The organism is Metapseudomonas resinovorans, assembly GCF_002003485.1.
GTDB lineage: Bacteria > Pseudomonadota > Gammaproteobacteria > Pseudomonadales > Pseudomonadaceae > Metapseudomonas > Metapseudomonas resinovorans_D.
Window position 1 is genome coordinate 54,894 of sequence record NZ_BDMA01000075.1, and the last position, 55,761, is coordinate 110,654.

At 63.7% G+C, this 55,761-nt stretch carries 46 protein-coding genes (1 of these 46 cut by a window edge); 26 read left to right on the top strand and 20 right to left on the bottom strand.

Features of this window, described 5'->3' with window-relative positions; genetic code table 11:
• Both MnOB_RS21145 and MnOB_RS21150 read right to left on the bottom strand, forming a co-directional pair.
• Positions 1–1,263: the 5' portion of an acetoacetate--CoA ligase gene (locus MnOB_RS21145; protein ID WP_077526186.1), read on the bottom strand. The gene continues 693 nt to the left of window position 1, outside the view; only the first 1,263 of its 1,956 coding nucleotides appear in the window; its start codon is at positions 1,261–1,263; the stop codon falls past the left edge of the window.
• A 60-nt stretch (positions 1,264–1,323) separates the two neighbouring features.
• Positions 1,324–2,232, bottom strand: a complete 909-nt coding sequence (locus tag MnOB_RS21150) for a LysR family transcriptional regulator (protein WP_077526187.1) — start codon at positions 2,230–2,232, stop codon at positions 1,324–1,326.
• Positions 2,233–2,358: 126 nt separating this feature from the next.
• Between MnOB_RS21150 and MnOB_RS21155 the strand changes: the two genes are divergently transcribed.
• The 4 genes from MnOB_RS21155 to MnOB_RS21170 all read left to right on the top strand — a co-directional run bounded on the left by MnOB_RS21155 (position 2,359) and on the right by MnOB_RS21170 (position 6,853).
• Complete coding sequence (locus MnOB_RS21155) at positions 2,359–3,057, top strand: CoA transferase subunit A (RefSeq protein ID WP_077526232.1); 699 nt, start codon at positions 2,359–2,361, stop codon at positions 3,055–3,057.
• A 30-nt stretch (positions 3,058–3,087) separates the two neighbouring features.
• Complete coding sequence (locus tag MnOB_RS21160) at positions 3,088–3,744, top strand: CoA transferase subunit B (protein ID WP_077526188.1); 657 nt, start codon at positions 3,088–3,090, stop codon at positions 3,742–3,744.
• A 144-nt stretch (positions 3,745–3,888) separates the two neighbouring features.
• Positions 3,889–5,067, top strand: a complete 1,179-nt coding sequence (locus MnOB_RS21165) for an acetyl-CoA C-acetyltransferase (RefSeq protein WP_077526189.1) — start codon at positions 3,889–3,891, stop codon at positions 5,065–5,067.
• Between the two features lie 367 nt (positions 5,068–5,434).
• A complete protein-coding gene (locus MnOB_RS21170; protein ID WP_077526190.1) occupies positions 5,435–6,853 on the top strand; it encodes a short-chain fatty acid transporter in 1,419 nt (472 codons plus the stop codon).
• Positions 6,854–6,944: 91 nt separating this feature from the next.
• Here MnOB_RS21170 and MnOB_RS21175 read toward each other — a convergent pair whose 3' ends face one another.
• The 10 genes from MnOB_RS21175 to MnOB_RS21220 form a co-directional block, all read right to left on the bottom strand.
• Entirely contained in the window at positions 6,945–8,645 is a 1,701-nt protein-coding gene (locus tag MnOB_RS21175; protein WP_158713842.1) for an ATP-binding cassette domain-containing protein, read from the bottom strand.
• 13 nt (positions 8,646–8,658) lie between these two features.
• A complete protein-coding gene (locus MnOB_RS29655) occupies positions 8,659–9,051 on the bottom strand; it encodes a lasso peptide biosynthesis B2 protein (protein WP_077526192.1) in 393 nt (130 codons plus the stop codon).
• 47 nt (positions 9,052–9,098) lie between these two features.
• Entirely contained in the window at positions 9,099–9,335 is a 237-nt protein-coding gene (locus tag MnOB_RS21185; RefSeq protein ID WP_077526193.1) for a hypothetical protein, read from the bottom strand.
• Complete coding sequence (locus MnOB_RS21190) at positions 9,316–10,641, bottom strand: asparagine synthase-related protein (RefSeq protein WP_077526194.1); 1,326 nt, start codon at positions 10,639–10,641, stop codon at positions 9,316–9,318. Before MnOB_RS21190 ends, MnOB_RS21185 begins: the two co-directional genes overlap by 20 nt.
• Positions 10,642–11,472: 831 nt before the next feature.
• Positions 11,473–12,378, bottom strand: a complete 906-nt coding sequence (locus tag MnOB_RS21195) for a hydroxymethylglutaryl-CoA lyase (protein WP_077526195.1) — start codon at positions 12,376–12,378, stop codon at positions 11,473–11,475.
• Positions 12,379–12,465: 87 nt separating this feature from the next.
• Positions 12,466–14,409, bottom strand: a complete 1,944-nt coding sequence (locus MnOB_RS21200) for an acetyl/propionyl/methylcrotonyl-CoA carboxylase subunit alpha (RefSeq protein ID WP_077526196.1) — start codon at positions 14,407–14,409, stop codon at positions 12,466–12,468.
• A 2-nt stretch (positions 14,410–14,411) separates the two neighbouring features.
• The gene (locus MnOB_RS21205; protein WP_077526197.1) at positions 14,412–15,206 is read right to left on the bottom strand and encodes a gamma-carboxygeranoyl-CoA hydratase; all 795 of its coding nucleotides are present in this window, start codon (positions 15,204–15,206) and stop codon (positions 14,412–14,414) included.
• A 111-nt stretch (positions 15,207–15,317) separates the two neighbouring features.
• The gene (locus MnOB_RS21210) at positions 15,318–16,925 is read right to left on the bottom strand and encodes a carboxyl transferase domain-containing protein (RefSeq protein ID WP_077526198.1); all 1,608 of its coding nucleotides are present in this window, start codon (positions 16,923–16,925) and stop codon (positions 15,318–15,320) included.
• A 120-nt stretch (positions 16,926–17,045) separates the two neighbouring features.
• Entirely contained in the window at positions 17,046–18,209 is a 1,164-nt protein-coding gene (locus tag MnOB_RS21215) for an isovaleryl-CoA dehydrogenase (protein WP_077526199.1), read from the bottom strand.
• Between the two features lie 42 nt (positions 18,210–18,251).
• Positions 18,252–18,650: a MerR family transcriptional regulator gene (locus MnOB_RS21220; RefSeq protein ID WP_077526200.1), complete on the bottom strand. Its 399-nt coding sequence runs from the start codon at positions 18,648–18,650 to the stop codon at positions 18,252–18,254.
• Positions 18,651–18,868: 218 nt separating this feature from the next.
• Between MnOB_RS21220 and MnOB_RS21225 the strand changes: the two genes are divergently transcribed.
• From MnOB_RS21225 to MnOB_RS21255, 7 genes are all read left to right on the top strand, one after another.
• Positions 18,869–20,776 carry a sigma-54-dependent Fis family transcriptional regulator gene (locus MnOB_RS21225; RefSeq protein ID WP_077526201.1) on the top strand — a complete coding sequence of 636 codons (1,908 nt, stop codon included), beginning with the start codon at positions 18,869–18,871 and terminating at the stop codon, positions 20,774–20,776.
• 133 nt (positions 20,777–20,909) lie between these two features.
• Complete coding sequence (locus tag MnOB_RS21230) at positions 20,910–22,643, top strand: ABC transporter ATP-binding protein (protein ID WP_077526202.1); 1,734 nt, start codon at positions 20,910–20,912, stop codon at positions 22,641–22,643.
• Entirely contained in the window at positions 22,633–23,307 is a 675-nt protein-coding gene (gene qhpE, locus MnOB_RS21235; RefSeq protein ID WP_077526203.1) for a subtilisin-like serine protease QhpE, read from the top strand. Before MnOB_RS21230 ends, qhpE begins: the two co-directional genes overlap by 11 nt.
• Entirely contained in the window at positions 23,300–24,589 is a 1,290-nt protein-coding gene (gene qhpG / locus MnOB_RS21240; protein ID WP_077526204.1) for a flavin-dependent monooxygenase QhpG, read from the top strand. Before qhpE ends, qhpG begins: the two co-directional genes overlap by 8 nt.
• A 204-nt stretch (positions 24,590–24,793) precedes the next feature.
• The gene (locus tag MnOB_RS21245; RefSeq protein ID WP_077526205.1) at positions 24,794–26,359 is read left to right on the top strand and encodes a BCCT family transporter; all 1,566 of its coding nucleotides are present in this window, start codon (positions 24,794–24,796) and stop codon (positions 26,357–26,359) included.
• A 241-nt stretch (positions 26,360–26,600) separates the two neighbouring features.
• Positions 26,601–26,873, top strand: a complete 273-nt coding sequence (locus tag MnOB_RS21250) for a hypothetical protein (RefSeq protein ID WP_077526206.1) — start codon at positions 26,601–26,603, stop codon at positions 26,871–26,873.
• Between the two features lie 41 nt (positions 26,874–26,914).
• A complete protein-coding gene (locus MnOB_RS21255; protein ID WP_077526207.1) occupies positions 26,915–27,307 on the top strand; it encodes a GFA family protein in 393 nt (130 codons plus the stop codon).
• Positions 27,308–27,325: 18 nt separating this feature from the next.
• Here the strand turns inward: MnOB_RS21255 and MnOB_RS21260 are convergent, their stop codons facing one another.
• The 4 genes from MnOB_RS21260 to MnOB_RS21280 all read right to left on the bottom strand — a co-directional run bounded on the left by MnOB_RS21260 (position 27,326) and on the right by MnOB_RS21280 (position 31,956).
• Positions 27,326–27,817, bottom strand: a complete 492-nt coding sequence (locus MnOB_RS21260; RefSeq protein ID WP_077526208.1) for a GNAT family N-acetyltransferase — start codon at positions 27,815–27,817, stop codon at positions 27,326–27,328.
• 609 nt (positions 27,818–28,426) lie between these two features.
• Positions 28,427–29,971, bottom strand: coding sequence for a class I adenylate-forming enzyme family protein (locus tag MnOB_RS21270; RefSeq protein WP_077526210.1), 1,545 nt, complete (start codon positions 29,969–29,971; stop codon positions 28,427–28,429).
• A gap of 1 nt (position 29,972) precedes the next feature.
• Positions 29,973–31,130, bottom strand: a complete 1,158-nt coding sequence (locus tag MnOB_RS21275; RefSeq protein ID WP_077526211.1) for an acyl-CoA dehydrogenase family protein — start codon at positions 31,128–31,130, stop codon at positions 29,973–29,975.
• A 10-nt stretch (positions 31,131–31,140) separates the two neighbouring features.
• A complete protein-coding gene (locus MnOB_RS21280) occupies positions 31,141–31,956 on the bottom strand; it encodes an IclR family transcriptional regulator (protein WP_077526212.1) in 816 nt (271 codons plus the stop codon).
• A 287-nt stretch (positions 31,957–32,243) separates the two neighbouring features.
• Here MnOB_RS21280 and MnOB_RS21285 point away from each other — a divergent pair, with 287 nt between their 5' ends.
• The 11 genes from MnOB_RS21285 (at position 32,244) to MnOB_RS21335 (ending at position 46,491) form a co-directional block, all read left to right on the top strand.
• Positions 32,244–33,014: an enoyl-CoA hydratase gene (locus MnOB_RS21285; protein ID WP_077526213.1), complete on the top strand. Its 771-nt coding sequence runs from the start codon at positions 32,244–32,246 to the stop codon at positions 33,012–33,014.
• Positions 33,015–33,017: 3 nt separating this feature from the next.
• Complete coding sequence (locus MnOB_RS21290; protein ID WP_077526214.1) at positions 33,018–34,538, top strand: 3-hydroxyacyl-CoA dehydrogenase; 1,521 nt, start codon at positions 33,018–33,020, stop codon at positions 34,536–34,538.
• A 17-nt stretch (positions 34,539–34,555) separates the two neighbouring features.
• Positions 34,556–35,755: a 3-oxoadipyl-CoA thiolase gene (locus MnOB_RS21295; protein WP_077526215.1), complete on the top strand. Its 1,200-nt coding sequence runs from the start codon at positions 34,556–34,558 to the stop codon at positions 35,753–35,755.
• A gap of 10 nt (positions 35,756–35,765) precedes the next feature.
• On the top strand, positions 35,766–37,544 hold the full coding sequence (locus MnOB_RS21300) for an acyl-CoA dehydrogenase C-terminal domain-containing protein (protein ID WP_077526216.1): 1,779 nt from the start codon (positions 35,766–35,768) through the stop codon (positions 37,542–37,544).
• Positions 37,545–37,568: 24 nt separating this feature from the next.
• The gene (locus MnOB_RS21305; RefSeq protein WP_077526217.1) at positions 37,569–38,630 is read left to right on the top strand and encodes an AraC family transcriptional regulator; all 1,062 of its coding nucleotides are present in this window, start codon (positions 37,569–37,571) and stop codon (positions 38,628–38,630) included.
• 412 nt (positions 38,631–39,042) lie between these two features.
• Positions 39,043–40,098 (top strand): beta-keto acid cleavage family enzyme, encoded by a 1,056-nt coding sequence (locus tag MnOB_RS21310; protein WP_077526218.1) that lies wholly within the window; start codon positions 39,043–39,045, stop codon positions 40,096–40,098.
• Between the two features lie 82 nt (positions 40,099–40,180).
• On the top strand, positions 40,181–41,002 hold the full coding sequence (locus MnOB_RS21315; RefSeq protein WP_077526219.1) for an SDR family NAD(P)-dependent oxidoreductase: 822 nt from the start codon (positions 40,181–40,183) through the stop codon (positions 41,000–41,002).
• Positions 41,003–41,032: 30 nt separating this feature from the next.
• A complete protein-coding gene (locus MnOB_RS21320) occupies positions 41,033–41,773 on the top strand; it encodes a carboxymuconolactone decarboxylase family protein (protein ID WP_077526220.1) in 741 nt (246 codons plus the stop codon).
• A gap of 101 nt (positions 41,774–41,874) precedes the next feature.
• Positions 41,875–43,206, top strand: coding sequence for an MFS transporter (locus MnOB_RS21325; protein ID WP_077526221.1), 1,332 nt, complete (start codon positions 41,875–41,877; stop codon positions 43,204–43,206).
• A gap of 94 nt (positions 43,207–43,300) precedes the next feature.
• The gene (locus tag MnOB_RS21330) at positions 43,301–45,139 is read left to right on the top strand and encodes a DUF1302 domain-containing protein (protein WP_077526222.1); all 1,839 of its coding nucleotides are present in this window, start codon (positions 43,301–43,303) and stop codon (positions 45,137–45,139) included.
• Positions 45,139–46,491 (top strand): DUF1329 domain-containing protein, encoded by a 1,353-nt coding sequence (locus MnOB_RS21335; RefSeq protein WP_077526223.1) that lies wholly within the window; start codon positions 45,139–45,141, stop codon positions 46,489–46,491. Before MnOB_RS21330 ends, MnOB_RS21335 begins: the two co-directional genes overlap by 1 nt.
• 552 nt (positions 46,492–47,043) lie before the next feature.
• On the opposite strand, the gene MnOB_RS21340 is transcribed toward MnOB_RS21335, so the two are convergent.
• Positions 47,044–47,916 carry a LysR family transcriptional regulator gene (locus MnOB_RS21340; RefSeq protein WP_077526224.1) on the bottom strand — a complete coding sequence of 291 codons (873 nt, stop codon included), beginning with the start codon at positions 47,914–47,916 and terminating at the stop codon, positions 47,044–47,046.
• Positions 47,917–48,008: 92 nt separating this feature from the next.
• Between MnOB_RS21340 and MnOB_RS21345 the strand changes: the two genes are divergently transcribed.
• Positions 48,009–49,034: a YeiH family protein gene (locus tag MnOB_RS21345; protein ID WP_234358307.1), complete on the top strand. Its 1,026-nt coding sequence runs from the start codon at positions 48,009–48,011 to the stop codon at positions 49,032–49,034.
• A 68-nt stretch (positions 49,035–49,102) separates the two neighbouring features.
• Complete coding sequence (locus tag MnOB_RS21350; protein ID WP_077526226.1) at positions 49,103–49,966, top strand: MBL fold metallo-hydrolase; 864 nt, start codon at positions 49,103–49,105, stop codon at positions 49,964–49,966.
• Positions 49,967–49,997: 31 nt separating this feature from the next.
• Here MnOB_RS21350 and MnOB_RS21355 read toward each other — a convergent pair whose 3' ends face one another.
• Entirely contained in the window at positions 49,998–50,927 is a 930-nt protein-coding gene (locus MnOB_RS21355) for a LysR substrate-binding domain-containing protein (RefSeq protein WP_077526227.1), read from the bottom strand.
• A gap of 210 nt (positions 50,928–51,137) precedes the next feature.
• Between MnOB_RS21355 and MnOB_RS21360 the strand changes: the two genes are divergently transcribed.
• Positions 51,138–51,905 carry an SDR family NAD(P)-dependent oxidoreductase gene (locus MnOB_RS21360; protein WP_077526228.1) on the top strand — a complete coding sequence of 256 codons (768 nt, stop codon included), beginning with the start codon at positions 51,138–51,140 and terminating at the stop codon, positions 51,903–51,905.
• Between the two features lie 9 nt (positions 51,906–51,914).
• Positions 51,915–52,670: an SDR family NAD(P)-dependent oxidoreductase gene (locus MnOB_RS21365; protein ID WP_234358308.1), complete on the top strand. Its 756-nt coding sequence runs from the start codon at positions 51,915–51,917 to the stop codon at positions 52,668–52,670.
• Between the two features lie 79 nt (positions 52,671–52,749).
• Here the strand turns inward: MnOB_RS21365 and pqqF are convergent, their stop codons facing one another.
• Positions 52,750–55,182 (bottom strand): pyrroloquinoline quinone biosynthesis protein PqqF, encoded by a 2,433-nt coding sequence (gene pqqF / locus MnOB_RS21370; RefSeq protein WP_158713843.1) that lies wholly within the window; start codon positions 55,180–55,182, stop codon positions 52,750–52,752.
• A gap of 4 nt (positions 55,183–55,186) precedes the next feature.
• On the bottom strand, positions 55,187–55,761 hold a 575-nt coding region (locus tag MnOB_RS21375), incomplete at its 5' end, for an SPASM domain-containing protein (RefSeq protein ID WP_158713844.1).

Below are 55,761 nucleotides of genomic sequence, written 5' to 3' on the forward strand. Positions count from 1 at the left end.
CGTTCCGCCGGAGATGGAGGACAGGCACAGCTCGCCCTTGATGTCGCGGTAGACGTACTCGAAGCTCTCGTGGGACAGCGGCGAACCGGTGGAGAGCAGGGCCTTGAGGCGTTCCAGGCGATGGCTCTGGCGCGGCTTGACGCCGGCCTTCTCCAGCGCGGCCAGGTACTTGGCGCTCGTGCCGAAGATGCTGATGCCCTCGGCATCGATCAGGTCCATCAGGCGTTCCGGGCTGGGGTGGAAGGGCGAACCATCGTAGAGCACCAGGGTGGCGCCCAGGGCGAGGCCTGAAACCAGCCAGTTCCACATCATCCAGCCGCAGGTGGTGAAGTAGAACAGGGTGTCCGATGCCGTCAGGTCGCAATGCAGGCCATGTTCCTTGACGTGTTGCAGCAAGGTGCCTCCGACGCCGTGGACGATGCATTTGGGCACGCCGGTGGTGCCGCTGGAGTAGAGGATGTACAGCGGCTGATCGAAGGGCACGGGCGTGAACAGGGGCTCGCCGCCGGGCTGGTAGAAGTCGTTCCACAAGGCGACCCGCGCGCGGGTGCTGAAGTCCGCCGGGCGGGTCTCGGCACGGGCATAGGGCACCACCACCAATTGCTCGAGCCAGGGCATGCGTTCGAGGACTTCATTCAGCTTGGTGGACAGGTCCAGATCCTTGCCCGCGTAGCGATAGCCGGCGGCGGCGATCAGCACCTTGGGTTCGATCTGGCCGAATCGGTCGATCACGCCGTGGGTACCGAAGTCCGGCGAGCAGGACGACCAAGTGGCGCCCAGGCTGGTGGCGGCGAGCATACCCACCACGGCCTGCCAGGTGTTCGGCATGAAGACTGCGACCCGGTCACCAACGCCCACACCCATGGCCTTCAGGCTTTGCTGCAGCCCCGCGACATGGGCGGCCAGTTCGGCGTAGGTCAGCTGCACGCGGCTGCCGTCCTCGCCTATGGCCACCAGGGCAGGGTGGCTGTCGCGGCGGCGCAGCAAATGTTCGGCGAAGTTCAGGGTGGCGCCGGGGAACCAGCGGGCGCTGGGCATCACGGGGCTTTCTTCCAGCACGGCCGTGGGTGGCGTGCTGAAGCGGATGTCGAAAAACTCGACTATGGCCTGCCAGAAAGCCTCACGGCGATCCAGGCTCCAGGCGTGCAGGGCAGGGTAGTCGGGCAGGTCCAGGCCCTGTTGCTGGCAGACCTGACGGCGGAAGGCGTCCATGCGGGTGGCGGCGATCCGCACCGGGCTGGGGGTCCACAGTGGCTGGTCCATCTGCGCATCCTCATCTGGCGAGAGGTGGTCATCCGGTTGCTATTCAGCATAGGCCCTGACTCAGGGCCGAGGCAGCTCCAGGCGGCTCCAGTCGTGAGCCTTCAGCAGCACGTCGCTGAGGGCCTGGGCGGCGGTGGAGAGCTTGTGCTCGGCCAGCCGAAAGAGGCCCACGCGGCGTTCCACCTGCGGGCTGTGCAGGGCGATGCAGCGGGCGCCGAGCTCCTCCATCTGCTGGACGCACAGGCTGGGCACGGCGCTGACGCCCAGCCCCTGCGCCACCATCCGGCCCACGGTCACCAGTTGATGGCTCTCGAAGGCCACCGGCAGGCGGCCGTGTTGCGGCGCGAGCACTTCCTCCAGCATCAGGCGGACTGCAGAGGGGCGCTGCAGGGTGATGAAGTTGCCCTGCAGCAGCTCTGCCCAGCCGACCTCGGTGCGTTGCGCCAGCTCGCAGTCACCCGGTACCACGGCAACGAAGCGGTCGGTATAGAAGGGCAGGAAATCCAGGCCGTCGAGGGACTCCGGCTCGAAGGCGATGCCCAGTTCCACCCGCCGGTTGCGCACCATCTCCAGCACCTGCTCGTTGATCACGTCATGCACCGCCACGTTGACCTTGGGGTGCTGGTCGCGGAAGGCCTTGAGCGCTGCCGGCAGCAAGTTGCCGGCGAAGGAGGGCATGGCGGCGATGGAAACCTTGCCAAGTTGCAAGGTGAAGTGCTGGCGCAGCAGCTCTTCGGCGTTGTCCCAGTCCGCCAGCAGGCGCCGCGCGATGGGCAACAGCGTTTCGCCTTCGGGCGTCAGGGCGACGCTGCGCGTGGTGCGCACCAGCAACTGGCCGCCGAGGGAATCTTCCAGGTTCTTGATCGCCAGGCTCAGGGCCGGTTGAGACAGGTGCAGTCGCTCGCAGGCCTGGGCGAAGCTCAGGCTCTGCGCCACGGCGAGGAAGGCACGCAGCTGCTTGATGGTCATTGATTTGGTTTGCTTATTAATCGTTAGGAAAAACAAACTTAACAAATCAGTCTGCGCGGGTGAAGCTCTGACCCACTCAACGGCGGTATCCCCGCCGCGACCAATAAAGACAAGAGGCACATGAGCATGAGTGGACTCGACAAGCGCGTATACAGCTACGAGGAAGCCCTGGACGGGCTGACAGACGACATGACCGTCCTGGCCGGTGGTTTCGGCATCTGTGGCATCCCCGAGAACCTGATCGCCGAGATCCGCCGTCGTGGCGTCAAAGGTCTCACCGTGGTTTCCAACAACTGCGGCATCGATGGTTTCGGCCTGGGCGTGCTGCTCGAAGACCGCCAGATCCGCAAGATGATCGCCTCCTACGTGGGTGAAAACGCCCTGTTCGAGCAGCAGCTGCTCAGCGGCGAACTGGAAGTCGAACTGACTCCGCAGGGCACCCTCGCCGAGAAAATGCGCGCAGGCGGCGCCGGCATTCCGGCTTTCTTCACCGCCACCGGCTACGGCACCCCGATTGCCGAAGGCAAGGAAGTGCGTGAGTTCAACGGCCGCAAGTACATCCTCGAGCCGTCGATTACCGGCGACTTCGCCATCGTCAAAGGTTGGAAGGCCGACCACTTCGGCAACGTGATCTACCGCCACACCGCGCAGAACTTCAACCCGCTGGCGGCCACCGCCGGCCGTATCACCGTGGTCGAGGTGGAAGAAATCGTCGAGCCGGGCGAACTGGACCCTGCCCACATCCACACGCCGGGCATCTACGTTGACCGCGTGATTGTTGGCAGTTTCGAGAAGCGCATCGAAAAGCGCACCGTCCGCTCCTGATCACGACAAGAAGAATTCGAGGAAACCGACATGGCACTGACCCGCGAACAGATGGCCCAGCGCGTGGCCCGCGAACTGAAAGACGGCTACTACGTGAACCTGGGTATCGGCATTCCGACCCTGGTCGCCAACTACGTACCCGAAGGCATGCAAGTGATGCTGCAGTCCGAGAACGGCCTGCTGGGCATGGGCGCCTTCCCCACCGAAGATGAAGTCGATGCCGACATGATCAACGCCGGAAAGCAGACCGTCACCGCAGTGAAGGGTGCTTCCATTTTCTCCTCCGCCGAGTCCTTCGCGATGATCCGCGGCGGTCACGTGGACCTCACCGTGCTCGGTGCGTTCGAAGTGGACGTGCAGGGCAACATCGCCTCCTGGATGGTCCCGGGTAAGCTGGTCAAGGGCATGGGCGGCGCCATGGACCTGGTGGCCGGTGCCGACAACATCATCGTCACCATGACCCACGCCTCCAAGGACGGCGAGTCCAAGCTGCTGGAAAGCTGCTCGCTGCCGCTGACCGGTGCCGGTTGCATCCGCAAGGTGCTGACTGACCTGGCTTACCTGGAGATCGAGAACGGCGCCTTCATCCTGCGCGAAACCGCGCCGGGCGTGAGCATCGCCGAGATCGCCGAGAAGACCGCCGGCCGCCTGATCGTCCCGGACGACGTGGTCGAAATGACCTTCTGATTGCTCTGCCGCTCTGGAGGAGGCCACCACGCATGGCTCTCCTCCGGCGCGGTTTTTTCAATGCTTTTGTAGGAGCGAGCTGGCTCGCGAAGATCGCTTCGATTCGCGAGCACGCTCGCTCCTATGGATCAAATGGAGATCCTCATGCAAGACGTCGTAATCGTCGCCGCCACCCGCACTGCCATCGGTAGCTTCCAGGGCGCGCTGGCCAACATTCCCGCCCATGAACTGGGTGCCGCCGTGATCCGCCAGCTGCTGGCTCAGACCGGCCTCAAGGGCGAACAGGTCGATGAAGTGATCCTCGGCCAGGTGCTCACCGCCGGCGCCGGCCAGAACCCGGCGCGCCAGGCTGCCATTCTCGCCGGCCTGCCCGTCGAAGTACCGGCCATGAGCCTGAACAAGCTCTGCGGCTCCGGCCTCAAGGCCCTGCACCTGGGCATCCAGGCGATTCGCTGCGGCGACGCCGAGGTGGTCATCGCCGGCGGCCAGGAGAGCATGAGCCTTGCTCCTTACATCCTCCCGGCAGCCCGTACCGGCATGCGCATGGGCCACGCCAAGGCGCTGGACAGCATGATCCACGACGGCCTGACCGACGCTTTCAACGGCTATCACATGGGCGTGACTGCCGAGAACCTGGTGGAGAAGTACGAACTGACCCGCGAGCAGCAGGACGCCTTCGCTGCCGCTTCCCAGCAGAAAGCTGCCGCCGCCATCGAAGCGGGCCGCTTCAAGGATGAAATCACCCCCATCCTGATTCCGCAGAAGAAAGGCGACCCCGTCGCCTTCGATACCGACGAAGGCCCGCGTGCCGGTACCACCGCAGAAAGCCTGGCCAAGCTGAAGCCGGCCTTCAAGAAGGACGGTAGCGTCACTGCTGGCAATGCCTCCACCCTCAACGACGGCGCTGCCGCCGTGGTGCTGATGAGCGCCAACAAGGCTGAGTCCCTGGGACTGCCGGTGCTGGCGCGGATCAAGGCCTATGCCAACTCCGGCGTCGACCCGGCCATCATGGGCATCGGCCCGGTGACCGCTACCCGTCGCTGCCTGGACAAGGCTGGCTGGAACCTGGCCGACCTGGACCTGATCGAAGCCAACGAAGCCTTCGCCGCGCAGTCCCTGTCGGTCGGCAAGGAACTGGGTTGGGACATGGCCAAGGTCAACGTCAACGGCGGCGCCATCGCCCTGGGCCACCCCATCGGCGCTTCCGGCTGCCGCGTACTGGTCAGCCTGCTGCACGAAATGATCAAGCGCGATGCGAAGAAGGGTCTGGCGACCCTGTGCATCGGCGGCGGCATGGGCGTGTCCCTGGCCATCGAGCGCTAAGCCGCAACGCCACCCGACCCGCAACTGCGGGTCATGTAGGGTGGAAATCGCTTTTCATTTCCACCATAGGTGCCCACTCGGAGCCCGATGGTGGATCGATGAAACGTGATCCACCCGACGACAGCTTTAACCATAACTAGAAAGTTCCATCGGACCGGGCCCACCTGGTCCTCGCAACGCCATCACGCACGAGCCCAAGGCTGAAAGGCCACGGGCACCCGACCTCACCATGCCCCTCCCGGGCGTGGCGTCGTTGTTTCAGGCAGAAAAGAGGGCGCAGACCCTCGGATTCTTTTCAAGACCACTGTCCCGGCACCCGGCTCCGACTGGGTGAATGCCGATAAAAACAACACTCCCGAGGTACCCGATGGCCACCACACTTCAAGAAAGTCGTTCAGCCCGCTTTGCCATGCGTTGCTCCGCCTGGGCGGAACGTTGGTTTCCCGATTCCTGGGTCTTCGCCGCAGTTGCCGTACTGCTGGTCACCGTCGCTGCCCTGGGCATGGGCGCTCCGGCCAGCCAGGCCGCCAAGGCCTTCGGCGACGGATTCTGGAGCCTGATTCCCTTCACCATGCAGATGGCCTTCGTGGTCATCGGCGGCTATGTGGTCGCCAGCTCCGGCCCGGCCTCGCGCCTGATCGACCTGCTGGCCCGCGTGCCGAAGAACGGCCGCTCCGCCGTGTGCTGGGTGGCGCTGATCTCTATGGTCGCGTCCTTGCTCAACTGGGGCCTCTCCCTGGTGTTCGGCGGCCTGCTGGTGCGCGCCCTGGCCCGCCGTGAAGAGCTGAAGATGGACTACCGCGCCGCCGGTGCCGCCGCCTACCTGGGCCTCGGTGCAGTTTGGGCGCTGGGCCTGTCGTCCTCGGCTGCGCAGCTGCAGGCCAATCCGGCCAGCCTGCCGCCGTCGATCCTCGCCATCACCGGCGTGATTCCCTTCACCGAGACCATCTTCCTCTGGCAGTCGGGTGTGATGCTGCTGGCGCTGATGGTGGTGTCGCTGGTGATCGCCTACATGACCGCGCCGAGCGCCGCCAGCGCCCGTGACGCCAAGGCGTGCGGCATTGACCCGAGCTTCACTGCGCCACCCCAGGTCAAGCCGACCCGTCCGGGCGAGTGGTTGGAACACAGCCCGCTGCTGATCATCCTGCTGGTGGCGCTGGCCGGCGGCTGGTTGGCCCAGGAGTTCGCCAGCAAGCCGGCGATCACCGCCATCTCCGGCCTGAACACCTACAACCTGCTGTTCATCATGGCCGGCGCGCTGCTGCACTGGCGCCCGCGCAGCTTCCTCGACGCCGTGGCCCGCGCTGTGCCGACCACCACCGGCGTGCTGATCCAGTTCCCGCTGTACGGCTCCATCGCCGCCATCATGACCACCGTCAACGGCAGCGACGGCCAGACCCTGGCGCACCACATCTCCACTTTCTTCGTGCAGATCGCCAACCACGATACCTACGCGCTGCTGATGGGCGTGTATTCGGCTGTGCTGGGCTTCTTCATCCCGTCCGGCGGTGGCAAGTGGATCATCGAAGCGCCCTACGTGATGCAGGTGGCCAATGAGCTGAAGTACCACCTGGGCTGGTCGGTGCAGATCTACAACGCCGCCGAGGCGCTGCCGAATCTGATCAACCCCTTCTACATGCTGCCGCTGCTGGGCGTGCTGGGCCTGAAGGCGCGCGACCTGATCGGCTTCTCCTTCGTCCAGCTGCTGGTGCATATCCCGCTGGTGATGGTGCTGCTGTGGGCGCTGGGGACGACCCTGACGTATGTGCCGCCGGTGATGCCCTGAGCATGAGAGCAGGGCGGACTACTGTCTTCAACCCCCTTCCGTTCGCGGGAAGGGGATTGCAGGTGCACCAACTTCGCTGGTGCGGCAGGCCTTAGCCTTGGGCACTTATGTTTGTGTACGGCACTTCATTATCTTTGACTGCTAGGGACTGAAAACTGATCAGCTCATCCGCCATGGCCTTCGTGGTTTCGCGATGAGTAATGACAATCAATGTGTCAACCCTGTCTTTCAGCAGATTTATAACTCTAAATTCTGTTTCCATATCCAGCGCAGAAGTAGGTTCGTCCAGAACCATCACTGGCTTCTTCCGTAGCAATGCCCTAGCAATAGCTAGTCGTTGTTTTTCCCCTCCTGACAGCGGACGGTTTTCGCCCCCTACAATACTGTCCAGCGAGTCGAAATCCTGCTCGCTATTCAAGTCAAGTCCCAGTATGTCTAGAAGGCACAGAAGTTCATTATCACTACTTGGTTCTTCGGTTCCATAGAGCAAATTTTCACGAAGGGTTCCGATGAATACGAAAGGTTGTTGTGAGACTACGCTGACTTGATCGGCTATGACTGTTGATGAGAGATTGGAAACTTCCATGCCTCTGAAATAAATAGACCCTTGACTGCTGGTGTTAATTCCAAGCATTGCATTAATCAATGTCGTCTTTCCACATCCGGACGGGCCGCAAATGGCGTATGTTTTTCCGCTTTCAATTTTGAAAGTTAATACTTTTCCTTGGTTGGTCAAGTGATTGGATACTTCAAAAATTGGATGGTGCTCAGCGATTTCTTGATTGCGATTTGGCTCTGATTCTACGAGTTCGAAATATTTAAGACCTTCATCCAGGGCTAAATAATCGCGCTTCAGGCCGATTAGTGAGCTTGCTACCACGGCAAAAGGTGCTGTTAGCTGTACCACATAGGAAACAATCATGACGAAATCTCCAACGCTGAAACTTCCATGCATCGTGAGGTAGGAAGAAGACAGGGAGAAGGTGAGCAGTGCCAAACCGATCGCAACTACTTGCATGCTTAGCAGGATAGCCATCTTGGTATTGGCACTAAACACCGCTTGGGCATAAGAGTCGAGGAAGGGGTTTAGCTTTTTTGATTCTTTTTTCTGGGCAGAGTTGAGTATTACCTCATGGCTGGCATCCAGTTTTTCTACTAAGAAACCGGTGAGATTATTAGTTGCTTCGAAGCATCGGAGGTGGACGTCCTGCGTACGCAGAGAGATCCAGAATGCCAAGGAAAATAGGGCAATCATGGCAATCAGGAAGAGTGCTGAGAAAACGATGCTTGTCGCTTTCCAAAGGATCAGAAATACGAATAAAAACTCAATCAACATGGGTGTCAATACCCAGAACAGGGTCTGGTTGATCTGTCCAAAACTGCTCATGGACCGATCGAAATCTGCGAGTACCTCTCCCTTTGGCAGCGACTGTTGCCGGTACGGAGGTATCTTTAGAAAACATTCGAACAAGGCTTTGTAGAAGGCGGTGTCACACCTGACCATCACATACGACGTTGCGATGCTCTTCATCCAATCCATAGCATTGCTAAGTGTCCACGCCAATGCATAGGCGGCAACGCAAATGAGTACGTTGAACGAGGCCGTACCTGGTTGGCTGAGAAGGTCCGCAGCTTCTCTCAGAAAAAGAGGCACGATCGAAGAAAAACCAGAGAGAATCAAGATGAAAATAAATACGCAAAAAAAATTGGAGATGAAGGAGTGGTATCTGGGTTTTATGATGTTCAACGCTTTAGCGTACGGTGTAATGAGCCTATTTGCTGTGAGTCTCATATGGTTATCCATCCTAAATGGAAAATATTGTGTGAAGTAGTTCGGGTAAGTCGGGTCTGTCTCCGATAACGGTGTTGTTGTTTTCGATCCATGCATGAGCAAGGAAGTCATATTTTTTTACCCCTATCTTCATGCGGACACTGTTTCCCTTGAAGCATGAAAGTAGGTGTGCGCCTAGTGCGTGTTGAAGGCAGGAGGTGGGTAGTGGGATGTATATCGAAGAGGTCTTGATTCCTGATGAGATTTCGAGGGCGTCTTTATCGCTAAGTGAGTTTTTTGAGGTGTTTCTCGCTTTGATTAAACGTAGTAAATTGAATGTTCTGTGTAGGCCCATTGTGTTAAGGAGAATGCAGGCGGATATCAGTGCCAAGGCTGATTGGAAGAGTATTTTCTTCCTGACAGGCACAAGACCAATTTTGAATGAAGACTGCCACTCATGGAAATCAACCCCCTTTATGTCGGGGCGGCAAATTTTATATCTGAGCCTTGATTTCCTGCCGTCAAGACCCCGACGGCTACAAGATCCTTTATAGGATTCATATCAAGCTCTGGCTTCGACTCAACGTGGAGTGCATCTAGGACGGTGTCTGTCTCCTCTTTGTTGAGTATCCAGTATTTGTCACCAATTTCGTCAAATATCACCATTTCGCCATCGATAATTATATGGTGGCTATGTGTGGATAATTTCATTCTCATGCCTCCTGCTAATTCTGCGGTGGGTGTGTGAGATTAATAGTTCTAGCATGATTATTTTCATGAGTTCGTAGTTGATGCCGTTTATTCCTCTGGCGGATGTTTCATAGGTTTCTTTGAATGCCTCTATATCTATTAGGTTGTTGCTTGCGCAGTATCCGTTTGTTACGAGGTTGGTCAGATGTTTGCGTTGAATTGCCAGTGATTTCTGGAATGAACCGGTCACGGCACCTTTGCATGCCTGGTTAAATAGCTCAGCTCCGAATTTTTTGCTGAGAGAATTCCTAAGAGGAATTCTGCTGTTTGTAGAGTTGAAGAGTTCTGTGAGGTTATATGATAGAGCGCAACCAATCATTAAGGGGTGTAGTAGAGGGTAAAATAGCTTTGATTCTTGATGTGTTTTAGGGGCGCCAATTTCATCCAGTGCCTCTCGTATGATGTTTTTTCTCATGCTCCCAGGAGAGGTCATAAAGTATCGCGGCCAAGAGCCTGTTCTGTATCGCTTGTGGAGGATGTTCAAGTTCTCAGGGTCTCGTCCCTTTATGATCTTTGATGTGGTTTTTAAAAATTCTGTGGCGTTTAGTTGGCAGTACTCTTTAAGCTTTCTGAAGAAGCCTTTGCCTACGCAGCTGCGGAGCATGAATGGGTCAATGTACTCTAGGAAAATGTGGTCGCCTCCATGCCCGTCCAGGATTACAGGTGTGATGCCATTAAAGTGCCGGATCGAGTAGTTATTCAAAGTTTCAAGAAATTTTGAGAAGGCAAGTGCAGGTGTCGGATATCCTGGAAGGTTTTGGGTTGCGGTGATTTGAAATAGGCTTTCTTCGTCTATCTCGATAAGATGATGTTCAATGTTTAACGCTTTTGCTATTTTCGTGGAGTTTGTGAGGTCGGCACTGGCGCCGTCAAATTTTGAGAACCATGTAAGCGCTAAGATATTTTTGGTTTCAGTTACTGATGCGCAAGTTGTAAGTATGGAGGTGGAGTCTAATCCTCCTGAAAATCGGATAAGGACTTTCTGGTTTTTTACTATTGCTGAGATAATGTTGGTAAGCCTATCTGCCGGATCACCGTTTGTCCTGGGGATAGGGATCTCGTGAAAGTGTATGCGGGGTTCTTTGCTTATTTTTGCTAGAACGCCAATTCCTATACTGAAGACTCCCTCCCAGATTGTGTCGCCAAGTGCTTTTCTGTTGTTTAGATAACGAAGTATCGCTTGGCGGGATACTCTGGTGTTTGAGTCGATTACCTCAAGCAGGTGCGGAGATATTTTTATGCTGTCCTTTGAGATTCGTGCGTAAATTTAGGATGTGCCTGTAAGTTTATTTTCGATGCTGATGTGGTCATTGTGAATGGCTATGGTGGATTCTGTACTTTTGTTTTTCTCTGCGGTTTTGTTGAATTCTATTAGGCTCCATTTTTCTTGGGCTGCGGGTGTAGTATAAGTCGTCCTGAGGTTATATATTTCTAGGCGCATAGATGTGTTCGTCCTGCGTACCTGAAGAGTATGGTTGAGACAGAAAGACTCTCCGGAGAGAGTCTTTCTGTATGCTTTCTACCAGTTACCTCGATAGATGAAGTAGCGGCCCTCCATGATGGCGCCACCCCTCGGCCCTTCGTTGAGGAACTTGCTTTTATTGAAATTACTTGGGGTCTGCTTTTCTCTTGCTTTTTCTTCTTCATTGTCACGCCTCTAGATATTGTTTGGCACCGAATTGGTGCCGGTTCAGATTAGATTTAGTGAATTGGGCTTTTCAATGTTTGCGTTTCTCATTCGCGTGTATGAAATGCGAGTTGAACGCGCGAGAATCTGCACCTAGGGACAGCGAAATGTCATCGTTGCAATTGGATGGAAACTTCTAGCTCTTTAGGCGAAAGTTTCATCGGAACTATTCAAGGTTTCGACATGTAGGCGAGGACATTTCAACGAGTCGACAAGAAAAATCTGGCCTAGGTGCGAGGTTTACTACGGAGGGGCAATGGCGCTGTGGGATTTGACGGAGCGCCCATTGCTTGAAGGTCACCAACCAGAGCGGTTAGTAGTCGTCGAAGGCTTTCAGTGCTGTAGGACTGGACAAAAAATTGAGTGAACCGCGATGCGAGAGCATCGCGGCTACAGAAGACGGTTTTAGTATCAACTCTGTTTCGCCAGAATCGCCCGCGCCACACGCGAGCCATTCTCCTTGCCGAGCACCGCGCAGATGCGCTGGCCGGCGTCCACCAGCTTGCCCATGTCGATACCGGTCTCGATGCCCATGCCGTTGAGCAGGTAGAGCACGTCTTCTGTGGCGACGTTGCCGGTAGCGCCCTTGGCATAGGGGCAGCCGCCCAGTCCCGCGACCGAGCTGTCGAACACGGCGATGCCCTCCAGCAGGCTGGCGTGGATGTTCGCCACGGCCTGGCCGAAGGTGTCGTGGAAGTGGCCGGCGAGCCTGTCGCGCGGCACGCGGGTGCCCACCACGTTGATCAGGTGGCGGGTGGCGCCGGCGGTGCCGGTGCCGATGGTGTCGCCCAGGGAGACTTCGTAGCAGCCCATGGCGTACAGCTCGGCGGCGACGGCGGCGACCTGTTCGGCGGGCACCTCGCCGTCATAGGGGCAACCCAGCACGCAGGACACATAGCCGCGCACGCTGATGCCGTGGGCCTTGGCCGCTTCCATCACCGGTACGAACCGCTCCAGGCTCTCGGCGATGGAGCAATTGATGTTCTTCTGCGAGAAGGACTCGGAGGCAGCGGCGAACACGGCCACTTCCTTCACCCCGGCTTCCAGGGCTCCTTCGAAACCTTTCAGGTTCGGTGCCAGGGCCGCGTAGGTCACGCCGGCCTTGCGCTGGATCTGCGCAAATACCTCGGCGGAGCCTGCCATCTGCGGCACCCACTTCGGCGAAACGAAACTGCCGACTTCGACATAGCTGAGGCCGGCGGCGGTGAGGTCGTCCACCAAGCGCACCTTGTCGGCGACGCTGATGGGTTGTTTCTCGTTCTGCAGGCCATCGCGCGGGCCGACTTCGACCAGGCGGACCTTTTTCGGCACGTTCAATTCGTTTTCTCCTGAAAAACATTGGTGCGCGCGGCGCACCCTACACGGAGTTCGCAGTAGGGTGCGCTGTGCGCACCAAGCGGGACGTCAGGCCTCTTCCAGCTCCACCAGCGCGGTGCCTTCCTTGACCAGCTCGCCTTCGTTGCAATACAGCGCCTTGACCACGCCGTCGTGGGGCGCGCGGATGCTGTGCTCCATCTTCATGGCTTCGAGCACCACCAGGGCGGTGCCGGCTTCGACCTTCTGCCCGGCTTCCACCAGGACACGCACGATACTGCCGTTCATGGGCGCCGTCAGCCCGCCGTGATGGGCGTGGCTGGCTTCCACTTCTTCGATGGGGTCGACGCGGGCGACGCTGCGCAGCTCGCCGTCCCATTCCAGGTAGAGGTTTTCACCGCGACGGATCGCCAGGTGCTGGCGGCGCAAGCCGTCCTGCTCCAGGGTGATCTGCTCTCCCTTGAGCAGGATCGGGCTGGCGGCGACACCGCGCAGGCGGACCACCTGGCGCTCATCGCCGCAGGTCAGGTGCAGGTCGGTTTCGCTCGGCAGGCCCGCGCGCCAGCCGCTGTTGCGGCTCCACGGCGAGTGCGGGTCATCACCACGTACGCGCTCGGCTTCGCCCTGGCGGAAGGCTTCGGCGGCCACCTGCCAGAAGGCCGGGGGCAGGGCGGCCGGGGCGGGCAGCAACTGCTCCTGGTGACGGGCGATGAAGCCGGTGTCCAGCTCCGCATCGGCGAAGGCCGGGTGGGCCAGCACGCGGCGCAGGAAGGCCAGGTTGGTCTTGAAACCGCCCACGGCGGTCTCGTCCAGCATGGCCAACAGGCGTTGACGGGCTTCCTCGCGGTTCTCGCCCCAGGCGATCAGCTTGGCCAGCATCGGGTCGTAGAAGGGAGAAACTTCGTCACCTTCGGCAACCCCGCTGTCCACGCGACGGCCGGGGCCGGCACTGGCTTCGCGGTAGAGAGCGAGGCGGCCGCTGGCGGGCAGGAAGTCCTGGTCCGGGTCTTCGGCGTAGAGGCGCACTTCGATGGCGTGGCCGATCAGCGGCACCTGCTCCTGGGTAATCGGCAGGGCTTCGCCACGGGCGACGCGGATCTGCCAGGCCACCAGGTCCAGGCCGGTGATGGCTTCGGTGACAGGGTGTTCCACCTGCAGACGGGTGTTCATTTCCATGAAGAAGAAGTCGCCGCGTTCATCCAGCAGGAATTCCACGGTGCCGGCGCCCACGTAGCCGATGGCCTGGGCCGCACGTACGGCGGACTCGCCCATGGCCTTGCGGATGTCCGGCGAGAGGCCGGGGGCGGGGGCTTCTTCGACGACCTTCTGGTGACGGCGCTGGATGGAGCAATCGCGTTCGTTCAGGTACAGGCAGTTGCCGTGGCTGTCGGCGAATACCTGGATTTCCACGTGGCGCGGCTTGAGGACGTACTTCTCCACCAGCATGCGCGAGTCGCCGAAGGCGGACTGGGCTTCACGCTGGGCGGAGGCCAGGGCTTCGGCCAGCTCGCTTTCGCGCTCGACCACCTTCATGCCCTTGCCACCACCGCCAGCGGCGGCTTTCAGCAGCACCGGGTAGCCGATGCGCTCGGCGGCGGTGCGGAAGGTTTCCAGGTCCTGGGCTTCGCCGTGGTAACCGGGCACCAGGGGGACGCCGGCGGCTTCCATCAGGGCCTTGGCGGCGGACTTGCTACCCATGGCGTCGATGGCGGTGGCCGGCGGGCCAAGGAAGATCAGGCCGGCGTCGGCAATGGCGCGGGCGAACCCGGCGTTCTCCGAAAGGAAGCCGTAGCCGGGATGGATGGCCTGGGCGCCGCTGGCCTTGGCGGCGGCGATCAGCTTGTCCACCAGCAGGTAGCTTTCCGCTGGTTTGGCGCCGCCCAGATCGACCGCGATATCGGCTTCGCGCACATGGCGGGCGTTGCGATCGATGGCGCTGTGCACGGCCACGGTACGGATACCCAGTGCCTTGGCGGTGCGCATGACGCGGCAGGCGATCTCACCGCGGTTGGCGATCAGCAGGGTGGTGATCATTGTTATTGCTCCTGCCAGGACGGTTTGCGTTTTTCCAGGAAGGCGCGCAGGCCCTCCTGGCCTTCGGGGCTTACCCGGATGCGGGCGATGGCGCTTTCGGTGTAGCGGCGCAGGTTGGGGCTGAGCACGCCGCTGCCGACTTCGCGCAGCAGGTCCTTGGTAGCGCTCATGGCCTGCGGGCTGTTTTGCAGCAGGTTGGCGGTCCAGCTTTCCAGCGCCTGGTCCAGTTCCTCGGCCGGGTAGCACTCGGCGAGCAGACCCAGTTCACGGGCACGCTCGCCATTGAAGCGCTCGGCGGTCAGGGCATAGCGGCGCGCGGCGCGTTCGCCGATGGCCTGGACCACGAAGGGGCTGATCACTGCTGGCGCAAGGCCGATGCGCACTTCGGACAGGGAGAACTGCGCGTCTGCGGCGCCGATGGCCATGTCGCAGCAGCTGATCAGGCCCAGCGCGCCACCGAAGGCAGCGCCTTGCACCACGGCCAGGGTCGGCACCTTGAGGTGGTAGAGGTTGTACATCAGCTCGGCCAGCTCGCGGGAATCATCGAGGTTGGCGGCGTAGTCGAGCTTGGCGGATTCCTGCATCCAGGCCAGGTCCGCGCCGGCGGAGAAGTGCCGGCCACGGCCGCGCAGGATCAGGAAGCGCACCTTGCCGTGGTCCTTGATGGCGTCCAGGGCGAGGATCAGTTCGCGGATCATCCCGGCGTTGAAGGCGTTGTTCTTCTCCGGGCGGTTGAGCCAGAGCGTGGCGACGCCGTTGTCGGCGAAGTCCAGTTGCAGCGTGGTGAAGTCGGTCATGGTCGATCCTGTAGGGTGCGCTGTGCGCACCGAATGCCTGGGGTCCCAGTGAGGGCTGGCTTCCCTCACCCCCGGCCCCTCTCCCAGGGGGAGAGGGGAGAGTTGCATGCATTACATCCGGAACACGCCGAAGGTGGTCCGCTCGATCGGGGCGTTGAGGCTGGCGGAGAGTGCCAGGCCCAGCACGTCGCGGGTCTGCGCCGGGTCGATCACGCCGTCGTCCCACAGTCGCGCACTGGAGTAGTACGAATGCGCCTGGCGCTCGTACTGCTCGAGGATCGGCTGCTTGATGCGCGCTTCGTCTTCCGCACTCAGGCTGTGGCCGGCACGCTCGCTCTGTTCGCGCTTGACCTGGGTGAGCACGCCTGCGGCCTGCTCGGCACCCATCACGCCGATGCGTGCGTTAGGCCACATCCACAGGAAGCGCGGATCGTAGGCGCGGCCGCACATGCCGTAGTTACCAGCGCCGAAGCTGCCGCCGATGATCACGGTGAACTTCGGCACCTTGGCGCAGGCCACTGCTGTCACCAGCTTGGCGCCGTGCTTGGCGATGCCGCCTTCTTCGTACTTCTTGCCGACCATGAAGCCGGTGATGTTCTGCAGGAACAGCAGCGGGATGCCGCGCTGGCAGGCCAGTTCGATGAAGTGCGCGCCTTTCTGCGCGGCTTCGGCGAAGAGGATGCCGTTGTTGGCGAGGATGGCGATGGGATAGCCGTGCAGGTGGGCGAAACCGCACACCAGGGTGGTGCCGAACAGCGCCTTGAACTCATCGAACTCGGAGTCATCCACCAGGCGGGCGATGACTTCGCGCACGTCGAAGGGTTGTTTGGCGTCAGCCGGGATCACACCGTACAGCTCGTCACTGGCGAAGCGCGGGGCGAGCGGGGCACGCAGGTTCAGCTCGCCGGCCTTGCGCCAGTTGAGGTTGGCGATACTGCGGCGGGCCAGGGCCAGGGCGTGTTCGTCGCTTTCGGCGTAGTGGTCGGCCACGCCCGAAGTCTTGCAGTGCACATCGGCGCCGCCCAATTCTTCGGCGGTCACCACTTCACCGGTGGCGGCTTTCACCAGCGGCGGACCGGCGAGGAAGATGGTGGCCTGGTTGCGGACCATGATGGTTTCGTCGGACATCGCCGGGACGTAGGCGCCGCCGGCGGTGCAGGAGCCCATGACCACCGCGATCTGCGGAATGCCCATGGCGCTCATGTTGGCCTGGTTGAAGAAGATGCGGCCGAAGTGCTCGCGGTCGGGGAACACATCTTCCTGGCGCGGCAGGTTGGCGCCACCCGAGTCCACCAGATAGATGCACGGCAGGCGGTTCTGCTGGGCGATGGTCTGGGCGCGCAGGTGCTTCTTCACGGTCAGCGGGTAGTAGGAGCCGCCTTTCACCGTGGCGTCGTTGGCCACGATCATGCATTCCACGCCTTCCACGCGGCCGATGCCGGCCACGACGCCAGCGGCGGGCACGTCTTCGCCGTACACCTCATGGGCGGCCAACTGGCCGATTTCCAGGAAGGGCGAGCCGGCGTCCAGCAGGCGGTTGATGCGCTCGCGGGGCAACAGCTTGCCGCGCGAGGTGTGGCGTTCCTGGGCCTTGGCGCCGCCGCCTTCATGGATACGGCCCAGCAGGCTATGCAGGGCGCCGACCTGTTCGAGCATCGCCGCGCTGTTGCGGGCGAACTCCGGGGAACGGGTGTTGATCTGGGTGTGCAGGATGGCCATGGATTGCCTCTTTGTTCTTTTCCCCCTCTCCCTCTGGGAGAGGGCCGGGGTGAGGGAAGCCGAGCGTCGCTCCCCTCATCCGCCCTTCGGGCACCTTCTCCCAGAGGGAGAAGGGAGTCATCAGCGGGTTTCGTTGTACAGCTCGCGGCCGATCAGCATGCGGCGGATTTCGCTGGTGCCGGCGCCGATCTCGTAGAGCTTGGCGTCGCGCAGCAGGCGGCCGGCCGGGTACTCGTTGGTATAGCCATTGCCACCGAGCAGCTGGATGGTGTCCAGGGCCATCTTGGTGGCCATTTCGGCGGTGTAGAGGATCACCGCGGCAGCGTCCTTGCGCGATTCCTCGCCGCGGTCGCAGGCTTTGGCCACGTTGTAGAGGTAGGACTTGGAGGCGTTCATGCCGGCGTACATGTCGGCCAGCTTGCCTTGCACCAGCTGGAACTCGCCGATGGACTGCTTGAATTGCTGGCGCTCATGCACGTAGGGCAGCACCACATCCATGCAGGCGGTCATGATCCCGGTCGGGCCACCCGAGAGCACGGTGCGCTCGTAGTCCAGGCCGCTCATCAGCACGGCCACACCACGGCCTTCCGCACCGAGGATGTTTTCCTCCGGTACTTCAACGTCTTCGAACACCAGTTCGCAGGTGTTGGAGCCGCGCATCCCCAGCTTGTCCAGCTTCTGGTGGCGGGAGAAGCCCTTGTAGTCGCGCTCGACGATGAAGGCGGTCATGCCGCGCGAACCGGCGTTGACGTCGGTCTTGGCATAGATCACGTAGGTGTTGGCGTCCGGGCCGTTGGTGATCCACATCTTGTTGCCGTTGAGCACGTAGCGGTCGCCTTTCTTCTCGGCGCGCAGCTTCATCGACACCACGTCCGAGCCGGCATTGGGCTCGCTCATGGCCAGCGCGCCGACGTGTTCGCCGGAGCACAGCTTGGGCAGGTACTTGAGCTTCTGCTCGTGAGTGCCGTTCTTGCGGATCTGGTTGAGGCACAGGTTGGAGTGGGCGCCGTAGGACAGGCCGACCGAGGCGGACGCGCGGCTGATCTCTTCCATGGCCACCACGTGAGCCAGGTAGCCCATGTTGGTGCCGCCGTATTCCTCTTCCACGGTCATGCCCAGCAGGCCCATGTCGCCGAACTTGCGCCACATGTCCATGGGGAATTCGTTGTCGCGGTCGATCTGCGCAGCACGCGGAGCCAGCTCGGCCTGCGCGAACTGATAGACGGAGTCGCGCAGCATGTCGATGGTCTCGCCGAGACCGAAGTTGAGAGTGGGATAGCTCATCGTTACACCTGTGCTTGTCATTGTCGGTGAGTGGGGAAGGGGTCAGGCATTGACGCCCTGTCTGCGTTCGGTTTCGGCCATCGCCGCCAGGCAGCGTTCCTCGGCCGTATCCAGTTCCAGCTGCATCTGCTGGATGTCTAGCAACTGTTGCTCAAGCTGCGCGCGACGCGCGGCGATCTTGCCCATGAAGGTTTCCAGCTGCTTGCGGTTGCCGCTGCTGGGGTCGTAGAGGTCGATCAGTTCCTTGCATTCGGCCAGCGAGAAACCGATGCGCTTGCCGCGCAGGATGAGCTTCAGCGCCACCAGGTCCTTCGGGCTGTAGATGCGTTCCTGGCCGCGGCGCTCGGGGCTGAGCATGCCTTGCTCTTCATAGAAGCGGATGGCACGGGTGGTGACGTCCAGTTCGCGGGCCAGGTCGGAAATGCTGTAAGTGGTGGGCATGGAAGGGCCGTCTCTGTGTTTACCTTTACGTTAACGTAAACCTGTGCCAACCTGACTGTCAACTACGCACCGCAACGGCAGGTGACGGCCGGGATGGCTTGATACTTGCTCCTTGCAGGGGAAGTGGCCCGCTCTTTACGGACGCGGGCCGGGGGTGTAGACATTCAAGGCGTGCGACCAACCGCCGGCCCAAGCCGGGGCGCACGCTGGAGCGAGAGATGGCGCAAGACATTCGAATAAAAACCGCTGCCGATCCATTGCACGAGTCGCGGCAGGCTCGACTGAAACTGGCCAGCGAAGGCGAGTTGCCCGAGGGCGTGCTGCGCGATGAAATCGACGCCTCCTGGCGACGTAGCCTTGGCCACGGTCTCAACTGCCTGGAAGGCGATCAGGTGGGCCTGGAACAGGGCCACGACCTGCAACTGCTGCTGGACAGCAACCGCCTGCTGATCGACGCCGCTACCCCGGAACTCGAATACCTGGTCAGCCAGCAGGGCAAGGGCGGGCTGATCATCCTCGGCGACGCCCAGGCCAACGTCCTCGCCATCGAGGGCCAGACCGAATTCCTCAAGACCTTCGGCCTGCGGGATCTCAAGCCCGGCAGTTGCTGGAGCGAATCCCTGCGCGGCACCAACGCCATCGGTACCGCCGTGGTCGAAGGGCGCCCCATGCTGATCAACTGTGGTGAGCATTACCTCGATCGCCTCAGCCCCTTTTCCTGTACCTCGGTGCCTCTGCGTGACCCGCAGGGCCGCGTGGTCGGTGTGCTCGACCTGACCCGCGAAGGCGTCATGGCGCAGCCGCAGGACAACCTCTCTACGCTGATGCTGGCGGCCGGCAACATCGAAAGCCGCATGTTCGGCCTCTGCTATCCGGACCATCTGGTGCTGGCCTTCCACAACCGCCCGCAATACCTCGGCAGCGCCTGGCACGGCTTGCTGGCGCTGAGCCTGGATGGCGAGGTGCTGGCCGCTAACGAACGTGCCTGCGACCTCCTGCAGATACGTCGTGAGTCCTTGGTGGGACGGCGTTCCAGCGACCTGATCGGTGAGCGCTCGCCGCAGTTCATCGCGCGCCTGCTGCAGGGCGGCGTGAGCAGCGTGCAGACCGCCAAGGGCGAATTCTTCTTCCGCGCCTTGCAGGTGCCGCGTCACACCAACCTGAGTGGCCCGGCACCTGCCGCCAAGGTGTCGTCCGCACAGAAGGCCCAGCTACTGGAAGAACTGGCCGGCCGCGACAGCCGCTTCGCCCGCGCCCTGCGCATGGCCCGTCAGGGGCTGGCCAACGAACTGCCGGTGCTGCTGTTGGGCGAGACCGGCACCGGCAAGGAAGTGGTGGCCCGCGCGCTGCACCAGTCCGGCCCACGCGCCGACAAGCCTTTCGTGGCGGTGAACTGCGCCGCCATCCCCGAAGGCCTGATCGAATCCGAACTCTTCGGTTACCGCGAAGGCGCCTTCACCGGTTCGCGCCGGGGCGGGATGGTCGGCCGGCTGATGCAGGCCCACGGCGGCACCCTGTTCCTGGACGAGATCGGCGACATGCCGCTCAGCCTCCAGGCGCGCCTCCTGCGCGTGCTGCAGGAGCGCAAGGTGGCGCCGCTGGGTGCCGGCGAAGAGCAGGACATCGACGTTGCGGTGATCTGCGCGACCCACCGTGACCTCAAGCGCCTGGTGCAGGAAAAGCACTTCCGCGAAGACCTCTATTACCGCATCAACGGTGTCAGCCTGCGCCTCCCGGCCCTGCGCGAGCGCGACGACCTGGCGGGGATGATCAGCGGCGTGCTGCACAAGTTCGGCGCCACCAATGTCAGCCTCGACAAGGACCTCACCGAACTGCTCGCCGGTTACGACTGGCCGGGCAACATCCGCCAGCTGGAAATGGTCCTGCGCTCGGCCCTGGCCATGCGCGAGGAGGGCGAGAAAGTCCTCGGCCTCGACCATCTCACCGACAGCCTGCTGGACGAACTGACCGCCAGTTGCCGCCAACCGGGCAGCATCCGCGAGAACGAACTGGAGCTGATCCGCGGCGCGCTGGACCGCCATCAGGGCAATGTCTCGGCCGCCGCCGATTCCCTCGGCATCAGCCGAGCGACGCTGTATCGCAAGTTGAAGCAACTCAGGGGATGAGGGGCTCTTGTAGGGGCGAATTCATTCGCCAAGGGCAACGCAGTTGCCCCCGAATACCCAGGGGCAGACCTTCGGCCTGCTTGGCGAATGAATTCGCCCCTACAGTATTCCGGTTCTCCCTGGTAGTGATCCCATGACCCGCCTCTTCCTCAAACTGGTAGAAACCAGCAACCCCGACCTGCTGCGCCGAGCCCTGGCCTGGCTGTACAGCTTCGTCCGTCCGCAACTGCGCGCCATCCTGGTGCTGCTCGGCCTGTCCCTAGGCGCATCCTTGCTGGTGCTGGCCCAGCCCTGGCTGACCAAGACCCTGATCGACGATGGCCTGTTGGCAAAGGATTTCAGCAAGCTGGTGCAGGTGGCCGTCGCGATGATCGCCGTCGGCATCCTCGGCACGGTGCTGTCGGGCATCAACCGTTACCTGCACACACGGCTTTCCGGGCGCATCCTCTTCGCCCTGCGAGATGACCTCTATCGCCACCTCCAGCAACTCTCGCCGGCCTTCTACGGCCGCAAGCGCATCGGCGACATCCTGTCCCGGCTCGATGGCGACGTGGCGGAGATCCAGCGCTTCGCCGTGGATTCGCTGTTCTCGGCGGTATCCAGCGTCATCGGCCTGATCGGCGCCGTGGCGCTGATGCTGTTGCTGTCCTGGCAACTGTCGTTGCTGCTGGCGCTGTTGATCCCCATCGAAGTGCTCTGGCTGCGCTGGATGCGGCGCAAGGTGGAGCGCGAGGTGCGCAGCCTGCGCGAGCGTTCGGCGGATGTGTCGTCCTTCCTGGTGGAAACCCTGCCGGCGATGAAATTCATCCAGGCCGCCGGCCAGCAGAAGCGCGAGTCGCGCCGACTGGAAGGGTTGGGGCAGGGCTATATGAGCCAATTGCTGCGGGTGCAGGTCACCGAATTCTTCACCCACGCCGTGCCCGGCACGCTCACCTCGCTGTCCCGCGCCTGCGCGTTTCTCATCGGCGGTTACTGGGTCATCCAGGGCACCTGGCAACTGGGCGCGCTGATCGCTTTCTCCACCTACCTCGGCATGGCTGTCGGTCCGGTACAGAGCCTGCTCGGCCTCTACGTCGCACTGCAACGCATGACCGTCAGCCTTGGCCGGGTGATGGAGTTGCAACAGGAACCCGTCCCGGTACGCCAGCCCGAGTCGCCCAAACCCATGCCAGAGGGCAGGGGAGAGCTGCGTCTTGAAGGCGTGCATTTTGCTCACGAACAGCGCGCCGGTGCCGTGCTGCGTGGGGTGGATGCGGTGATTCCCGCTGGCCTCAAAGTGGCCATTAGTGGCGCCTCGGGCGTCGGCAAATCCACCCTGATTGACCTGCTACAACGCTTCTACGACCCCGACCAGGGCCGCGTGCTTTTGGACGGCGCCGACCTGCGCGAGCTGGACCTCTTCGCCCTGCGCCGACGCATCGCCGTGGTCAGCCAGGACATCGTCCTGTTCCGTGGCACCCTGGCCGAAAACCTTGGCTACAGCGCTCCGGACGCCAGCCGCGAAGCCCTGGAACAGGTGGCGCGGCTGGCTCGGCTCGATAGCCTGATCGAATCCCTGCCGCTGGGCCTGGACAGCCCGCTGGGCGAACGCGGCCAGCAGCTTTCCGGCGGCCAGAAACAGCGCATCGCCATTGCCCGCGCGCTGTTGCAGGACCCGCTCATCCTGGTCCTGGACGAGGCCACCTCGGCGGTGGACGAAGCCACCGAGCGCGAGGTGATCGCCGCCATCGACCAGCTCTTTGCCGGGCGCACGCGCATCCTCATCAGCCACCGACCCTCCACCCTGGCCCAGGCCGATATTGCCTTCCGCCTTGAGCACGGCCAATTGCACAGCCTGGAACCCGAGCAGGCGAGCCATGGCCATTGACCTCGCTATCGGCATCATCGACAGCGGATTTGCGCGGGAGCAGGCCGGTGTCGTCGCCCAGTCGCGCCGCTTCTGGCTGGAAGGCGGGGAATTGCAGGAAGGCGACACCCAGCCCGACGCCCTTGGCCACGGCAGCGTGGTGCTGGATACGCTGACGCGCCAGTGCGGCCCGGCCCGGCTCTGTGTCGCGCAGGTGTTCGGCGAACGCTGGCAGACCAGCCCGTTGCAAATCGCCGCCGCATTGCACTGGCTGATCCAAGAGGACGTGGCCTTGATCAATCTGAGTCTCGGCCTGCGCAACGACCGACCGGTATTGCGCGAGGCCTGCGTGCTGGCTCACAGCTCCGGCATCCTGCTCTGCGCCTCGAGCCCCGCCCAGGGCGAACCGGTGTATCCGGCTGCGTATCCGGGCGTGATCCGTGTGACCGGCGACGCTCGCTGCGCGCCGGGACAGTGGTCCTGGCTGAACAGCCCGCAGGCCGATTTTGGTGCGCATGTCGCGGCGGCCAACGGCGTGGCCGGCGCCAGCGTCGGTTGCGCGGCATTGAGCGGAATCATCGCCGGTTACCTGCAGTCCCGTCCTGGCGCCAGTCGTGAATCGGTGCTGGAGTGGCTGCACGAAGGGGCTGCCTACACCGGGCCGGAGCGCCGTGGCCATGCCTGAAATCGTCGTACTCGGTGCCGGACCTGCAGGTGCTGCGGTGGCCTTGGGGCTGAAGCGGCTGGGCTACTCCGTGCGCGTGGTCAGCGAGTGGCGCCGCTTCACGGCCGTAGAAGGCGTCTCCCAGCGTGTACTGGACGGACTGCGACAGGCCGGCCTGCGACATGCGCTTGCCTGCGCTGCCGCTCCTTCGCCGCGCCGTGTCCTGTGGAATGGCGATGGCCAGTCCATCAACCAGGAATGCCTGCTGGACCGCCCCCGATTCGACGCGGCCATACGCGAGGACCTGCGCGCGGCGGGTATCGACGTCGTGGAAGCCCGAGTGCTGAAAGTGGACAGCACTGATGCCGGCCACCTGATCCATCTCGACTGCCGCGAACCGCTGCGCGCTGCTTTCCTGGTCGAAGCCCGAGGCCGTTCGGCACCGCTGGCCGGCGGCCGCCTGCGCGGACCGGAGACCCTGAGCCTGCTCAACCAGTGGCAGGAAGCACCCGGCCAACCGGGTTCGGCCGTGGAAAGCCTGCCCGATGGCTGGGCCTGGATGGCGCGCCTGGTCGATGGCCGTTGCTACTGGCAGATCACCCTGGATGCCGGCGGCCTGCCGCCCAAGGAGGAGCTAGCTGACTACTGCGCCCTTCGTCGCGCCGAATCCAGCCTGGTGCGCGAGCTGTTCGGCGACGCCGCATTGCAGCCGGCCAGCCTCCATGCGCGCAGCAGCACCGCCATCCTCTTCCATGAAGCCAGCGGCTCGAACTGGCTGAGGGTAGGGGACGCCGCCATGGCCGTGGACCCGCTTTCCGGCAACGGCATCTTCCAGTCCCTGTCGTCCGCCCTGCAGGCGCCGGCGGTGATCAATACGATGCTGCAATGCCCGGATCGCGCCGAACTTGCCCGACGCTTCCACCAGCGCCGGGTGGAACACCTCTTCCTGCGCTTCGCCCGCACCGGTCGCGACTTCTACGGCCTGGAACAGCGCTGGCCCGACCAACCCTTCTGGCGTGACCGGCGCAGCTGGCCGGATGCCGAGCCCATGCATGCGGCGGCTGATTTCAGTCAGGTCAGGGTAGAGCGCGCCCCGGTCATCCACGGTGACCTGATCGACGAAGTCGAGGTGGCGGTCACCGCCGACCAGCCACTGGGCATCTGGCACCTGCAAGGTGTCGAACTCGCGCCCGTCATCACCGCTCTCCAGCGCGGTGAACTGAACCACGCCCTGGCCGCGTTGCCCGAAGCCCAGCGGCGGATGGTGCAGGGCTGGTTGCTGGCGCAGGGCTATCGGCCCTGAAGCCCGGCGGGCTGGGACCCTCGTTCCAGACGGCCTGAAACAAGCCTGTTCGGCTTGGGGACTGTCGCATTTGGATCGGTGGGCATCGTCCACGCGCAAGTCGCCTTTCCCAGCTCGCGCGACCATCGCGGGGCACTGACCGTCGCCCGCCACGGCAGGTTTCACCGCTAACAAGAAGAAAGGCATTCAAGCTTGAGGAGGCCCATGCACAAGACACCTGGATCACCCGTCGACAAGGTCGTTTTCTGGGGGGCGGCTGCGATTTCAGCCTCATTGGTCACCTGGGGGGCTCTCGCACCAACGGCCATGGCGACGGCGTCACAGGCGCTGCTGAACACCATCATCGACTGGTTCGGCTGGAGCTTCGTGCTCTCCACGGCGTTCTTCCTGGGCTTCGCGCTGTTCCTCGCGTTCAGCCGCTTTGGCCGGATCAGGCTGGGCAAGGATGACGAAGAACCCGAGTTCAGCACGTCGTCGTGGATTGCGATGATGTTCAGCGTCGGCATGGGAATCGGCCTCATGTTCTGGGGTGTGGCTGAACCGATTACACACTTCTCGACGTTGCCCAACGACCTGGCGCCGCCGCACTCCAGGGAGGCGGCCAAGGTGGCCATGGGCTACGCCTACTTCCATTGGGCGTTCCACCCCTGGGCGATCTACGCCATCGTCGGCCTGGTGATGGCTTACTTCTCGTTCCGCAAGGGGCTGCCGAACCTGATCTCCAGCGCCTTTACGCCACTGATTGGCGAAGCGGGCGTTCGCGGGCCATTGGGCAAGTCGATCGACATGCTGGCCGTCCTGGCCACGCTTTTCGGCACCGCCACTTCCCTCGGCCTGGGCGCGCAGCAGATCAACAGCGGCCTCAACTACCTGTGGCACACCGGCGAATCGAACAGCATTGCGTTGGCGATCATCGCGGTGATGACGGTGCTGTTCATCCTTTCCGCGGTATCCGGCGTGGGCAAGGGCGTGCAGTTCCTGAGCAACGTCAACATGGTGGTCGCGGTGTTGTTGCTGCTGTTCCTCGCGGCAGTGGGGCCCAGCGTATTCATCATGAACACTCTGGTTGCATCGATAGGCGAATACCTGCGCGAGCTGGTACCGATGTCGTTCCGCACCGCGGCCTTCAGCGATGGCAAGTGGCTCGCTGGCTGGACCATCTTCTACTGGGCCTGGTGGATCTCCTGGGCGCCTTTCGTTGGCACCTTCATCGCCCGGATTTCCCGAGGCCGCACCATTCGCGAGTTCGTCATCGGCGTCATCTTCATTCCCAGTGGGGTGACGATGGTGTGGTTCGCGATCATGGGCGGCGCGGCCCTGTACTCGGAGCTGGCAGGCGCTGGCGGCATTGCCGCAGCCGTGAATGACCAGGGGCCGGCGGTGGCGCTCTTCACCTTGCTGGGCCAGTACCCCGCGGCGGCGCTGACTTCATTTGCCGCCATTGTGCTGGTGGGCGTGTTCTTCATCTCGGGAGCCGACGCGGGTTCCATCGTCATGGGCATGCTGTGCGCGCGCGGCAGCCTGACGCCGCCGGGTTGGCTGGTGGTGCTGTGGGGCACGTTGAGCAGTGCGGCGGCCTCGGTGCTGCTGGTGATGGGCGGCCTGGTCGCACTGCAGACCGCCGCCATCATCTTCGCTGCGCCGTTCCTGGCAGTGATGGTGGGGTTGTGCGTGTCGCTGTGGAAGGCATTGTTGAATGAGCGGCAGGTGAGCGTGGCGCACGACCCGCTTGCCGCGCTCCGCGCACCAGCGCCGGCCGCGTCGGATTGAAGCTCTCGTAGGTTGGTGCGGGCGGCGTCCCGCTAGAGCGAAGCGAAACCCAACATTGCAAACCTCGATCCCCGGCCTTTTTGTAGGAGCGAGCTTGCTCGCGAAAGATCGTGCTCGGACTGTTCGCGAGCAAGCTCGCTCCTACCAGGCAGACGAACGGTGCGAATTTCCCTGGAGCAGAGGCTGTGCATCCCGTTGTCTAAATTGTCTTGATGGCCGCAGGATCGCGTCCGGAGGCAGCATGAAGCGCCTACTTCAACAACGTCTTCAAGCCCAGGTGGATTCCGTGCTGCCTGGGTTCGAGGTCCTTTGCGAGTTCGGTCTGGGCCAGGTCATCGAGATCCGCCTGCGGCGAAGCAGCTCGCACGAGTCGATACGCATAACGGGCGTCAGGATGGCCGAACTCCGAGGGCCGGGAGCACTTGATTGGACGGTCGAGCAGCTCTTGTTCGAGATTCAGGCCATTGTCGGAGACCTGCCGGCCGAGGAACCGGTCGAGACGAAGTCCGGCTGAGGTGGTTGCAGGTCTTCCTGTCGCTTCAGAGGAGACGCAGCATGGACCGATTCACCGGCGGTTGCCTGTGCGGCAATGTCCGAATCGTGGCGTCGGGGCGCCCGTATCGGGTCGGCCTTTGTCACTGCCTCGATTGCCGCAAGCATCATGGAGCCCTGTTCAACGCTTGCGCGGTCTTCCCCCAGGATGCCGTGACTATCGACGGCGAAACCCGTGAGTATGCCGGTCGATTCTTCTGTCCCCGCTGTGGTTCATCCGTCTTTGCCCGCAGCTCAGACGAAATCGAAGTGCACCTGGGCGCCCTGGATGTCCCCGACCAACTGATGCCGACCTACGAAAGCTGGATCGTCCGTCGCGAATCCTGGTTGCCGGCATTCCCGCTTGCGCGACACTACGAGCGTGATCGTGACCCCACCGGGCGCTTCGAGGAGTAGGGCGGAGCAGCAGACCGGTCAGCCGATTGCCTTGGCCATTTCACTGGTCGCGGCCCAACCCAATTCTTCATAGACCGGTCTACCTGCCTCGGTCGCATGCAGCACGGCGAAGTGCAGTCCACGCTGTTCGAATTCGCCTTCCGCCAGCTTCATCAGCGCGGAAGCCAGGCCCCGCCGTCGATAGGCCGGCTCGACGAAAACGTTCAGCACGTAGCCGCGCTGGTCCAGACTCGGATGGGCCGGATGGGGCGGCCAGTCGATACTCATGAGACCTATCGCCGCCACGGGCTTTCCATCGTCCATCAGGGCAAACCCGTAGTAACGACCATCGGCCAGGCGCTCGTGCAGCCAGGGGCGGAAGTGCTCGGTCATCACCCGCAAACCCGATGGATCGCCCCCCGCCTCGAGGAACATGGTTTCGCGGTGCAGGCAAATCATCGGCACGTCTTCCAGCTGAAGTCGACGTGACTCCAGCCCTGAAAGATCGATGTCAGCGGGAAAGTTTTTCATCGCATGAACCGGGTACGGAGTGGTCGATGCTAGGGCGGAGGCCAGGTCAGTGATAGGTCCAGATCGAAACTGAAATCTCCATACAGCGACCGGGAGGTAGAAGATAACGCCGGTGAGTTGCTCAAGGCCTTCACGATGGCCCTGGCACAGGAAGCCGGCAGCTTCGAAGCAGCCGAGTGGCAACCGCAGAAGTTGCAGCTCGAGCGCCTTTCGGTGGCCCAGGCCCGCCAGGGTTTCAGTTCGTAGGATGGGTCGAGCGGAGCGATACCCATCAACCCCAAGGGGCCACTGCGTGGCCTTGGCGAATGAATTCGCCCCTACAGGACTGCGCCGTCTCGCGTCACCCCCTCTCCCTTCAGGGAGAGGGGCCGGGGGAGAGGGTGTTACCGGCTAGCTCGGCGCTGCGTCATTTCGCGAATGAATTCGCCCCTACAGGACTGAGCCAAAGGTACGCCTAGCGTCACCCCTCGCCCTCTGGGAGAGGGGCCGGGGGTGAGGGTGTTGCCGGCTCGCTCGATGCTGGGCCATTTCGCGAATGAATTCGCTCCCACAGGGTCTGAGCTGAAGCGGCCACGTCCGCCTCCTACTGGGAGACGGACGCCTGGAGCACTAAGCATTCAACGCAAGTTTCTTCAGCTCGTGCTTCAGGACCTTTCCGGTGGCTGCGGCGGGAAGGGCGGCCAGCACGCGGATTTCCATGGGGCGCTTGTAGGGCGAAAGCCGGTCGGCGAGAAACGCTTTCAGCCCGCCCGCATCGAAGCTATCGGGATCGGCGACCTGGAGGAAGGCAACCACCTCTTCATTGCCCTCCACCGGACGTCCCACCACCGCCGACAGCACCACACCGGGATAGGCATTGAGCACCGCCTCCACTTCCGGCGGATAAACGTTGAAGCCCGAGCGGATGATCAGTTCCTTGCTGCGACCGACGATGAACAGCGCGCCGTCGCTGGCCTGGCGGGCCAGGTCTCCGGTATTCAGCCAGCCGTCCGCGTCGAGGACGTCGGCCGTCTGCTCCGGCGCACGGTAGTAACCCTTCATCACGTTGGGGCCGCGCACCCACAGCTCGCCGACCTCGCCGGACGCAACCTCGTGCTGGCGCTGGTTGTCCAGCAGGCGGATTTCCAGGCCGGGAATCGGTCGCCCCACGGAGGTGTCGCGACGCGGTTCGTCGATGCGGGTCTGGCTCACCGTCGGCGAGCTTTCGGTCAGGCCGTAGCCGTTGTGCAGCGGGATACCGAAGCGTGTCTCCACCGCCTGCTTGAGGGTTTCGTCCAGCGGCGAACCCCCGGCATACATGAAGCGCAGATGCGGTGCCTTCAGCTCCAGGCGGCCGGCATCGGCCAGTTCCAGCAGCCTGGCGTACATGGCGGGCACGCCCTGCATCAGGGTCACGCCATCCTCGCGCAAGGCGCGGGCCAGTTCTTCAGGGTCGAAGCGCGGCTCGAGCTGCAGGGCCGCGCCGGCGAACAGGCTCGCCAGGCACACGGCGGAGAGACCGTAGACATGGGAAATGGGCAGTACCGCGTAGACCCGGTCGCTGCTGCCAAGCTGGCGCAGCAGGCTGGCGGAGTGGGCGATGTAGAGCAGGTTGCGATGGGTCAGCATCACGCCCTTGGGCGCGCCGGTGGTGCCGGTGGTGTAGATCATCGCCGCCACCTGGCGGGTCGGATCGGCTTCCACGGGTTCCGGCGAGCAATCTTCGTTCAGTGGACCGAGGTGGTAACGACCCAGGCCGCCGAGCGTGTGTCCCTCGGCCCCGGCGTATTCGGCATGGGCAGCCGCATCGCGGGAGACGGAACTGCCATACAGGACCCGACGGGCACCGCAGTGCTGGCGAATGTTGTCGATTTCACCGGGCGAGAGACGCGCGTTGACCACCACGGCCCAGGCATCGAGCTGGCTGAGGGCGAGCAGGGCGGCGACCAGCAGGCCGCAGTTTTCCGCCACCAGCATCACCCGGTCGCCACCGCGTATTCCGTCCAGCGCGAGGCGCTCGGCGAGGCTCGCGACGGCGATGCGCAGTTCGCCGTAGCTCAGGGTCTCGCCACGTTCATGCAATGCCGGGGCGCCATCGTGGATCGCCGGGTGGCGATCGAGAATCTGGTGCAGGCGGGTCGGCAGCCCGGCGAGTACGTCTTCACGGGTCAGCATCTCAGTTCTGCCCCGCGCGACGGATGAGGTTGCGGGCGATCACCAGTTGCTGGATCTGGGTGGTGCCTTCGTAGATGCGGAACAGGCGCACGTCGCGGTAGAAACGCTCGATGCCGTACTCGCTGACATAGCCGGCGCCGCCGAAGATCTGCACCGCGCGGTCGGCCACGCGGCCGCACATTTCCGAGGCGAACATCTTGCAGCACGAGGCTTCCATGGAAACGTCCTGCTTGAGGTCGCGCTTGCGTGCCGCGTCGAGCACCATGCAGCGGGCGGCGTAAATGTCTGCCTGGCTGTCGGCCAGCATGGCCTGGATCAGCTGGAACTCCGCCAGGGCCTGGCCGAACTGCTTGCGTTCCAGGGCGTAGGCCAGGGCATCGTTGAGCATGCGTTCGGCGGCGCCCACGCAGACGGCCGCGATGTGCAGGCGGCCTTTGTCGAGCACGCGCATGGCGGTCTTGAAGCCGACGCCTTCGACCCCGCCGATCAGGTTGTCCGCGGGAATTCTGCAGTCCTGGAAAATCACGTCGCAGGTGTGGGCGCCTTTCTGCCCCATCTTCTGGTCGATCTTGCCCAGGGTGACGCCGGGCGTGCCGGCCTCGACCACGAACGCAGAAATACCACCGGCTCCCTTGATCGTCGGGTCCGTGCGCGCCATGACCGTGAAGATGCCGGCCTCGGGTGCGTTGGTGATGAAACGCTTGGTGCCGTTGAGCACGTAGCTGTCGCCGTCGCGGACGGCGGTGGTGCGCAGCGAGGCGGCGTCGGAGCCGGAGTCCGGCTCGGTGAGGGCGAAGGAACCGATCAGCTCGCCGGCGGCCATGCGCGGCAGGTAGCGGCGCTTCTGCTCCTCGGTGCCGTCGATGATCAGGCCCTGGGAACCGATGCCGTTGTTTGTGCCGATCAACGAGCGGAAAGCCGGTGAAGTCTTGCCAAGCTCGAAGGCGACCAGGACTTCCTCTTCCATGCTCAGGCCAAGCCCGTCGTACTCCTGGGGAATGCACAGGCCGAACAGGCCAAGCGCTTTCATCTCATCGACGATGTGCCCGGGAATCCGGTCGGACTCCGCTACCTCGGCCTCGTTGGGTACCAGGCGCTCGCGGACGAAGCGCGACAGGTTTTCGAGCAGCAGGTTGAGTGTTTCCTGATCGTTGATCATTGCGGTCCTCTTATTGGAATTGTCGGCCCAGATTGGCTCCGACGTTGCGTACCAGGTGGGCCAGGCGTGGTCCGACGTCGTCTTCCAGCATGTGCTGGCGCAGCACGAAGGCCGGGCCCCCGCAGCTGAAGGCGACGACGCCGGAACCGTCCGGCTGGATGAGGGGAACGCCGACGGCGTTGATGTCTTTCTGCCAATCGCCGCAGGAGAGGCAGTAGCCGTGGTCCTGGTAGTGGCGGAAGGTTTTGTCCAGTTGCTCGCGGGTGGTGGCCCAGTCGTCGTCGCGGGCCTTCAACTGATTGAGCAGCAGGTCGCGCTCGGCGTCGGGCAGGGCCGCCAGGTAGGCGCGGCCCATGGCGGTGCTGGTCATGGGAATGCGCGAACCCACGTCCAGGCGCAGGCTCAGCGGACCCGGCCCCTGGCAGTTCTCGATGTAGACCATGCTCAGGCGGTCGCGGGCGCCGAGGGAAACCGAACACTGCGTCTGGTCGGCGAATTCCTGCATGAGCGGGCGGGCCTGCTTGCGGATGTCCAGGCCGTTGAGGTGGGCATAGCCGAGGGCGAGCACGCCGGTATCAAGGGCGTATTTTCCCAGGCTCTCCACGTACTGCAGGTAGCCCAGGCGGGTCAGGGTGTAGGTCAGTCGCGAGACGGTCGCCTTGGGCAAGCCGCTGCGCTTGACCAGTTCCTGATTGCCCAGCAGGCGCTCGCCGGGGCGGAAGCAGCGCAGCAGCTCCAGGCCACGGGCCAGCGCCGTGACGAACTGGCGATCCTGCTCCAGGTCCTGGCTGTCGAGTTCGGTGTCGATACGTCCACGCTTTTCCATCGTCGTTCCTCGTGCGTCGGGAAGGGCCTCCCCGAAGCGCCGGCCGGATGCTGGCACAGGAAAAAACGGGGAGTCAACAAAATCAAAACGTAGTTTCGCACAGCGGAACTAATGCTTCCAGTCAAGATTAATCCTCCTTGCCTGCAAAGCCTCTCTCCATCTGCGTTTCAGCGTGTTTTCTTTTTGGTGACGATTTTCGAGCGATTTACAACGACAAGCGGAATTGCTTAGGCTGGATTGCAATGCAAAACACAGTTCCGCCGTGCGGAACATATAAGGTGCAAGCCATGAGTGAAACCCTTGTCGAACGGCCGCTGCCCGGCGTGGCAGTCATCCGTCTCAATCGCCCCGACGCCCGCAACGCCTTGAACCAGGCCGTGCGTGAACAGCTGGCGGCCCACTTCACCGAGCTCTCCAGCGATTGGCAGGTGCGCTGCATCGTGCTGACCGGAGGCGACCAGGTCTTCGCAGCCGGTGCCGATATCCGCGACATGGCCGAGCGCGGCGCCATGGAGATGTTCCAGCGCCAGACCCATCGACTGTGGGCGGCCATTGCCCAATGCCCGAAACCGGTGATCGCGGCGGTGAACGGATTCGCCCTGGGCGGCGGCTGCGAGCTGGCGATGCACGCCGACCTGATCGTGGCAGGCGAGGGCGCCAGCTTCGGTCAGCCGGAAGTCCGCGTCGGCATCATGCCGGGAGCCGGCGGCACTCAGCGCCTGACTCGGGCGGTGGGCAAGTTCCAGGCGATGCGCATGCTCCTCACCGGCCTCCCGGTCAAAGCTTCCGAGGCGTTGCGCATGGGGCTGGCCAGCGAGGTGGTGGCCGACGATCAGGTGCAGTCGCGTGCCCTGGAACTGGCTGAACTGATCGCCGGCATGCCGCCGCTGGCGGTCATGCAGATCAAGGAGGTGCTCCTGGCGGGCCAGGATGCGTCGCTGGACACGGCGCTGATGCTGGAGCGCAAGGCCTTCCAGTTGCTGTTCGATTCCGCCGACCAGAAAGAGGGCATGCGTGCCTTCCTGGAAAAGCGCAAACCAACCTATTCGGGGAATTGAACCATGAGCGTTCGTGAAATCCGCGACATGGCGGTGGTGGGAGCCGGCGTGATGGGCGCGGGCATTGCCCAGATCGCTGCCTTGGCTGGTCTCACCGTGTACCTCTTTGATGCCCGCGAGGGTGCCGCTGAAAGCGCGCGTCAGGGCCTGGTGGCGACCTTCGACAAGCTGGTGGCCAAGGGCAAGCTCGACAGCGCCACGGCGCAGACCGCCGCCGCTCGCCTGCGGCCGGTGACCGCCATCGCGGAACTGGCCGACTGCCAGTTGGTGGTGGAAGCCATCGTCGAGCGGCTCGATGCAAAGCGTGCGCTGTTCGCTGAACTGGAGAAGGTGGTGGCCGACGATTGCGTGCTGGCCACCAATACCTCGTCGCTCTCGGTCACCTCCATCGCCGCTGGCTGCCGGTTGCCGGGGCGGGTAGGGGGCTTCCACTTCTTCAATCCCGTTGCGCTGATGAAGATCGTCGAAGTGATCGACGGCCTCCAGGGCGAATCCTGGGTCGGCGAAACCCTGCTCGCGCTTGGCGAGCGTTTTGGCCATGTCGCGGTTCGCGCCAAGGACACGCCCGGCTTCATCGTCAACCACGGTGGACGCGGATATGGCACCGAGGCGATGCGCATTCTCGGCGAGTCGATCACCGACGAAGCCGGCCTGGACCGCATCCTTCGCGAGCAGGCGGGCTTCCGCATGGGACCGTGCGAGCTGTTCGACCTGACCGGGCTGGATGTTTCTCATCCGGTGACCGAATCGATCTACGAGCAGTACTACCAGGAGCCACGCTACAGGCCTTCGGTCATCACCCGCCAACGCCTGGATGCCGGTCTCCTCGGACGCAAAAGCGGGCAGGGCTTCTATCGCTACGTGTTGGGCGTCCAGCAGGCTCCCGAAGAGCCGGCGGTTCCAGTCGTGGCAAACCTGCCGCCGGTCTGGGTCAGCCATGTGCGTCCGGCGGCCAGGGCGAACGTGGTGGCGCTACTGGAAAACCTCGGAGCGACCGTGGAGCCGGGCCTGCGTCCCAGCGACGAGGCGCTGTGCCTGGTATTGCCACTGGGTGGCGACGCCACCAGCAGTGCCAAGGCGGAAGGGTTGGACCCGTTGCGCACGCTCGCCCTGGACATCCTGCTGCCGCTGGATCGACGCCGCGTGCTGATGACCACGCCGGTCACCGGACCGGGTTGGCGCGATGCCGCTCGTGCACTGCTCGCCGCCGACGGCGTGCCCGTCAGCCTGATCCATGACAGTGCGGGCTTCGTCTCCCAGCGGGTGCTCGCGCAGATCATCAACATCGCGTCCGACATGGCCCAGCAGCGCGTCGCCACGCCGGGCGACATCGACCGCGCCATCCGCCTTGGCCTGGGCTACCCCCAAGGACCGTTGAGCTGGGGCGACGCCCTGGGCGCCGAAACCGTCCTCCAGGTGCTGGACAACCTGCACACCTTCTACCGCGATCCGCGCTACCGCCCGAGTCCCTGGCTGATCCGCCGGGCCATGCTCGGCCTGTCGCTGCTCACCCCCGACAACTGAATTCCAAGGAAATCCCGATGCTCGATGCCTACATCTACGACGGCCTGCGCACACCTTTCGGCCGCCACGGCGGCGGCCTGGCCGCCATTCGTCCCGACGACCTCGCCGCGCAATTGATGCGTGCCCTGGTGGAGCGCTCGCCGTTTGCCGCCGAGCAGATCGAGGACGTGATCCTCGGCTGCACCAACCAGGCGGGTGAGGACAGCCGCAACGTCGCACGCAACGCGCTGCTGGCGGCCGGCTTCCCGGTCACGGTGGCCGGGCAGACGGTCAACCGCCTGTGTGCCAGCGGCCTGGCGGCGGTACTGGATGCCGCCCGTGCGGTGAGTTGTGGTGAGGGTGGCCTGTACCTGGCCGGGGGCGTGGAAAGCATGAGCCGCGCGCCGTTCGTGCTGGCCAAGGCCGAGTCGGCCTACAGCCGCGAAGCGAAGATCTTCGATACCACCCTGGGCGCGCGCTTCCCCAACCCGAAAGTGAATGCCCAGTTCGGTGCCGACAGCATGCCGGAGACCGCCGACAACGTGGCCCGTGACTACGGCATCGACCGCGCCCAGGCGGATGCCTTCGCCCTGGCCTCGCAACGGCGCTATGCAAGCGCGCTGGAGTGCGGCTTCTTCGCCGAGGAGATTCTCCCCGTCGAGGTGCCGGCCGGCCGCAAAGGGACCCTCACCCTCTGCGCTGATGAACACCCGCGGCCGGATGCCAGCGCCGAGGGCCTGGCCAAACTGCGTCCCCTTTTCGAGGGCGGGGTGGTCACCGCCGGCAACGCCTCCGGCATCAACGATGGTGCCGCGGCCCTGCTGATCGGCACGCGCGAAGTCGGGGAGCGCGCCGGCGCAATGCCGCGTGCGCGCATCCTCGCGGGCGCCGCCGCCGGAGTCGCGCCGAGGGTCATGGGCATCGGCCCGGCCTACGCCATTCCCAAGGCCCTGGAGCGAGCCGGGCTGACTCTGGCGGGCATGGATCTGATCGAAATCAACGAAGCCTTCGCCAGTCAGGTCCTGGGTTGCCTGACACTGCTCGGCCTCCCGCATGACGATCCCCGCGTCAATCCCAATGGCGGCGCCATCGCCCTCGGCCATCCCCTGGGTGCATCCGGCGCGCGCCTGGTCCTGACTGCGCTGCGTCAACTGGAGCGCAGCGGTGGACGCTACGCCGTGGTCAGCCTGTGCATCGGCGTCGGCCAGGGCCTGGCCGTCGTGATCGAACGCCTTTGAGGAGAACACCATGGCTACTTATCAAGCTCCACTGCGGGACATGCGCTTCGTGCTGGAGGAAATGCTCGAACTCTCCAGCCATGCCGACCTGCCGGGTTTCGGCGATGCCACGCCCGACGTGGTGACGGCGATCCTCGAAGAAGGCGCGAAACTCGCCAGCGAAGTGCTGGCCCCGCTGAATGCGGTGGGTGACCATGAGGGCTGCCGGCTGGAGGAAGGAGAAGTCCGCCCCGCCCCGGGCTTCCGCGAGGCCTACCGGCTGTATGCAGAAGGTGGCTGGAGCGGGCTGACCGCCTTGCCCGAGTACGGCGGCCAGGGTCTGCCCCATGTGCTGGGCATCGTCATTCGCGAGATCATGACCAGCGCGAACCTGGCCTTCTCCATGTTCGCCGGCCTGACCCATGGCGCGGCCAATGCCATCGCCAACGGCGGCACGGAGCAGCAGAAGGCGCTGTACCTGCCGCCGATGATTGAAGGTCGCTGGACCGGCACCATGAACCTCACCGAGCCGCACTGCGGCACCGACCTCGGTCTGCTGCGCACCCGCGCCGAGCCCCAGGCCGACGGCAGTTACCGGATCAGCGGAACCAAGATCTTCATCTCCGCCGGTGAACACGATCTGGCGGAAAACATCGTCCACCTGGTGCTCGCCCGCCTGCCCGACGCACCACCCGGCGTGAAGGGCATCAGCCTGTTCATCGTGCCAAAGTTCCTGGTCAACCCCGACGGCTCCCTGGGCGAGCGCAATGCGGTGCGTTGCGGTTCCCTGGAAGAGAAGATGGGCATCCACGGCAACCCGACCTGCGTGATGAACTACGACGGTGCCAGCGGTTACCTGATCGGCCAGCCGCACCAGGGCCTGCGGGTGATGTTCGTGATGATGAACAGCGCACGTCTGGCCGTCGGGGTGCAGGGGCTGAGCCTGGCCAGCGTCGCCTACCAGAACGCCGCCCGCTACACCCGCGAGCGCCTGCAGGGCCGGGCCCCTGGAGGTGCGGTAGCGCCGGAACTGGCCGCCGATCCGATCGTTGCCCATCCCGACGTGCGCCGGATGTTGCTGAGCCAGCGGGCCTTCGTCGAGGCCGGACGTGCCCTGGCCTACTGGGCGGGACTGCAGGTGGACCTGGCGCACAAGCACCCGGAGGCACAGGTGCGCGAGGAGGCCAACGACCTGCTCGGCCTGCTGACGCCAATGATCAAAGCGTACTGCACGGACAAGGCGGTGGACTGCACCAACCTGGCGATGCAGTGCTTTGGCGGCCACGGCTACATCCGCGAGTGGGGCATGGAGCAGTTCGTCCGCGATGCGCGCATCACGCCGCTGTACGAAGGCACCAATGGTGTCCAGGCGATGGACCTGGCCGCACGCAAGCTGCCGCTGGAAGGCGGGCGGGCGGTGCGCCGTTTCATCGGCCTGATTGCGGCGTTCTGCGACCGCCACGCTGATGAACTGGACGAATTCGTCGGGCCGCTGCGCCGAGCCCTTGGGCACTTGCAGGAGGCCACCGACCGGTTGCTGCAGGATTCGACGCCGGCGCAGACCGCGGCGGCTGCGGTGGACTACCTGCATCTCACCGCGCTGGTGGCTTTCGCCCACCAGTGGGCGCGCATGGCGCTGATCGCCCAGCACCGGCTTGCGGAGAGCTTCGACGACGCCGCGTTCTACCGCGCCAAGCAGCACACCGCGCGCTTCTTCTTCCAGCACATGCTGCCGGAGACGGCGATACACTTGCAGCGTATCCAGGTGGGGGCCGGCGTGTTGCTGGCCTTCGATCCCGAGCAGTTCTAAGGCGTCACGCCAGGGGAGACGGCCATGAAACGAGCGACGTCCAGAGTGGAGGAAAAGTCCTTCCCGCTGGGCGCGCTCATTTCCCTTTCGGCCGTACTGGAAGAGCGGGGCGTCGATCCCTGGCCCTTGCTGGCCAGCTTCGGCGTCCACCGCGCCTCATTCAGCCAGCCCCTGACGCCGCTGCCCATCGTCGACCACGGCCGCATCCTGGAGGCGGCCGCGGAGCTGTCCGGCTGCGACCACCTCGGCCTGCTGCTCGGTCAGCGCGCCAACCTGGAGAACGCCGGTCCGCTGCGCTTCCTGGTACTTAACGCACCGACGGTACGCGACGCCACGGAAAGCCTGATCCGCTTCTGCGGCCTCTGGTATCGCGGCTTGCATGTGCGTCTGACGGAAGAGCAGGGCTACGCGGGGATTCGCCTGTCGCTCGATGCCCGGATGCCGGGTTGCGACCAGCTGCTCACCGCCTACCTGGCCGCCACCGTCAGCATCCTCGAAATGATCCTTGGCCATGCCTGGCGGCCCGCGCTGGTGCGTATCGCCTACCGCAAGCCGAAGTCGGCGGCCCTGTACGAACGGCACTTCCGTTGCCCGGTATGGTTCGGCCAGTCGCAGCACGAGGTGCTGTTCCCTCAGGTGCTGCTGGACAAACCCAGGTCCGGGCATGACAGCCAGCTGGACAGCTTCCTCCGCCAGCATCTGAACGAACTCCAGGCCCAGGAGCAGATGGAACTGGCAGCACAGGTGCGCCAGGTCATCCAGGGTCTGTTGCAGCGGGGCGACTGCTCGGCCGAGCGGGTTGCCGAATTCTTCGCCGTGCACCGCTTCACCCTCTATCGCTACCTGAGCGAAGAGCACACCAGCTTCGAGATTCTCCTGGAGGAAACACGCCGGGAGTTGGCCATCAAGTACCTGGGCGATGCCACGCTGCCGGTGGCCGAAGTCGCCAGCCGCCTGGGCTACGAAACCCAGGGCAACTTCACCCGCGCGTTCAAGCGCTGGTACGGCCAATCCCCCCGCGACTGGCGCAAGTCCGAGACGCCGCCAGCGTCCATCGGCGCGAGGCTGGCCAGCGGCCGGCGCTGAGCGCACGCGATCTCCCCTGTAGGAGCGAGCTTGCTCGCGAACCACCGAGCCCGACCCTTCGCGAGCAAGCTCGCTCCTACACGAAAGCCTCCGTGCACTCCCGAAGCCTGGCTCTGCTCCCGTCGGTTGGCGTAGAGCGAAGCGAAACCCAACGTTGCGCAGTCACCCCTGTAGGAGCGAGCTTGCTCGCGAACCACCGAGCCCGACCTTTCGCGAGCAAGCTCGCTCCTACATAAAAGCGTCCGCCCATCATCCCCAAGCCGGCCCGCAATCACTTCCTCTCCTGTGACGAAATGATAAAAAACTGCGCCAGGATGATAAAAATCCTGGTCGGCACATCGGTAGTTTCTCCATCAGCTCAGAGGCGCATTGCGCCCACGTTCAATAACGACAAGACGGACGGAGAAACACCATGCATTTCCTCGACGACAGCCTGTTCCCGGAAAACCAGGAAAAACTGGTGATCCAGGTCGCCCCCTACGGCCCGCAGTGGCTGCCGAGCGACTCTGACGATATTCCGGTGAGCATGGATGACCAGATCCAGAAAGCCATCGACTGCTACAACGCCGGCGCCACCGTGCTCCACGTGCACGTTCGCGAAGAAGACGGCAAGGGCTCCAAGCGCCTGAGCAAGTTCAACGAAATGCTCGGGCTGCTGCGCCAGGCGGTGCCGGACATGGTGCTGCAAGTGGGTGGTTCCATCTCCTTCGCGCCTGAAAGCGAAGGCCAGGCTGCCCAATGGCTGGACTACGACACCCGCCACATGCTGGCCGACCTCGATCCCAAGCCGGATCAGGTCACCATCGCGATCAACACCAGCCAGATGAACATCTGCGAAATGCTGACGCCCGATGATGTGGTCGGCACCATCCTGGAGCGCCCCGAGTACTTCAAGGCCTACCAGGAGATGGTGTCCGATTCGCGCCCGTCCTTCTTCATCGAGCACCTCAAACGCCTGCAGGCCGCCGGCATCCAGCCGCACTTCATGCTCGGCCACGTCCATCAGCTGGAAACCGTCGAGCGCCTGATCCGCAAGGGCCTGTACACCGGTCCGCTGATCCTCAACTACGTCGCTATCGGCGGCGGCGCGGCGGGCCTCGACCCGTCCGACATGATCGAGTTCGTCAAACGCACCCCGCCGGGTTCCATTCTCACCATGGAAAGCGCCATGCGCGCCGTGCTGCCGATGAACGCCATGGCCATCGCCCTGGGCCTGCATGTCCGCGTGGGTATCGAAGACACCCTCTGGGGCCGCAAGGGCGAGCGCATGACCTCCGTGCAGCAGATCGAGCAGACCGTGCGCGTCGCTCGTGAGCTGGGTCGCGACATCGCCAACGGCCAGGAAGCCCGCCGCATCTACCAGATCGGCGAGACCTACGGCAGCGCCGACGAGACCATCGCTCGCCTGGGCATGGCGCCTAATCGCAAGCCGGGACAACGCGGTTTCACCGTACCGGGCATGGGCTGAGCGGCCAGGCCGTCCCCATGAAAGGAGCCGGTGCCCGCAAGGCTGCCGGCTTCCACGAGCGAACTTGCCGAGAGGTGCATCCATGAGTCTGCAAGGAAAAGTCGTGCTGGTGACCGGCGTCGGTCCCGGCCTGGGCAAGGCCTGCGCCGAAGCCTTCGCCAAGGTCGGCGCGCGGTTGGTGATCTGCGATGTCAGCGAGCAGTCGCTGTCCGAAGCCCAGGCGGCCGTGGAAGCCCACGGCGCCGAATGCCTGGCGCTGCGCTGCGACGTGTCGTCCAGCGCCGAGGTGCGTGCCATGTTCGAGCGCATCGTCGACCGTTTCGGCACCCTGCACGTGCTGGTCAACAATGCCGCGCTGACCCCCAACCGGGAAATCGACACCCAGCGTCGCAGTGCGCTGTACCGCTACATCTCCACACCCGAGCCCCGTCGCTCGCTGGGTTTCACCCGCGAGATCAGCGACGAGGAATGGCACCGTTACTGGGGCGTGAATGTCCACGGGGTGTTCTATTGCACCCGCGAGGCGCTGAAGCTCATGGAGCCGCAGCGTGACGGCAAGATCGTCAACATCGCCTCCATTGCCGGCCTTTCCACCAAGAGCGCCCACAGCCCGCATTACTGCGCGACCAAGGGCGCGGTGATCGCCTTCACCCGTTCGGTCGCCTATGAAGTGGCGGGCGCGAACATCTTCGTCAATGCCATGGCACCCGGTGGCGTGGCGACGCCGGCGTTCAATGCCTACCTCGACCAGATCGGTGAGGAAGGCCGCAACCGCCTCTGGCAGGGCTGCCCGCTGGGCCGCTTCGGCACGGTCGAGGAATACGCCGGAACGGTGCTCTACCTCGCGGGCGATCATTACCTGGTTGGCCAGGTGATCAGCCCCAACGGTGGCTCGGTGGTCTGAGCCGCCATCCCTGCAGGAAATGACAAGAACATGAACGAAACCCCGAATTACAACGCCCTGCGCGCCGCCGGCCTGTTCGATGCGTCGCTCGATCGCCTGGCGGAGTGGGCGCCGGACTGGACCGAGAATGTCATGGCGCTGGTGCAGGACAGCCAGACCAATGATGTGCTCGATCCCAAGCTGGTTGCGCTGATTCGCCTGAACATCGATGTCACCGCGACCCACCTGTACGCCCCCGGCGTGCGCCGCCATGTGCGCGATGCCCTGCGCCTGGGTGCGACCCGCGCGGAAATCCTCGAGGTGTTCAAGCTGGCCAGCGTGGTCGGCATCCATGCCTGCGCCCTTGGCGTGCCGATCCTTGCCGAGGAACTGGCCCATGCCGGGCTGCCCGATGAAGCAGTGGAACCGGGTGTCACGCCGGTCTGCGACGCGGTGCGCGCCAACGGCATGTTCAACCCGCTCTGGGAAACCATCTACCGCTGGGATGCCCAGTACCTGGAGAAATTCCTCGGCATGGGCTTCGGCCTGTGGAAGGACGGCATCCTGCCGCCGCTGTGGATCGAGTTTCTCTGCATCGCCGGTGATGCGGCGATCACGCATCTGTACGGACACGGCACCCGTCGCCATATCCAGGCAGCGCTGCAACTGGGCGCCAGCCGCGAGCACGTGCTTGAGGTGCTGAAGCTCGTCAGCCTGCAAGGCATCGAGGCCTGCGAGTTGGGTGTGCCGATGCTGGACGAAGAAATCCGCGCACTGGCGGAAAAAGGTTGAGGGACGGCAGTGGGCGCCCGTCGTCCACTGCCGCGCCGAGGCCACCACATGAACAAGAATAAGAAGATCCCACGCAGCCAACCGCTGCAGGAGGTATGGCCATGAGTTCCGTGGCTGAGCAAGGTCTGATGACTGCTGCACAGACTGCCCATGAGGTGAAGCTGACCTATCGCAAGGTGGTCTGGCGGCTGTTGCCGTTCCTGTTCCTGGCGTACGTGATCAACGCCATCGACCGTATCAACATTTCCTTCGCCAAGCTGCGCATGGCCGAGGACCTGGTCCTCAGCGATGCCGCCTACGGGCTGGGCGCCGCGGCATTCTTCGTCGGCTACATCCTCTTCGAAGTGCCGAGCAACCTGTATATGCAGCGTGTCGGAGCGCGCGCGACCCTCACCCGGATCATGGTTCTCTGGGGCCTGGTGACGATCAGTACCAGCCTGGTGGAGACCGCCACCGGCCTCTATGTGGTGCGCTTCCTGCTGGGTGTCGCTGAAGCCGGCTTCTTCCCCGGGGTGATCCTGTACCTGACCTACTGGTTCCCGGCTTCGCGTCGGGGTCGCATCACCTCGATCTTCCTCATGGCGGGCATCGTCGCGGGCATCGTCAGCGGCCCGTTGGCCGGCTGGATCATGACCCACTTCCACGGTTGGGCGGGCTTGAAGGACTGGCAGGCACTGTTCGTCCTCGAAGGCATTCCGGCCGTGCTGCTCGGCCTGTTCGCCTGGTTCTGGCTGGACGACAAGCCGCAGCAGGTGAAGTGGCTCAGTGAGCGCGAAAAGCAGATCGTCCACGACGCCCTGGCGGCCGAGCACAGGGAGGCCGGGGCAGGGCACGGCTCCTTCCTGCACCTGCTGCGTGACCCGCGCGTATTCATGTGCGGCCTGGTGTTCTTCTGCATCTATTCGGGCACCAACACGGTGGCTTACTGGATGCCCACCCTGATCCAGGGCTTCGGTCTCGCGGACATCCGCCAGATCGGTCTGATCAGCAGCCTGCCCTATGCCGTGGCGCTGGTGGCGATGTATCTGCTGGGCCGCAGTTCCGACCGCCACCTCGAGCGCCGTTGGCACCTGGCCCTGACCATGCTCACCGGCGCCGGCAGCTTCGTCCTGCTCGGGCTGTTCCAGGGCAATCTGATGCTGTCGGTGCTGTTCATGAGCGTGGGCGCCGCCGCTTGCCTGTCTGCCGTGCCGCTGTTCTGGACCATCCCGCCGACCTACCTGTCCGGCGCAAGCGCCGCTGGTGGCATCGCCCTGATCAGCAGCCTGGGTGGTATCGCGGCGATGGTCAGTCCGGTGCTGGTGGGCGGTATCAAGACCCAGACCGGCAGCCTTTATCTGGCCTTCGACGTGATCGCCGGCCTGCTGGTGATAGGCGCCTCCGTCCTGCTGCTGGCAATTCCCGCACGAGTGCTGCGCGACCACCGAGCCTGACCTTCCCGAACCCTCCGTTCGCCCACCCACATTGGGGCCGCCAAGGCCCCGATGCGGGAGCGATTCACCACTAAAACAACAAAAGGTGATCTGCATGACACACGCTGAACCCCATCTGCGCCCGGCAAGGCATCGCCGGTTCGCGCCCAGCCTCCTGGCTGCCGGTGTTGCCCTGGCGGCCCTGGGCAGCCCCTCGACCAAGGCCGTGACGTTCGACATCAATGACGACTGGAAGCTGTCCACCAACACGACCCTGACCCTGGGTTCGAGCTGGGCGCTGCGCAACGCCGATCCGGATCTGGTCTACGCGCCGGATGCCCGCAGCATCGGCAAGCCCGGCAGCGGCATCGACACCAACGGCGATGACGGCCGGCTGAACTTCGACAAGCACGATGCCATCTCCCAGGTGTTCAAGGGACTCACCGAGTTCGACCTGAACGACGGCGGGCAGGGCGCGTTCCTGCGCTTCAAGTACTGGTACGACCACGCCCTGGAAACCGGCAATGGCGATTTCAAGAAATTCGACGACTCCGGCTGGGACGACCTGTCGAAGTTCAAGGGCTTCGAACTGCTCGATGCCTACGTCTGGAAGGACTTCGAGATTGGCAACGGCATGCCGCTCAACGTCAAGCTCGGCAAACAGGTGCTGACCTGGGGCGAGGCGCTGTTCTTCCAGAACGGCATCAACGCGATCAACCCCCTCGACGTTTCCGCCTTCAACCGCCCCGGCGTAGAGCTGAAGGAAGGCCAGCTGCCGGTGGAAATGCTCAGCTTCAACTTCGGCCTGAGCGACACCCTCAGCCTGGAAGGTTTCTACCAGTACAACTTCCGGCCTTCGGTGCTCGATGGCTGCGGCACCTTCTTCCAGTCGGCGGACTTCGCCCCGGAAGGCTGCAGCCCGATCGTCGCGGCGGTGACCGGCAACCGCACCACCGCCAATGCGCTGGCTTCCGGCACCTTCGTTCCACGCAGCCAGACCGAGTGGCCGAACGACGACGGTCAATACGGCATCGCTTTGCGCAAGGTGTTGGAAGACCTCAACGACGCCGAGCTGGGCCTGTACTACGCGAACTATCACAGCCGTTTCGCGTCGTTCAATGGAACCGCAGTGAAGGCTGCAGGGCCGGCCAACTTCAAGACCGCCAGCTACAACTCGGTGTACCCGGAAGACATCCGCCTCTATGGCATCAGCCTCAGCGGCGTGGTGGGTGGCACAGCGGTATTCGGTGAGCTGAGCTATCGGCCCAACCAGCCGCTGGGTTTCAACGGCAACGACACCATCCAGTTCCTGCTGCGCAGCCCCAACACGCCGTTCACCGATCCGGGGGTGACGCCGGCACTCGGTGCGCCGATCGAAGGCTACGAGCGCAAGCCGGTGTCCCAGTTCAGCCTGGGCGCCACCGACACGATCTCCAACGTGCTGGGCGCCACGCGCTTCGCCTGGGCCGCTGAAGCTGCGGTCAACCACATCGCCGACCTTGGCGACGAACGCTTCGGCCGCAGCGGTGCCTATGGCCGCAGCGAGCTGACCACCACCGCATACAACCCGGCCGTGACGGCCAGCTACTGCATCACCCCCGGCACCGCGAACCTGAGCCTGCAGCAGGTCCAGGCGCTGAACGCGAAGAACTGCAACGGCAATCGCGGCTTCTTCAACGACTGGTCCTGGGGCTATCGCCTGCGTGGCGCTCTCAGCTACGAGGGCATCCTCCCCGCGACCGTGATCACCCCGAGCATCAACTTCCGCCATGACGTGGACGGCTATGGCCCGAACTTCCAGGAAGGACAGAAAGCAGTGGGCCTCTCGCTGCTGTTCGAGTACCGCAACGATTACTCGCTGGAGCTTGCCTACAACGATTTCTTCGGCTCGAACAAATTCACCACCCTCGACGATCGCGACTTCGCGTCGGTCAACTTAAAGGTGAGCTTCTGATGAACCGTACGTTGAAAAAACTGCCCCTCGCCCTGACCCTGTTTGCCCTGTGCATGCAGTCTTCCGCCTTTGCCAAGAGCACCGATACCGGTGAATTCGACAGCCAGCTCAACCCCATGGGCGGTACGCTGGCGGCCAACGCCGATGGCAGCATCCCGGCCTGGGACGGTGGCCTCAAGCCCGGCGGCCTGAGCGCCGACGCCAACGGCAACTACCCGGACCCGTTCACGGCGGAGAAGCCGCTGTACGTGATCAGCGCCGCCAACGCCGCGCAGTACCAGGCGTTGCTGACCCCGGCGCAGTTGGCCATGCTCAAGCGCTTCCCCGGCTATGTGATGAACGTCTACCCGACCCACCGCACCGCGCGCCTGCCGGAGAAGGTGAACGCATCGACCCGCGCCAACCTCAGCCAGGTGAAGCTGGCGGACAAGGGCTACGGCGTGATCGGCTATGGCCAGGGCGTTCCCTTCCCGGAACCCACCGAAGCGCTGGAAGTCATGTGGAACCACATGGCGCGCTACGTCGGCAGCTCCCTGGATCGGGAGATGGCCTCCGCCACCGTGCAGGAGAACGGTACTTCCACCGTGGTCAACTACCAGCAGGCGGTGCATTGGCGGTCGGCCCTCGGCGACCTCGCGCCGGAGGAAAACGTCCTCTACTTCAGCATCATCCGTGCCCTCAGCCCGTCCCGTGTCGCGGGTGAAATCACCATGGTCCACGAGCCGCTGAACCAGGTGAAGGAGCCGCGCGGTGCCTGGCAGTACATCCCCGGTCAGCGCCGTGTGCGTCGTGCGCCGACCGTGGCCTACGACAGCAGCGCCCGTTATAGCTACGGCCAGCTCACCAGTGATGGCGTGGGCGGTTTCAATGGCGCGCCTGATCGCTACGAGTGGAAGCTGCTGGGCAAGCAGGAGCGGCTGATTCCGTACAACAGCTACAAGCTGGCGAGCAAGTCGCTCAAGTACGCCGACATCCTCAAGCCGAACCACATCGCCCCGAACCTGGTGCGCTATGAGAAGCACCGCGTCTGGGTGGTCGAGGCGACCCTGAAGGGCGATGCGCGGCATGTGTACGGCAAGCGCCGCTTCTACATCGACGAAGACATCTGGCAGATCGCCTCGTCGGAGATGTACGACAATCGCGGCGAGCTGTGGCGCATGTACGAGAACTACCCGATGCAGCTGGCCGATATCGAAGTGCCGTTCCCGGCAATGGACGCCACCTACGACCTGATTTCCGGGCGCTACACCACCAACTTCATGACCAACGAGTACCAGAAGAAGATGGTCTTCAACGAGCCTGGCATGAAGGCGGACTACAGCCCGTCGGCCTTGCGCCGCTGGGGCAAGTAGCACCCGCAGCTCCTTTGGATTTCATCGACGCCCGTTCCCTCGACGGCTTGATCCCCACCGCTGCTTCGGCAGCGGTTTTTTTTGTCCTGGAGCAGCAGGACTGCGTCCTGCCCAGCGATTGAAATCGCCCCCACAGGACTGCGCCAATGGTACGCCTTGCGTCACCCCTCTCCTCTTCAGGGAGAGGGGCCGGGGGAGAGGGCGTTGCCGGCTAGCTCGGTGCTGGCCTATTTCGCGAATGAATTCGCTCCCACAGGACTGAGCCGCGACGAGTCGGATTCGTAGGATGGGTTGAACGGAGCGATACCCATCAATCTCGAAGGGGCCACTGCGTGGCCTTGGCGAATGAATTCGCCCCTACAGGACTGTGCCAATGGTACGCCTTGCGTCACCCCTCTCCCTCCGGGAGAGGGGCCGGGGGTGAGGGTGTCGCCGGCTAGCTTGGCGCTGGGTCATTTCGCGATTGAATTCGCCCCTACAGGACTGAGCCGAAGGTACGCCTGGCGTCACCCCTCGCCCTCCGGGAGAGGGGCCGGGGGAGAGGGTCTTGCCCTACAGAAAATCCAGGAAACGCCTGAGGCCACGAGTCGGCTGCTTGTCCTGGTGGATGGCGCGATAGAACACGCGTTTCAGCGGGCCACTGGGGGAGGGCAGGGTGCACAGCTGTCCCAACGCGAGCTCGCCACGCACCATGAGTCGGGAAACACAGGCGATGCCTGCACCGGCAATCACGCAGCGCTTGATCGCCTCGCCGTCGGATACCTCCAGCAGCTGGCGCGGGCTGCCCAGCCAGGGGCCGATCAGGTGTTCCAGCATGCTCCGGGTGCCCGAACCCGGCTCGCGCATGATCCAGCGCGCGCTCGCCAGTTCTTCGGCTGTTGGCGCCTTCAACCTGGACAACGGATGGCTCGGCGCCGCGATCAGCACCAGTTCGTCGTCCAGCCAGGGTCGTACGTCGATGTCCGGGTGCTGCACCGGTCCTTCCACGAATGCCACGTCCACCGTGAAGTTGCACAGCGATTCGACGATGCGTTCGGTGTTCTCCACCTTCAGTTCGAGGCGGCTGTCCGGCTCGGCCTCGAGAAAGGCCGCCAGTTTCTCCGGCAGCAGGTAGCCGCCAATGGTGGTGCTGGCGCCAATGCGCAGATGGCAGGCGAGCTGCTGCTGGAAGAGCGATTCCACCTCCTGGGCGCCTTCGAGGGTCGCTTGCGCACGGGGGTACAGGCGACGCCCGTGCTCATTCAGCACCAGGCGCTTGCCGTGGCGATCGAACAGCCGCGTGCCCAGCTGATGCTCCAGGTCCTGCAGGGACATGCTCGCCGCCGACTGGGTGAGGCTGAGTTCCTTGCTGGCGCGGGTGACGCTGCCGAGATCGGCGATGGCGATGAACGTGGCGAGTTGGCGGAGGGTGATGCGGCATTGCATATCAGCATTCCTGATATGACCAATAAGAATAGGTCGCTTCGTTTAGGTTATATGCCGCGGCAAGCTTGCGCTACCACAAGCGAGGTATCGCCATGCTAGTCCTGAGTCGCACTGAACGTTCGCCTTTCGTCCTCCTCGCCGGGGTCGGCGTCAGCTTCCTGCTGGCCGGCCTGGCGCTCTGGCTTTCCACGACGTCGGCCCTGCAGGGAATGGGCCTTGGCGCGCTGACCCTGGCCATGCTGCTGGGACTGCTGGCCGGCAACCTGTCTTCCGGGCGCAGCCACGACGTACTCGGCTCCGGCCTGCAATTCTGCAAGCAGCCGGTCCTGCGTTTCGGCGTCGCGCTCTACGGCTTGCGCCTGACGGTCCAGCAGGTCCAGGCGTTGGGCGTGCAGGCCTTCGTCATCGATGCCGTACTGATCCTCTCCACCATCACCCTGGCGATCTGGCTGGGCACGCGGGTGCTGCGTCTGGAGCGCGAGACCGCGATCCTGATCGGTGCCGGTCATGCCATCTGTGGGGCCGCCGCTGTTCTTGCCAGCGCTGGGATGGTGAAGGGGCGCAATGACCAGGTGGCCATAGCCATCGCCTGCGTGGTGCTCTTCGGCACCCTCGGCATGCTGCTTTATCCCTGGGTGTTCACCCTCGCTCCGACGCTGTTGGGCGACAGCCATGGCTTCGGCGTATTCACCGGGGCGACCCTGCATGAAGTGGCCCAGGTGGTCGCCGCCGGCCAGGCCATGGACCCGCAGGCAGCCGAGGCGGCCATCGTTGCCAAACTGATTCGCGTCTTGCTGCTGGCACCGTTCCTGTTGGGCCTGGGGGTCTGGCTGTCCCGCAGCAGCGCGCCGGGCCACGCGGTGGCTCCGGTCAAGGTGCCGCTGTTCGTCATCGGTTTCGTGGTCTGCATGCTGCTCAACTCCTGGCTGCCCTTGCCGCAGGACCTGCACCGGATGGCGGTCGGCGCGGATGACCTGCTACTCGCCGCCGCCATGGGCGCGCTCGGTTTCAGTACCCGCCTCAGCGACCTGCGCAAGGCGGGTCTCAAACCGCTGTTGCTGGCCTTCGCCCTGACCGCGCAACTGATGATCGTCGGCGGAGTGCTGAGCCTGATCTGACCTCGCGGCACCGAGACAAGGGAATCCATGCGAAGGACGCGCGCACTTGAAGTAATGAGGTAGAAATCGTGACACGTCGTCTTTCCGTTCTGGCCGGCCGTATGCGCAAGCTGGATGGCGGCAGCATGTTCGGCAGCCTGCCGCGCCAGCATTGGGCGGAGTGGACAGAGCCCGACCCGGACAACCAGATCGCCCTTGCCTCGCGTGTCCTGCTGGTGCAAGAGCCCGGGCGGAATGTGTTGATCATGGCCGGCAGCGAGCCCTTGCTCGCGCCGGTTCCCAGGACCTGCCGCTGCCAGCCGCAGCCGCTGGGCCTGCTCGACAGCCTGGCGCAGCGCGGGCTGGACGAGGACGACATCGATAGGGTGATCCTGTGCCATGTACAGGCGTTGCTGCCCTCTGACGTTCGCAGAGCCTTTCAGGCCGGGGACCCACCGCGGTTGCTGTTCCCCAGGGCGGCTTACGTCACCGGCGCGCGCCAATGGTCCCGTGCGCTGCGCCCTCATCCCCGCGACCGCATCTGGTTCGTGCCGCAAATCCTCGATCAGCTCGAATCGAGCGGTCGCCTGGAACTGGTCGAGGATTACGCCTGCGACGTGATGGGGGAGGGCTGGAAGTTCCATGTCAGCGATGGCTACACGCCGGGGCAGCTCATCCCGGAACTGGAAATGCCCGGCGGGCCGGTGGTGTTCGCGGGCGACCTCATTCCCGGTTTGCATTGGCTGGATCTGGACATGGCCAGCGCCTTCGACCGCAATCCCGAATGCCTGGTCGAAGAGAAGGAAAGCCTGCTGGACCACATGGTGGCCGCGGGCGGCCGTCTGATGTTGGCGCGCGACCCGGCTGTCGCCCTGGCGAAGGTCACCCGTGACCGCCAGTCACGTTACTGCGCGTTCGATCACCATCGTTGTCTGGACCGGTGCGAGACCTGAGCGTCGGCGGCTACCACGGAGACTGGTCCGGTCAGCCCCGCAGTTCCTGCGTCTGCTGCAGCAACCAGTCGCGGAGTATCTGCATTTCCATCGAGCCAGCCAGGTCGCGGCGGCAGACGAAGTAGTGCCTGCGGTCGTTGGCAAGCAAGGTTTCGCAGGTCGGTCGTACCAGCTTGCCGGCGTCGAGTTGTGGCTGAACGAGATGGCGCCAGGCGAGGCCGACACCCACTTCTTCCTGTACGGCGTCCAGCAGCATCGAGAAGTGGCTGAAGTCCATGGTCTCCTTGCCCATCGACGCGTCGGCGCCGAACTGCTTGAGCCAGAATGCCCAATCCACCGGTGCCCAGAGCCTGGCTTTCCAGTGGCTTGCACTGAGGTTCAGCAGCGTGACGCTCATCAGCCCCTCCAGGGTGGTGATCTGTGGGTTCTGTGCGAGGAATCCCGGCGTGCAGACCGGGAATATCTCCTCGGAGAAGAGGTACTCGGCCACGTACTGGGGATGCTCTTCGAGACCCAGGGTCACCGCGGCGCCGAAGTGCTCCTGGTAGTCCGGGTTGGCGTCGGAGCTGATCAGGTGCAGCTGAAGTTGCGGATGCTCGGCGCGCAGTTGCTTCAGCCGTGGCATCAGCCACAGCTGGGCGAAGGCGGTGGTGGTGATCAGGGCCAGGTAGTCCAGACTGTTCCGGCGGAGCAGTTCGCGAGAGGTGGTCGCGATGTGCTGCAAGGCAGAGGAGGCTGCCAGGAACAGCGAGTGCCCTTCGCTGGTGAGCTGGACCTTGCGGTTTCCACGCAAGAACAGCTTCAAGCCATAGAAGTCTTCCAGCGTCTGTATCTGGCGGCTGACCGCCGCTTGCGTCACGCAGAGCTCCTCCGCGGCCAGCTTGAAACTGCCATGGCGGGCTGCCGCTTCGAAGGTTCGCAATGCGTTCAGGGGCGGAAGGTGCTGTCTGAGATTTTTCATGGTCACAGATGCCGGGCCAGATGCTTGAAGCAGTTAACCAAAGCGCAATCGAGAATGACAGATGCCCGCGATACAGCTGCCAGCCTCTAATCATTAGTCCTCGTTCCCACTTAACAAAAAGCTAAGTGAAACCCGCGCAAAACTCGTTTGTCAGCGGTTTGCCGTCTATCGATGATCGACCCCGGATCAACCAGTAGATGGGAGCAAGCCATGCGATTCGAAAACAAAGTTGTCGTGATAACCGGGGGTGCCGGCGGCGTCGGTCAGGCCCTGGTGAAACTGTTCGCAGCAGAGGGCGCACGCGTGATGATCTCGGACCTCAATGCCGGGGGTTGCCAGGCGATGGTCGAGCAGGCCCGCCAGCTCGGTGCCGAGGCTGACTGCCTGGCAGGTAATCTCCGGGAGAAGGAGTATTGCGAAGCGGTCATTGCGCGGACGGTGGAGCGTTTCGGTGGCGTCGACATCCTGCTCAACAACGCCGGCATCATTCCACGCGGCACCGTCGAAGAAACCACCGACGACATGTGGTTCACCGCGATGGACGTCAACCTCAACGCGGTGTTTTTCCTCTGCCGCGCCGCGATCCCCCATATGAAAAAGCGCGGCGGCGGCGCCATCGTCAACACGTCTTCGGTCTGGGGCACCTATCCGGGGCCTGGCCACGTCGCCTATTGCACCAGCAAGGGCGCGGTGGCGGCGCTGTCGAAGAACCTGGGCCGCGACTGCGCGCCTCTGGGCATCCGCGTCAATGCCGTGTGCCCGCATGAAATAAACACGCCGATGATCCGCAGCGGCTTCGAGCGCCGCGGCCTGGACCCGGACAAGGCAATCGAGGAACTGAACAAGACCGTGCCGCTGGGGCGCATCGCCGAGCCGGAGGACATCGCCGATGTGATTGCCTTCCTGGCGTCCGACCAGGCTCGCTACATCGCCGGCGAGACGGTGGAAGTCACCGGCGCCAAACCGGTTTCAGGCTGAGGAACGCCCATGATGCTGAATAACAAGGTGGCCGTCGTGACCGGCGGCGGACGTGGAATCGGTCGCGGGATTACCGACAAACTGCTGCAAGCCGGTGCCCGGGTGCTGGTCGCGCAGCGCCAACCGCTGGAGGACAGCCTGGCTGCCAACCCGCAGGTGGCCTGGGTTGAGGTCGACCTGGCCGAGCGCACCGCGCCCTCGATCATTGCGCGGGCCGTCGAGGATCGATTCGGTGGCGCCGATATCCTGGTCAACAACGCCGGATTCATGTTCGAGCGCTCGCTCGACGAGATGGACGAAGACGACTGGGACCGGATGATGGCCGTCAACCTCCGCGCTCCGGTCTTCCTGGCCAAGGCACTGTTGCCACAGTTGCGCGTGCGGGGCGGCAGCATCGTCAACATCGGCTCCATCGAAGGCATCGGCGCCAATCCCTGGCACACGGCCTACTGCGGTTCCAAGGCCGGCGTCCACGGCTTCACCCGCGCCATGGCCGTCGACCTGGGACGCGACGGCATTCGCTGCAATGCCATAGCCCCCGGATGGATCAACTCGGACCTCAGCCACGCCTACATCGACGCACAGCCCGACCCCGCACAAGCCCGTGCCGGCCTGCTCAAGCTGCATCCAGTTGGACGCACCGGAGAGCCGGAGGACATTGGCAATGTCGTTGTCTTCCTGGCCAGCGAGGCGGCGGCCTTCATCACCGGCCAGGTGATCGTTGTCGACGGGGGACGAACCGCGAAGCTGCCGTTGCCGTTCTGAGTGGGGGTGCGCAGGGTCTGCAGGATGGTTGGTCCAGCGCGAGTCACCCTTCTCCCTTCGGGAGTGGGGTGAAGGCAGATCAGCCCTGCGCGACTCCCCCCAGTTTGCAGCTCGCCATGCAGACCCATTCATTCCTCGATTGCCGCAGGTCATCCAGGCCAAGCAACAGGTCATCCGCGCCCAACAGTGACATGGCATCGCGCAGATGCTGCAGGCCGGGCACCTGGCCGCCTTTGCAGGTTTGCCATTGCTGTTCGGCGGCTTGGCGAGGGTCGTCGAATTGAGTGCTGAGCTGGGCAATGCCGTGTCGGAGCGTCAGCGGTTTCAGTGTTGCCAGCGGCTCTGAAAATGCGGCGAGGAAGTGCTCGATCAGGTGAAGCAATTCCTCCGGTGGGATGGAGGGCGACTGGAGCCCGAAGAGGATGCCGGGCCGTCCACGTATTCGCCGATAGCCTGACAGGACGCCGTAGCCCAGTTGCAGCTCGGTGCGCATGCGCTGGAAGAAGGCGGGCTCGATGAGTTGCGCGAGCGCGCGCCAGGTCGCCTCGGTGAGCGTGTCCTGGCCGGGTTGGGCGCAGAACAGCAGGAGGGCGTGTTGCGGGTCGGCGGTCACGAAGGGCGTCCAGGACGATCCGGCAGGATTGGGGCCAATCGAGGGAAGCGGACCGATGGATCGGCCAGGCAGCGTGCGGGTCTGGGCGATTACCTGGGCCTGTGTGCGGGCATCCAGCCCAAACGCGAGCCCATCCCAGGCAGCCGACTGCCAGAAGTCATGCCATGCAGACTCCAGTTCCTCGACGGTGAAAGTGGAATCCGCTTCTGTGCCCTGATCCAGGCTGTGGAACATTTGCTGGATGAGAATGCCTCTGGGTTTCCCTGGCTCCGGCCATACGGACGTCAGCGGCGGCATGACCTGGAACCGTTCAAGTACCGCTTGCAGTGCTGATGGAATCACGCGAGCGATTCCACTGAAGGCGATCTCCCAATCCGTGTGCTGCTGGAGCAGGCGGATTTTCAGTCCGGCTTGCCGCGCTTCGCCAATGACAGGGGCGAGCCTGGTGCGCAGCATCGCCAGCAATCGGTGTTGCGCAGGAATGGCCGAAGCAGCGCGCCACCGCAGGAAGAGGGCGCCCTGACCGCCGGGGCCGGGTGGTTCAGGTGCAATCCGCAGACTGGCAGGTGCGTGCTCGGTCAGGTCGGGGGACGTGCGGGGCCATTGCTCCTCGAGCAGGAAGCGGTTGGCGGGGGGTACCTGCCAGTGCTGGGGCGCAGACGCGCTGGGGGAGCTCGCCAGGTCACCGCGCAGATGCACCAGCTGCGCCGGCTTCAGTTGCGCCAGCACGGCGGGAAGGGCGGCCAGTATCTTTCGGCCGGAACCAGGCAACTGCCGCTCACTGCACAGCCAGTGCCGCGCCACTGCCAATGGCCCCATGGATTCCAACTGACGCAGTTGCACCCGAACGTACTCGCCCAGCAATGCGTCCTTGTCCTGCAGGCCGGCAAAGAATTCCAGCCAGCTGAACAGCAGGGCCACGGCATCCGGCTGGTCGGCGGATGGCGGTCGGGCCAGTTGCAGGTCGAGTTGCAGGATGGCCTGGCGGTCCCCGACCTTGGACGGCTTGAGGTCGAGCCGCTCTGCAATCCCGGCGTCGCGGAGATGGCCGAACCAGCTGCCAGGTCCCTCATGAGCCAGCCAGAAGGCGATGAAGTCGAGGGCCATTTCGGCGTCCCGCGGCAGGCGGTCGAGGACAAAGGCCAGGCTCACGTCTGAGTCGGAAGGAGCGGGCGCAAGGCCCTGCCGCAGGGGAAAGAGGGCGGGTGTCGCCGGACGTGTCAGCAGCGGGGCGCTGCCAAGCTGGGACGCGTGGCGCTGCGCAAGCCAATGCAGTTCATGGAGCGGTTGCGGTCCCGCCAGCACCAGGGTCTTCTGGCCGGCTCGATAGAAATGGCGATGGTGTTCGTGCAGGGCCGCCTGGAAGGCCGGCTGGCGGATCGGCAGGCTGTAGCGATTGCCGGCATGGAAGCGCGCAGAAGGATGATTCCGAGGCAGGCTGGCCGCCAGTGGCAGGGCGCTGCGCCCATCGGCGCGTGACCAGGCGAGGAATTCGGCATGCAGCACCTCGCGCTCCCGCTCCTGGCTGGGCAGGGTCAGCGCTGGCGCGGCGATCATGTCGCAGAGCCGCGCCAGGCCCCCATCGAAGGCGCTGCGCGGCAGCTCGAAGAAGAAGTCGGTATGGCGCTCACGGGTGGTCGCATTGACCTCGCCGCCCTGGGCCAGGACGAAGGGAATCAGGCCCTGTCCCGAGGGGAAGTGGGCGCTGCCGAGAAAAACCAGGTGTTCGAGGAAGTGCGCCAGGCCGGGATACGCCTGCGGAGCATCATGGCTTCCAGCATGTATCCGCAGGGCGGCAGCGGCCCTGCCAAGGCCGGGCTGGTGGAGCAGAACCAGCTCCAGGCCATTGTCCAGGCGGGTACGCAATGGGCTGGGTCCGGGGACGTGTCGGCTGTTCATGGTTTCAGCGGCTCGTGGCGATGAGCCGGCCATTCTTCTCGTTGCGATAGGTCAGTTGTTCCAGCGGCTTGGCGGCATGCTCCGCTTCCTCTCGGGCCGCCAGTATCTGGCCGTGGTGGCGCGACTTGGCGCAGACCGGGTCGGCATTGCTGGCGTCGCCGGTGAGCAGGAAAGCCTGGCAGCGACAGCCGCCGAAGTCCTTCTCCTTCTCGTCGCAGGAGCGGCACGGCTCGGGCATCCAGTCATAGCCGCGGAAGCGGTTGAAGCCGAAGGACTCGTACCAGATGTGCCGCAGCGAGTGCTCGCGCACGTTGGGGAACTGCACCGGCAACTGGCGGGCGCTGTGGCAGGGCAAGGCGGTGCCGTCCGGGGTGATGTCGAGGAACAGGCTGCCCCAGCCGTTCATACAGGCTTTGGGGCGTTCCTCGTAGTAGTCCGGGGTGACGAAGATCAGCTTGCAGGGGTGTTTCTCGGCGGCGAGCTTGGTCCGGTACTCGTTGGTGATGCGTTCGGCGCGCTGCAATTGCTCGCGCGTCGGCAGCAGGCCGGCGCGGTTCAGCTCGGCCCAGCCGTAGAACT

What these genes read in the sequence shown, in the direction of transcription:
- MnOB_RS21150 (WP_077526187.1), bottom strand. Translation starts at nt 2,232, where the DNA reads ATGACCATCAAGCAGCTGCGTGCCTTCCTCGCCGTGGCGCAGAGCCTG.
- MnOB_RS21155 (WP_077526232.1), top strand. Translation starts at nt 2,359, where the DNA reads ATGAGTGGACTCGACAAGCGCGTATACAGCTACGAGGAAGCCCTGGAC.
- MnOB_RS21160 (WP_077526188.1), top strand. Translation starts at nt 3,088, where the DNA reads ATGGCACTGACCCGCGAACAGATGGCCCAGCGCGTGGCCCGCGAACTG.
- MnOB_RS21165 (WP_077526189.1), top strand. Translation starts at nt 3,889, where the DNA reads ATGCAAGACGTCGTAATCGTCGCCGCCACCCGCACTGCCATCGGTAGC.
- MnOB_RS21170 (WP_077526190.1), top strand. Translation starts at nt 5,435, where the DNA reads ATGGCCACCACACTTCAAGAAAGTCGTTCAGCCCGCTTTGCCATGCGT.
- MnOB_RS21175 (WP_158713842.1), bottom strand. Translation starts at nt 8,645, where the DNA reads ATGAGACTCACAGCAAATAGGCTCATTACACCGTACGCTAAAGCGTTG.
- MnOB_RS21185 (WP_077526193.1), bottom strand. Translation starts at nt 9,335, where the DNA reads ATGAAATTATCCACACATAGCCACCATATAATTATCGATGGCGAAATG.
- MnOB_RS21200 (WP_077526196.1), bottom strand. Translation starts at nt 14,409, where the DNA reads ATGATCACCACCCTGCTGATCGCCAACCGCGGTGAGATCGCCTGCCGC.
- MnOB_RS21205 (WP_077526197.1), bottom strand. Translation starts at nt 15,206, where the DNA reads ATGACCGACTTCACCACGCTGCAACTGGACTTCGCCGACAACGGCGTC.
- MnOB_RS21210 (WP_077526198.1), bottom strand. Translation starts at nt 16,925, where the DNA reads ATGGCCATCCTGCACACCCAGATCAACACCCGTTCCCCGGAGTTCGCC.
- MnOB_RS21215 (WP_077526199.1), bottom strand. Translation starts at nt 18,209, where the DNA reads ATGAGCTATCCCACTCTCAACTTCGGTCTCGGCGAGACCATCGACATG.
- MnOB_RS21220 (WP_077526200.1), bottom strand. Translation starts at nt 18,650, where the DNA reads ATGCCCACCACTTACAGCATTTCCGACCTGGCCCGCGAACTGGACGTC.
- MnOB_RS21225 (WP_077526201.1), top strand. Translation starts at nt 18,869, where the DNA reads ATGGCGCAAGACATTCGAATAAAAACCGCTGCCGATCCATTGCACGAG.
- MnOB_RS21230 (WP_077526202.1), top strand. Translation starts at nt 20,910, where the DNA reads ATGACCCGCCTCTTCCTCAAACTGGTAGAAACCAGCAACCCCGACCTG.
- qhpE (WP_077526203.1), top strand. Translation starts at nt 22,633, where the DNA reads ATGGCCATTGACCTCGCTATCGGCATCATCGACAGCGGATTTGCGCGG.
- qhpG (WP_077526204.1), top strand. Translation starts at nt 23,300, where the DNA reads ATGCCTGAAATCGTCGTACTCGGTGCCGGACCTGCAGGTGCTGCGGTG.
- MnOB_RS21245 (WP_077526205.1), top strand. Translation starts at nt 24,794, where the DNA reads ATGCACAAGACACCTGGATCACCCGTCGACAAGGTCGTTTTCTGGGGG.
- MnOB_RS21250 (WP_077526206.1), top strand. Translation starts at nt 26,601, where the DNA reads ATGAAGCGCCTACTTCAACAACGTCTTCAAGCCCAGGTGGATTCCGTG.
- MnOB_RS21255 (WP_077526207.1), top strand. Translation starts at nt 26,915, where the DNA reads ATGGACCGATTCACCGGCGGTTGCCTGTGCGGCAATGTCCGAATCGTG.
- MnOB_RS21260 (WP_077526208.1), bottom strand. Translation starts at nt 27,817, where the DNA reads ATGAAAAACTTTCCCGCTGACATCGATCTTTCAGGGCTGGAGTCACGT.
- MnOB_RS21270 (WP_077526210.1), bottom strand. Translation starts at nt 29,971, where the DNA reads ATGCTGACCCGTGAAGACGTACTCGCCGGGCTGCCGACCCGCCTGCAC.
- MnOB_RS21275 (WP_077526211.1), bottom strand. Translation starts at nt 31,130, where the DNA reads ATGATCAACGATCAGGAAACACTCAACCTGCTGCTCGAAAACCTGTCG.
- MnOB_RS21280 (WP_077526212.1), bottom strand. Translation starts at nt 31,956, where the DNA reads ATGGAAAAGCGTGGACGTATCGACACCGAACTCGACAGCCAGGACCTG.
- MnOB_RS21285 (WP_077526213.1), top strand. Translation starts at nt 32,244, where the DNA reads ATGAGTGAAACCCTTGTCGAACGGCCGCTGCCCGGCGTGGCAGTCATC.
- MnOB_RS21290 (WP_077526214.1), top strand. Translation starts at nt 33,018, where the DNA reads ATGAGCGTTCGTGAAATCCGCGACATGGCGGTGGTGGGAGCCGGCGTG.
- MnOB_RS21295 (WP_077526215.1), top strand. Translation starts at nt 34,556, where the DNA reads ATGCTCGATGCCTACATCTACGACGGCCTGCGCACACCTTTCGGCCGC.
- MnOB_RS21300 (WP_077526216.1), top strand. Translation starts at nt 35,766, where the DNA reads ATGGCTACTTATCAAGCTCCACTGCGGGACATGCGCTTCGTGCTGGAG.
- MnOB_RS21305 (WP_077526217.1), top strand. Translation starts at nt 37,569, where the DNA reads ATGAAACGAGCGACGTCCAGAGTGGAGGAAAAGTCCTTCCCGCTGGGC.
- MnOB_RS21310 (WP_077526218.1), top strand. Translation starts at nt 39,043, where the DNA reads ATGCATTTCCTCGACGACAGCCTGTTCCCGGAAAACCAGGAAAAACTG.
- MnOB_RS21315 (WP_077526219.1), top strand. Translation starts at nt 40,181, where the DNA reads ATGAGTCTGCAAGGAAAAGTCGTGCTGGTGACCGGCGTCGGTCCCGGC.
- MnOB_RS21320 (WP_077526220.1), top strand. Translation starts at nt 41,033, where the DNA reads ATGAACGAAACCCCGAATTACAACGCCCTGCGCGCCGCCGGCCTGTTC.
- MnOB_RS21325 (WP_077526221.1), top strand. Translation starts at nt 41,875, where the DNA reads ATGAGTTCCGTGGCTGAGCAAGGTCTGATGACTGCTGCACAGACTGCC.
- MnOB_RS21330 (WP_077526222.1), top strand. Translation starts at nt 43,301, where the DNA reads ATGACACACGCTGAACCCCATCTGCGCCCGGCAAGGCATCGCCGGTTC.
- MnOB_RS21335 (WP_077526223.1), top strand. Translation starts at nt 45,139, where the DNA reads ATGAACCGTACGTTGAAAAAACTGCCCCTCGCCCTGACCCTGTTTGCC.
- MnOB_RS21340 (WP_077526224.1), bottom strand. Translation starts at nt 47,916, where the DNA reads ATGCAATGCCGCATCACCCTCCGCCAACTCGCCACGTTCATCGCCATC.
- MnOB_RS21345 (WP_234358307.1), top strand. Translation starts at nt 48,009, where the DNA reads ATGCTAGTCCTGAGTCGCACTGAACGTTCGCCTTTCGTCCTCCTCGCC.
- MnOB_RS21355 (WP_077526227.1), bottom strand. Translation starts at nt 50,927, where the DNA reads ATGAAAAATCTCAGACAGCACCTTCCGCCCCTGAACGCATTGCGAACC.
- MnOB_RS21360 (WP_077526228.1), top strand. Translation starts at nt 51,138, where the DNA reads ATGCGATTCGAAAACAAAGTTGTCGTGATAACCGGGGGTGCCGGCGGC.
- MnOB_RS21365 (WP_234358308.1), top strand. Translation starts at nt 51,915, where the DNA reads ATGATGCTGAATAACAAGGTGGCCGTCGTGACCGGCGGCGGACGTGGA.
- pqqF (WP_158713843.1), bottom strand. Translation starts at nt 55,182, where the DNA reads ATGAACAGCCGACACGTCCCCGGACCCAGCCCATTGCGTACCCGCCTG.